At 46.4% G+C, this 56,518-nt stretch carries 57 protein-coding genes and 2 tRNA genes (1 of these 59 cut by a window edge); 25 read left to right on the top strand and 34 right to left on the bottom strand.

The features are described from left to right. Nucleotides 1-1,134, top strand: partial view of an acyl-CoA carboxylase subunit beta gene (locus AC9UH7_RS00765; protein ID WP_509593766.1) — the 3' portion only. Its footprint begins 258 nt before the window's first position; the window shows 1,134 of its 1,392 coding nt (coding positions 259-1,392); its start codon lies off the left edge, out of view; it ends in the stop codon at nt 1,132-1,134. Here the strand turns inward: AC9UH7_RS00765 and AC9UH7_RS00760 are convergent. Together AC9UH7_RS00760 and AC9UH7_RS00755 are read right to left on the bottom strand one after the other, a co-directional pair. After that, nucleotides 1,131-1,889: an SIMPL domain-containing protein gene (locus tag AC9UH7_RS00760; RefSeq protein ID WP_509593764.1), complete on the bottom strand. Its 759-nt coding sequence runs from the start codon at nt 1,887-1,889 to the stop codon at nt 1,131-1,133. The genes AC9UH7_RS00765 and AC9UH7_RS00760 overlap by 4 nt on opposite strands. A gap of 16 nt (nt 1,890-1,905) precedes the next feature. After that, the gene (locus AC9UH7_RS00755) at nt 1,906-2,415 is read right to left on the bottom strand and encodes a DUF3145 family protein (RefSeq protein WP_509593762.1); all 510 of its coding nucleotides are present in this window, start codon (nt 2,413-2,415) and stop codon (nt 1,906-1,908) included. A 271-nt stretch (nt 2,416-2,686) separates the two neighbouring features. On the opposite strand from AC9UH7_RS00755, the gene AC9UH7_RS00750 reads away from it, so the two are divergent. Beyond that, on the top strand, nt 2,687-2,890 hold the full coding sequence (locus AC9UH7_RS00750; RefSeq protein WP_017956305.1) for a cold-shock protein: 204 nt from the start codon (nt 2,687-2,689) through the stop codon (nt 2,888-2,890). 52 nt (nt 2,891-2,942) lie between these two features. Here AC9UH7_RS00750 and AC9UH7_RS00745 read toward each other — a convergent pair whose 3' ends face one another. Together AC9UH7_RS00745 and AC9UH7_RS00740 are read right to left on the bottom strand one after the other, a co-directional pair. Further along, the gene (locus AC9UH7_RS00745) at nt 2,943-3,545 is read right to left on the bottom strand and encodes a M23 family metallopeptidase (RefSeq protein ID WP_509593760.1); all 603 of its coding nucleotides are present in this window, start codon (nt 3,543-3,545) and stop codon (nt 2,943-2,945) included. 4 nt (nt 3,546-3,549) lie between these two features. Further along, nucleotides 3,550-4,497 (bottom strand): Brp/Blh family beta-carotene 15,15'-dioxygenase, encoded by a 948-nt coding sequence (locus AC9UH7_RS00740; protein ID WP_509593759.1) that lies wholly within the window; start codon nt 4,495-4,497, stop codon nt 3,550-3,552. A gap of 51 nt (nt 4,498-4,548) precedes the next feature. Here AC9UH7_RS00740 and AC9UH7_RS00735 point away from each other — a divergent pair, with 51 nt between their 5' ends. The 3 genes from AC9UH7_RS00735 (at nt 4,549) to AC9UH7_RS00725 (ending at nt 5,312) form a co-directional block, all read left to right on the top strand. Continuing rightward, on the top strand, nt 4,549-4,896 hold the full coding sequence (locus AC9UH7_RS00735; RefSeq protein WP_509593757.1) for a lycopene cyclase domain-containing protein: 348 nt from the start codon (nt 4,549-4,551) through the stop codon (nt 4,894-4,896). Continuing rightward, nucleotides 4,893-5,225, top strand: coding sequence for a lycopene cyclase domain-containing protein (locus AC9UH7_RS00730; RefSeq protein WP_509593755.1), 333 nt, complete (start codon nt 4,893-4,895; stop codon nt 5,223-5,225). Before AC9UH7_RS00735 ends, AC9UH7_RS00730 begins: the two co-directional genes overlap by 4 nt. A 13-nt stretch (nt 5,226-5,238) precedes the next feature. Continuing rightward, nucleotides 5,239-5,312 (top strand) — tRNA-Ile (locus AC9UH7_RS00725). 16 nt (nt 5,313-5,328) lie between these two features. Here the strand turns inward: AC9UH7_RS00725 and AC9UH7_RS00720 are convergent. Together AC9UH7_RS00720 and AC9UH7_RS00715 are read right to left on the bottom strand one after the other, a co-directional pair. Continuing rightward, nucleotides 5,329-5,571: a hypothetical protein gene (locus AC9UH7_RS00720; RefSeq protein ID WP_509593753.1), complete on the bottom strand. Its 243-nt coding sequence runs from the start codon at nt 5,569-5,571 to the stop codon at nt 5,329-5,331. A 219-nt stretch (nt 5,572-5,790) separates the two neighbouring features. After that, the gene (locus tag AC9UH7_RS00715) at nt 5,791-6,108 is read right to left on the bottom strand and encodes a hypothetical protein (protein WP_509593750.1); all 318 of its coding nucleotides are present in this window, start codon (nt 6,106-6,108) and stop codon (nt 5,791-5,793) included. A gap of 233 nt (nt 6,109-6,341) precedes the next feature. On the opposite strand from AC9UH7_RS00715, the gene AC9UH7_RS00710 reads away from it, so the two are divergent. Beyond that, entirely contained in the window at nt 6,342-7,259 is a 918-nt protein-coding gene (locus AC9UH7_RS00710) for a GNAT family N-acetyltransferase (protein ID WP_509593748.1), read from the top strand. A gap of 94 nt (nt 7,260-7,353) precedes the next feature. Here the strand turns inward: AC9UH7_RS00710 and AC9UH7_RS00705 are convergent, their stop codons facing one another. After that, nucleotides 7,354-7,707, bottom strand: coding sequence for a hypothetical protein (locus AC9UH7_RS00705; protein WP_509593745.1), 354 nt, complete (start codon nt 7,705-7,707; stop codon nt 7,354-7,356). A gap of 139 nt (nt 7,708-7,846) precedes the next feature. Between AC9UH7_RS00705 and AC9UH7_RS00700 the strand changes: the two genes are divergently transcribed. Further along, nucleotides 7,847-8,047 (top strand): hypothetical protein, encoded by a 201-nt coding sequence (locus AC9UH7_RS00700; protein ID WP_509593742.1) that lies wholly within the window; start codon nt 7,847-7,849, stop codon nt 8,045-8,047. A 9-nt stretch (nt 8,048-8,056) separates the two neighbouring features. Here the strand turns inward: AC9UH7_RS00700 and AC9UH7_RS00695 are convergent, their stop codons facing one another. Continuing rightward, entirely contained in the window at nt 8,057-8,524 is a 468-nt protein-coding gene (locus tag AC9UH7_RS00695) for a hypothetical protein (protein WP_509593740.1), read from the bottom strand. A 254-nt stretch (nt 8,525-8,778) separates the two neighbouring features. Here AC9UH7_RS00695 and AC9UH7_RS00690 point away from each other — a divergent pair, with 254 nt between their 5' ends. The 3 genes from AC9UH7_RS00690 to AC9UH7_RS00680 are packed head-to-tail and all read left to right on the top strand — an operon-like array spanning nt 8,779 to nt 10,836. Further along, nucleotides 8,779-9,297 (top strand): hypothetical protein, encoded by a 519-nt coding sequence (locus AC9UH7_RS00690; protein WP_509593737.1) that lies wholly within the window; start codon nt 8,779-8,781, stop codon nt 9,295-9,297. A 27-nt stretch (nt 9,298-9,324) separates the two neighbouring features. Then, the gene (locus AC9UH7_RS00685) at nt 9,325-9,702 is read left to right on the top strand and encodes a PH domain-containing protein (RefSeq protein ID WP_509593734.1); all 378 of its coding nucleotides are present in this window, start codon (nt 9,325-9,327) and stop codon (nt 9,700-9,702) included. 60 nt (nt 9,703-9,762) lie between these two features. After that, entirely contained in the window at nt 9,763-10,836 is a 1,074-nt protein-coding gene (locus tag AC9UH7_RS00680) for a Gfo/Idh/MocA family protein (protein WP_509593731.1), read from the top strand. Between the two features lie 3 nt (nt 10,837-10,839). Here the strand turns inward: AC9UH7_RS00680 and katG are convergent, their stop codons facing one another. Next, entirely contained in the window at nt 10,840-12,993 is a 2,154-nt protein-coding gene (gene katG, locus AC9UH7_RS00675; protein WP_509593728.1) for a catalase/peroxidase HPI, read from the bottom strand. Between the two features lie 156 nt (nt 12,994-13,149). Between katG and AC9UH7_RS00670 the strand changes: the two genes are divergently transcribed. The 3 genes from AC9UH7_RS00670 to AC9UH7_RS00660 are packed head-to-tail and all read left to right on the top strand — an operon-like array spanning nt 13,150 to nt 15,730. Further along, entirely contained in the window at nt 13,150-13,815 is a 666-nt protein-coding gene (locus AC9UH7_RS00670; RefSeq protein WP_509593725.1) for a response regulator, read from the top strand. Between the two features lie 2 nt (nt 13,816-13,817). Continuing rightward, nucleotides 13,818-14,114, top strand: a complete 297-nt coding sequence (locus tag AC9UH7_RS00665) for a hypothetical protein (protein ID WP_509593722.1) — start codon at nt 13,818-13,820, stop codon at nt 14,112-14,114. Further along, nucleotides 14,111-15,730: a glycoside hydrolase family 25 protein gene (locus AC9UH7_RS00660; RefSeq protein ID WP_509593719.1), complete on the top strand. Its 1,620-nt coding sequence runs from the start codon at nt 14,111-14,113 to the stop codon at nt 15,728-15,730. Before AC9UH7_RS00665 ends, AC9UH7_RS00660 begins: the two co-directional genes overlap by 4 nt. Here the strand turns inward: AC9UH7_RS00660 and glpD are convergent. Then, entirely contained in the window at nt 15,720-17,381 is a 1,662-nt protein-coding gene (gene glpD / locus AC9UH7_RS00655) for a glycerol-3-phosphate dehydrogenase (RefSeq protein ID WP_509593716.1), read from the bottom strand. The two genes, AC9UH7_RS00660 and glpD, sit on opposite strands and share 11 nt — an antisense overlap. Before the next feature lie 62 nt (nt 17,382-17,443). Between glpD and glpK the strand changes: the two genes are divergently transcribed. Beyond that, nucleotides 17,444-18,934 carry a glycerol kinase GlpK gene (gene glpK / locus AC9UH7_RS00650; RefSeq protein WP_509593851.1) on the top strand — a complete coding sequence of 497 codons (1,491 nt, stop codon included), beginning with the start codon at nt 17,444-17,446 and terminating at the stop codon, nt 18,932-18,934. Here the strand turns inward: glpK and AC9UH7_RS00645 are convergent. After that, nucleotides 18,931-21,033 carry an alpha-galactosidase gene (locus AC9UH7_RS00645; protein WP_509593713.1) on the bottom strand — a complete coding sequence of 701 codons (2,103 nt, stop codon included), beginning with the start codon at nt 21,031-21,033 and terminating at the stop codon, nt 18,931-18,933. The two genes, glpK and AC9UH7_RS00645, sit on opposite strands and share 4 nt — an antisense overlap. Before the next feature lie 20 nt (nt 21,034-21,053). Here AC9UH7_RS00645 and galT point away from each other — a divergent pair, with 20 nt between their 5' ends. The 3 genes from galT to galK are packed head-to-tail and all read left to right on the top strand — an operon-like array spanning nt 21,054 to nt 24,258. Continuing rightward, complete coding sequence (gene galT / locus AC9UH7_RS00640) at nt 21,054-22,166, top strand: galactose-1-phosphate uridylyltransferase (protein ID WP_509593711.1); 1,113 nt, start codon at nt 21,054-21,056, stop codon at nt 22,164-22,166. Further along, the gene (galE, locus tag AC9UH7_RS00635) at nt 22,166-23,119 is read left to right on the top strand and encodes a UDP-glucose 4-epimerase GalE (RefSeq protein WP_509593708.1); all 954 of its coding nucleotides are present in this window, start codon (nt 22,166-22,168) and stop codon (nt 23,117-23,119) included. Before galT ends, galE begins: the two co-directional genes overlap by 1 nt. A 2-nt stretch (nt 23,120-23,121) precedes the next feature. Continuing rightward, entirely contained in the window at nt 23,122-24,258 is a 1,137-nt protein-coding gene (gene galK, locus AC9UH7_RS00630; protein WP_509593705.1) for a galactokinase, read from the top strand. A gap of 16 nt (nt 24,259-24,274) precedes the next feature. Here the strand turns inward: galK and AC9UH7_RS00625 are convergent, their stop codons facing one another. From AC9UH7_RS00625 to AC9UH7_RS00580, 10 genes are all read right to left on the bottom strand, one after another. Then, entirely contained in the window at nt 24,275-24,511 is a 237-nt protein-coding gene (locus AC9UH7_RS00625) for an ACT domain-containing protein (protein ID WP_509593702.1), read from the bottom strand. Between the two features lie 39 nt (nt 24,512-24,550). After that, entirely contained in the window at nt 24,551-25,657 is a 1,107-nt protein-coding gene (locus tag AC9UH7_RS00620; RefSeq protein ID WP_509593699.1) for a S1C family serine protease, read from the bottom strand. Between the two features lie 81 nt (nt 25,658-25,738). Beyond that, the gene (locus tag AC9UH7_RS00615) at nt 25,739-26,122 is read right to left on the bottom strand and encodes a QcrA and Rieske domain-containing protein (protein WP_509593696.1); all 384 of its coding nucleotides are present in this window, start codon (nt 26,120-26,122) and stop codon (nt 25,739-25,741) included. A 1-nt stretch (nt 26,123) separates the two neighbouring features. Further along, nucleotides 26,124-26,195 (bottom strand) — tRNA-Asn (locus AC9UH7_RS00610). A gap of 56 nt (nt 26,196-26,251) precedes the next feature. After that, nucleotides 26,252-28,093: a DNA primase gene (gene dnaG, locus AC9UH7_RS00605; RefSeq protein ID WP_509593693.1), complete on the bottom strand. Its 1,842-nt coding sequence runs from the start codon at nt 28,091-28,093 to the stop codon at nt 26,252-26,254. Between the two features lie 9 nt (nt 28,094-28,102). Beyond that, on the bottom strand, nt 28,103-29,317 hold the full coding sequence (locus AC9UH7_RS00600; protein WP_509593691.1) for a deoxyguanosinetriphosphate triphosphohydrolase: 1,215 nt from the start codon (nt 29,315-29,317) through the stop codon (nt 28,103-28,105). Then, entirely contained in the window at nt 29,314-29,967 is a 654-nt protein-coding gene (locus tag AC9UH7_RS00595; RefSeq protein WP_509593688.1) for a YdcF family protein, read from the bottom strand. Before AC9UH7_RS00595 ends, AC9UH7_RS00600 begins: the two co-directional genes overlap by 4 nt. Continuing rightward, nucleotides 29,968-31,134 carry a tRNA dihydrouridine synthase DusB gene (gene dusB, locus AC9UH7_RS00590; protein WP_509593685.1) on the bottom strand — a complete coding sequence of 389 codons (1,167 nt, stop codon included), beginning with the start codon at nt 31,132-31,134 and terminating at the stop codon, nt 29,968-29,970. After that, entirely contained in the window at nt 31,104-32,495 is a 1,392-nt protein-coding gene (locus AC9UH7_RS00585) for a glycine--tRNA ligase (RefSeq protein ID WP_509593683.1), read from the bottom strand. The genes dusB and AC9UH7_RS00585 overlap by 31 nt, the downstream gene beginning before the upstream one ends. A gap of 50 nt (nt 32,496-32,545) precedes the next feature. Further along, nucleotides 32,546-32,830, bottom strand: coding sequence for an antibiotic biosynthesis monooxygenase family protein (locus tag AC9UH7_RS00580; RefSeq protein ID WP_509593680.1), 285 nt, complete (start codon nt 32,828-32,830; stop codon nt 32,546-32,548). A 66-nt stretch (nt 32,831-32,896) separates the two neighbouring features. On the opposite strand from AC9UH7_RS00580, the gene AC9UH7_RS00575 reads away from it, so the two are divergent. Both AC9UH7_RS00575 and AC9UH7_RS00570 read left to right on the top strand, forming a co-directional pair. Further along, nucleotides 32,897-33,742, top strand: coding sequence for a ZIP family metal transporter (locus AC9UH7_RS00575; RefSeq protein ID WP_509593677.1), 846 nt, complete (start codon nt 32,897-32,899; stop codon nt 33,740-33,742). Next, entirely contained in the window at nt 33,735-34,100 is a 366-nt protein-coding gene (locus AC9UH7_RS00570) for a transcriptional repressor (protein ID WP_029018768.1), read from the top strand. The genes AC9UH7_RS00575 and AC9UH7_RS00570 overlap by 8 nt, the downstream gene beginning before the upstream one ends. A gap of 185 nt (nt 34,101-34,285) precedes the next feature. Here AC9UH7_RS00570 and AC9UH7_RS00565 read toward each other — a convergent pair whose 3' ends face one another. The 7 genes from AC9UH7_RS00565 to AC9UH7_RS00535 all read right to left on the bottom strand — a co-directional run bounded on the left by AC9UH7_RS00565 (nt 34,286) and on the right by AC9UH7_RS00535 (nt 42,247). Then, nucleotides 34,286-34,990, bottom strand: coding sequence for an isoprenyl transferase (locus AC9UH7_RS00565; protein WP_509593674.1), 705 nt, complete (start codon nt 34,988-34,990; stop codon nt 34,286-34,288). Next, entirely contained in the window at nt 34,987-35,718 is a 732-nt protein-coding gene (gene recO, locus AC9UH7_RS00560; protein ID WP_509593671.1) for a DNA repair protein RecO, read from the bottom strand. The genes AC9UH7_RS00565 and recO overlap by 4 nt, the downstream gene beginning before the upstream one ends. Before the next feature lie 22 nt (nt 35,719-35,740). Next, a complete protein-coding gene (gene leuA / locus AC9UH7_RS00555) occupies nt 35,741-37,456 on the bottom strand; it encodes a 2-isopropylmalate synthase (protein ID WP_509593668.1) in 1,716 nt (571 codons plus the stop codon). Between the two features lie 143 nt (nt 37,457-37,599). After that, complete coding sequence (locus AC9UH7_RS00550) at nt 37,600-38,904, bottom strand: glutamine synthetase family protein (protein WP_509593665.1); 1,305 nt, start codon at nt 38,902-38,904, stop codon at nt 37,600-37,602. 45 nt (nt 38,905-38,949) lie between these two features. Further along, nucleotides 38,950-39,462 (bottom strand): serine O-acetyltransferase, encoded by a 513-nt coding sequence (cysE, locus tag AC9UH7_RS00545; protein ID WP_509593663.1) that lies wholly within the window; start codon nt 39,460-39,462, stop codon nt 38,950-38,952. A gap of 3 nt (nt 39,463-39,465) precedes the next feature. Further along, a complete protein-coding gene (cysK, locus tag AC9UH7_RS00540; RefSeq protein ID WP_509593661.1) occupies nt 39,466-40,392 on the bottom strand; it encodes a cysteine synthase A in 927 nt (308 codons plus the stop codon). Between the two features lie 205 nt (nt 40,393-40,597). Beyond that, entirely contained in the window at nt 40,598-42,247 is a 1,650-nt protein-coding gene (locus tag AC9UH7_RS00535; protein WP_509593658.1) for an NAD+ synthase, read from the bottom strand. Nucleotides 42,248-42,321: 74 nt separating this feature from the next. On the opposite strand from AC9UH7_RS00535, the gene panB reads away from it, so the two are divergent. From panB to AC9UH7_RS00520, 3 genes are all read left to right on the top strand, one after another. Next, nucleotides 42,322-43,134, top strand: a complete 813-nt coding sequence (gene panB, locus AC9UH7_RS00530; RefSeq protein WP_509593655.1) for a 3-methyl-2-oxobutanoate hydroxymethyltransferase — start codon at nt 42,322-42,324, stop codon at nt 43,132-43,134. A gap of 26 nt (nt 43,135-43,160) precedes the next feature. After that, entirely contained in the window at nt 43,161-44,453 is a 1,293-nt protein-coding gene (locus AC9UH7_RS00525; RefSeq protein WP_509593653.1) for an MFS transporter, read from the top strand. 226 nt (nt 44,454-44,679) lie between these two features. Next, the gene (locus AC9UH7_RS00520) at nt 44,680-45,066 is read left to right on the top strand and encodes a hypothetical protein (RefSeq protein ID WP_509593651.1); all 387 of its coding nucleotides are present in this window, start codon (nt 44,680-44,682) and stop codon (nt 45,064-45,066) included. A 73-nt stretch (nt 45,067-45,139) separates the two neighbouring features. Here the strand turns inward: AC9UH7_RS00520 and AC9UH7_RS00515 are convergent, their stop codons facing one another. Beyond that, the gene (locus tag AC9UH7_RS00515) at nt 45,140-45,622 is read right to left on the bottom strand and encodes a MarR family winged helix-turn-helix transcriptional regulator (protein WP_509593648.1); all 483 of its coding nucleotides are present in this window, start codon (nt 45,620-45,622) and stop codon (nt 45,140-45,142) included. Nucleotides 45,623-45,687: 65 nt separating this feature from the next. Between AC9UH7_RS00515 and AC9UH7_RS00510 the strand changes: the two genes are divergently transcribed. Together AC9UH7_RS00510 and tgt are read left to right on the top strand one after the other, a co-directional pair. Continuing rightward, nucleotides 45,688-47,637 (top strand): M13 family metallopeptidase, encoded by a 1,950-nt coding sequence (locus AC9UH7_RS00510; RefSeq protein ID WP_509593645.1) that lies wholly within the window; start codon nt 45,688-45,690, stop codon nt 47,635-47,637. Next, entirely contained in the window at nt 47,609-48,877 is a 1,269-nt protein-coding gene (gene tgt / locus AC9UH7_RS00505; protein WP_509593642.1) for a tRNA guanosine(34) transglycosylase Tgt, read from the top strand. Before AC9UH7_RS00510 ends, tgt begins: the two co-directional genes overlap by 29 nt. On the opposite strand, the gene AC9UH7_RS00500 is transcribed toward tgt, so the two are convergent. Together AC9UH7_RS00500 and AC9UH7_RS00495 are read right to left on the bottom strand one after the other, a co-directional pair. Continuing rightward, the gene (locus tag AC9UH7_RS00500; RefSeq protein ID WP_509593639.1) at nt 48,874-49,488 is read right to left on the bottom strand and encodes a trimeric intracellular cation channel family protein; all 615 of its coding nucleotides are present in this window, start codon (nt 49,486-49,488) and stop codon (nt 48,874-48,876) included. The two genes, tgt and AC9UH7_RS00500, sit on opposite strands and share 4 nt — an antisense overlap. Nucleotides 49,489-49,495: 7 nt before the next feature. After that, nucleotides 49,496-51,145: an ABC transporter ATP-binding protein gene (locus AC9UH7_RS00495; protein ID WP_509593636.1), complete on the bottom strand. Its 1,650-nt coding sequence runs from the start codon at nt 51,143-51,145 to the stop codon at nt 49,496-49,498. A gap of 32 nt (nt 51,146-51,177) precedes the next feature. On the opposite strand from AC9UH7_RS00495, the gene AC9UH7_RS00490 reads away from it, so the two are divergent. Next, nucleotides 51,178-51,741 carry a hypothetical protein gene (locus AC9UH7_RS00490; RefSeq protein WP_509593633.1) on the top strand — a complete coding sequence of 188 codons (564 nt, stop codon included), beginning with the start codon at nt 51,178-51,180 and terminating at the stop codon, nt 51,739-51,741. Nucleotides 51,742-51,745: 4 nt separating this feature from the next. Here the strand turns inward: AC9UH7_RS00490 and AC9UH7_RS00485 are convergent, their stop codons facing one another. The 3 genes from AC9UH7_RS00485 to AC9UH7_RS00475 all read right to left on the bottom strand — a co-directional run bounded on the left by AC9UH7_RS00485 (nt 51,746) and on the right by AC9UH7_RS00475 (nt 56,360). Then, complete coding sequence (locus tag AC9UH7_RS00485) at nt 51,746-52,834, bottom strand: ABC transporter permease (protein WP_509593631.1); 1,089 nt, start codon at nt 52,832-52,834, stop codon at nt 51,746-51,748. Between the two features lie 2 nt (nt 52,835-52,836). Continuing rightward, on the bottom strand, nt 52,837-54,333 hold the full coding sequence (locus tag AC9UH7_RS00480; RefSeq protein WP_509593629.1) for an ABC transporter permease: 1,497 nt from the start codon (nt 54,331-54,333) through the stop codon (nt 52,837-52,839). A gap of 179 nt (nt 54,334-54,512) precedes the next feature. After that, the gene (locus AC9UH7_RS00475; RefSeq protein ID WP_509593626.1) at nt 54,513-56,360 is read right to left on the bottom strand and encodes an ABC transporter substrate-binding protein; all 1,848 of its coding nucleotides are present in this window, start codon (nt 56,358-56,360) and stop codon (nt 54,513-54,515) included. Nucleotides 56,361-56,518: the final 158 nt, after the last annotated feature.

Raw genomic sequence — 56,518 nt, 5'->3', positions numbered from 1 at the left:
TGGCACAGCGGCGGTGCTCGACTAAGTGATGGCGTTGCATCTCTTGATGCATTCGGAGAAGTTTTCCAATCAATGATTTCAGCAAGTGGTCGTATCCCCCAGCTTTCTCTAGTCCTTGGACCAACTGCAGGTGGCGGTGCCTACGGTCCTGCTTTAACAGATGTAGTTGTTCTTGCCCCAGAAGGTCGCATCTTTGTAACAGGACCAGAAGTTGTTAAAAGTGTTACTGGCGAAGATATTGATATGGCGCTGTTGGGTGGCCCTGAAGCACATAAGAAAAATAGCGGACTTGCCCACGTTATTGCAGCCAGTGAAGATGAAGCGTTTGAAGATATTCGTACCTTAACCGCCCTATTTGCCAATCAGGGATTTATGAATGAACAAGTTGAAGATATTGATTTATCTGTCTTTGTCCCAGAACAAAAGATTCGCACCTACGAAGTTCATCCATTAGTTGATGCAATTCTTGATAAGGACACTGAGCACATCGAGTTGTTATCGATGTGGGCTCCGAATATGACAACAATCCTTGGAAGATTAGGCGGTGCAACAGTAGGCGTGCTTGCCAATAATCCAGCCCATCTTGCGGGAGTACTAGATGCAGCAGCAGGTGAAAAGGCGGCACGCTTTGTTCGCACCTGTGATGCCTTTGGAATTCCACTGATTGTTATTGCAGATGTTCAAGGCTTCTTGCCAGGTGCTGGACAAGAGTGGGAGGGTGCGGTGCGAAGGGGTGCGAAGTTATTACACGCATTTGGTGAATCAGTTGTTCCACGAGTTACCTTGATTACCCGCCGCGCGTATGGCGGTGCCTATGTTGCAATGAATTCAAAGTCACTCGGTGCAACGCGAGTATTTGCTTGGCCACATGCTGAAGTCTCAGTCATGGGTGCTGTAGCTGCCGTACGCGTGCTACATCGTCGTTTACTCGCTGATATTCCTGCAGAGCAACGTGAATCCATGGAACTTGAACTTGCCGCAGAGCATGAAAAGGTCTCAGGCGGTGTTTTAAAGGCGATTGAAATCGGCGCAGTTGATGAAATGTTAACTCCTGCGAAAACGCGAAGTGCGCTAGCAAAAACGATTGCTAACGCACCTCACCGCCGTGGATCCCACGGCAATATTCCTCTTTAGCTCTTAAAAGTCACCGAGACTGTTGCGGTAACTGTCTTTTCAATTGTTGAGGTGTCATACGCGCCATAGTCAGCTGTAACTGTTGAGTCCGGAGTCGTAATCTGAATTGGCCCAGCCTTAACGTTTACAAGTGCACCGATGTTTCCACCAACAGCCTTTGTTAAGGCTTCGGCGCGAATTTTCGCATCTTTCATGGCCTCTGCCATCAATTGAGGGCGAAGCTCTGGCAGATTGGAGATGTAGTACTGAGGACCGTAATTATTTGCGTTAATGCCTGTTGCAAGAAGTGATCCAATTCCTTGGCTTAGCTTTGAAACTAACTGCACATCTTTTGAACGAACAGTGACTTCGCGTGAGGCACGGTAAGAGAGGATTCTTCCGGTTGCATTTCCGTTGATGTATTCCTCATTCGCATACGTTGAAACTGCTCCAAGAGTCAGAGCATCTGCTGGAATGCCACCTTGTGTTAGATAATTTGACAGCGCTTCCACATCAGCATCAACTTTTTTGACAGCTGTTGCAACATTTGGAGAAGACAACGAAACACTTAAAACCCACACCGCGTTATCTGCTGTTGCTGTTGTCTTTGCAGAGCCTGTGACGGTAATGCCATCACTACTACGAGATGCAAACCCGGAACCAACCTTCATTAATCCAACACCTAGTGACAGTGAAAGGATTACTGCGGAAATAATTATGGTGACCGCTTTGCGGCGCTCTACGGTGATTATTGGGCTTTCATTAAGTTGAGTCATGTTGTGATCTTAGCAATTAGATTGCTCGAAGTCGTGGCACTTCTTGAAGGTCAACACTCCTAAAGCGATCTAACTCCTGTTCCCAAGATTTGCCCAGCATGGCTGCAATTTCTTCGCGGATTGAATCCTCGTCAAAAGTGTTTGCAAGAATGGCACTTAATTGATTTTCATTGACTAGGACCGCACCTGATTGATCCACGACGGCGCGATGGATCCCTAGCTCTGGTGTGAAACGAAATAGTTCTCCGCCTGTTTCAGTACCTTCGATAACTTCAAAGTTTAAGTAATGCCAACTGCGAAGGGAGCTGGCGATCTCAGCAGCGGCTCCTTGTGCTCCCCGAAACTCCAGTTGTGTGCGAAATGTTCCAGGCAGCAAGGGTTGCGGATTCCATGAGAGCTTTATCCAATTACCCAAGACGCCTTGGATCGCCCAATCAATATGGTGGCGCAGCGCAGAGGGTGCTGAGTGAATAGTTAAGAAACCTCGAACCTGTGACGGCTTTGAAGGCGTGGTTAAACGTTCCATGGTTCTCCTAGCAAGATGCGCCAAATGCGACCTTCCCCAGCGGCATTTTCGCGTCCCAATTGCTTGGTGAACACCTCAATTACACACCCTTGAGCCTAAAACTGTCTACCCCCTCTTTAGGCATACGGGGCGGTAGGAGGTAGAGTTCACCTCAGTCGGACGCTTAATCAGTACCCGTTTCATGTTTTGCATAATCGGTATCGCTGGAGCAAGAGGAAGACCGTGATTCGAGGATTTCTCGAAACACCCACATATCGAAGGAAATAAATACATGGCAACAGGCACAGTTAAGTGGTTCAACTCTGAAAAGGGTTTCGGTTTCATTGCAGTTGATGGTGGCGGACAAGATGTTTTCGTTCACTACTCAGCTATCCAAGGAAACGGTTACAAGTCCCTTGAAGAGGGTCAGGCAGTTTCATTTGAGGTCGTACAGGGTCCAAAGGGTCCTCAGGCTGATGCAGTAAACCCTGCCTAATCAACACTAACTTATAAAAAACCCCGCCGGGTAACTGGCGGGGTTTTTTATTTCACTTCCTTTTTTCGTTAACTGGTTCTGCTGGAAGATCGCCAATCTTTAAACGCTTAGCTTCAACCTCTTTTGCAGGTGAAAGATCTTTTCCGACTTTCCATGCATCTAGATACTTCCAAGGCCACACCATTCCACGACGCACCCACCACGTTTGTGGTGGCGTGCTCCAGGAAAGACCAAAGTGAATATGTGGTTTTGTTCCACGCGCGCTACCGGTTGTTCCTACAGTTCCGAGCAAGCGCCCCACTTTTACTGCAACACCTGGTTGAATACTTTGCGGAATGCTTCGCAAATGTGAAGCGTAGTAGCGGACACCATCATCGCCAATAAATGATACATACAAGCCACCTCGATCGATCCCAAGATTAGTCTTGCCTGACCAGGAATCGACTCGATTAACTTCATCGATGACCCCTGAAGTCACTGCGACATATCGACATCCAGCGTTAGCGAAAATATCTGTTGCTGGATAGCTATGGTGAGCTTTTGGATATGTGTACTCGCAGCCAGTAATTGGAAATGCATAGTTAGGTGCAGCTTGTGCAGGTGAAAAAGAGGCTGCAATTAGCGCTGCAACGATTACAAAGACTTTTAACTTCATGCCCTTAGGCTAATGCCGCACGATCCAATTTCGCTGTAACTACCATGTGAGGAACAGTGAGCGCCCACACAACAACCAAAGCCATCCAGAAAAACTCATCTGTGAAATCCCGACCGCTTAATGCCAACAGCCCGGCCACTACAAAGGTTCCAATCAGAGCTGGTAAACCAGGGATAACTGCACTTGTGAAAGCTTGTCTGTTCAGCCCATTACTTAAACGCTCGCTGCTTCGTGGAAGTGACAAGGTCAGTCTCGCGGTGTGCCGCATTGCATGCCAACACCCAAAATACACAGCAAATGCAATCAAAGGTGGTGCCAGATGAGCTAACAGCAAAAGAAGAATTAGATCCAAGCCTTCTCTATATCTTTTCCCAATAAGCATCAGAGCGATTGAAACAAGTGCGAAGGAGGTAACAGCCACCAATATTTCTGAATCAAATCCTTGATGCCAGTTAATTAAGGCAGGGTTCACAGATGCCAGCGCATCGGTGCTGGCAGAGTTAACTAAAGGAATAAATACTGGGGTGAATCCCGCAGCTGGGATATAGAGCCAACGATTAAGTTTTCTCTCAGGTTCAGTTCGCTTATCAATTTCACTGATGAAAGCTGCATCACCGATCCCAAAGTGGATCGCACTCATGAACAAAACAATGATGAAGCCAAATACATTGAAATTTAGGATTCCAACTACCGCCACCACCGCGACAGCAACATAGATAACAATAAATAGCGCCATCTTTTTTGGCTGTGCTTTAGGCAAAGTCACCAGGTGATCTAAGGCTCCATGCGGAATACCGATTGCTAAAGCAATCACCGCTATCACAACCTGCCAACCCATAGAGCTGGCATCTAGAACTTGGGAAAAAATCAAAGAGAGCAGGATCCCGGTAGCCACAGCCACAGTTGAAAACAGTCGAACCTGCTTGAAGAGCGCAACCACCTTCTCGTGCATGTCTCCCCCTTTTCGACAACCCTACCAAAGGTAGATGTGAGAAGATCTGACGTGGAAAAATTCGGTTATATGGCGATGCTCGCCTTCACAGTATTTGGCTCATTTTGGCTAGAGATTTTTCTAAAGACCAGCGTTTTAAGACGATGGAAGAGAGCGCTTCTGAGCATCCTTCCAATTAGCTTCTTGTTCCTTGTGTGGGATGCCTATGCAATCGCCCAAGGACATTGGTTTTTCAACCGCGATCGCATGCTCGGCATCTATGGACCTTTTGATATTCCATTAGAAGAGTTTCTCTTCTTCATTATTGTTCCAATGGCAGCGATCTTGACCATAGAAGGTGTCACAACAGTTAAACCACATCTGCGTGAAAAAGAGTTCGGAAAGGATGAGGAGAAGTGATTTATAGCGATATTGCAATTGCTGCCTTCTGCATCGCAATCATGGTCGATCTGTTTGTGTTTAAGAATTCACTTCTTACTCGCCTTGCTTTCTGGCTTTCATACATGATCATCCTTCCATTCCAATTACTCACAAATTGGTGGTTAACTCATAAGCGAAGCGATGGAAAAGCGATCGTTATGTATGACCCAGATTCAATCATTGGTATCCGCATCGCATCTGCCCCAATAGAAGATCTCTTGTTTGGTTTTGCCCTGATTTTGTCGGTAATGGGCATGTGGGAGTTCTGGGGTCGCAGAGGATTCCAACGCAACAAAAAACTACAGTAAAGTTCCACCGTTAGGGGCGGTAGCTCAGTTGGTTAGAGCCCGGAACTCATAATTCCGTCGTCGTCGGTTCGAGCCCGACCCGCCCCACTTACGGTTAGAGGTATTAGATCGCTTGTTGTGAAGTTCGATCGATCCAGCCCCGCATTGAAAGGGTGCTTACCTTCTCTTTAGGCTGCGAAATTGTAATTGCAGATGAACCTGTTGGCGTTGTTGTAATAGCTTTTGACAGATCATCACTTGAAACTGTGAACTGGAAACCAGATTCTTTGCCATTGATATCCGAAAGAGAATAGGTAACTGTTGATGCAGCAATTGCTGCATATACTGCTGCGCATCCAAGACACATAGAGGACTCCCTTAAGTAGTTAAAAGAAGTGTAGGCAGAGATTTAGCCTAAATCAAGGTTCAGGCTAGGCATTAAAATGAGTGTCTAGAGACAATTCACGCTCAAATGCTAAACACTAGAAACATAGAGACGCGCATTGAAATACAACTACCTCCACTCATAATTCCGTCGTCGTCGGTTCGAGCCCGACCCGCCCCATCAAAGTTTCATTGGATCCATTTATTGTCTGCGAAAAGATTTCTTGTATTCGTTCCAAAGTCCTCGCCGAGCGCAGTAAATTGTGAAAAGCGGTATCTCTAAAACCGCGTAAGTGACAATCGCAAAAATCCACCATGGAGTGTCCAAGCTGGGTAGCAAAGTGAATTCGTTGGGTGAGCCCCAGTTGAAGGGAGCAAGCAAACCAAGTGTTGCTAATCCAATTGCGAGATCCAGTGAGGCAATACGATTGACATCGTTTCTTCCGAATCGGGGATATACCCAAAAATAGGCGACGACCAAAACAACGGCATTAACTCCAACAATTTGAATCTCACTCATTGCACACTCCTTTTCAATCGAGAATAAATCTTCGACCTGAACCGATGGTGCTAAGGCGATTGGAAGGACCAACAGCAGCGAAGATAAGAAGACGCACCTTAAAATTATAAACTCTATATAGGACTCATGCCAGACTTTTTTAGTGTGATCTCTAAACTGGTCTACCTCGGTACGAGCCCGACCCGCCCCACTGAAAAGATTTAATCTCAGAACTACAAGAAAGTTATAGGCGTATGAAGATAACCTCCGCGCGAGTCGCGACTGAAGCAGATGCAGAAGCAATTGCCGACCTTGCCAATAAGCATGAGTTAAGCGTTGATAGCAAGAGCAGCTTGTTCAGTGAGCAGGGGGCGTTGGACTTTATTGCTGGCTATATCGATTCAAGCCCGGCTTACTTGTTAAGCCTTGATGGTGAATCTGGCTTCTCGGCGGTTGTTAACTTGCATCCTGATTCTGTTAGAGGTCGTTACTTCACAGATGTTTATGCAAGGCCACAAGTAGAGAACTTAGAAAACATAGTTCTATGGGCAATTGAATTAGCAGAATCAGAGCATCCAAGTTGGGATATTTGGCCAGGAGTTAACTCTCTCGACAAAAGATTGCAAGGTGCGTGGGCAAGCCATGGATATGAATTTCTACGTCGTTACTACACAATGAGAATGACGCTCTCTTCTGCGCCTTCTATTCGGCATATTGAGGATCTCGACATCAGAGCAATAGATGTTACAAATCCAGATCTGATTGCCCTTTGGCATTCAGCTCATCAAAACTCATTCTCAAACCACTTTGGGTTTGCTCCAAGAGAGCTTGAAAAATGGCGAGAACTTGTCCTTGATTCAGCTTTGGATCCGAAGGGAGTCTTCCTTGCATTCAAGAATGGAGAACCTGTTGGCTTTTGCCAATGCAACGATGAATACGCCGAAGAAAACAAGGGCTTTGTAAATCTTCTAGGTGTTACTCATGAAAATCAAGGCTTGGGAATCGGTGAGGCGCTTCTGCAGACGGGAATTGCTTATTGCCTTACAAAAGGATACGACTCTGTCGAACTTAATGTTGATACAGGAAACGAGTCTGGCGCGTTAAAGCTGTATGAAAAGGTTGGGTTTAGGCCTGAATCTTCCTGGATTCAATTGCATCGACCTAGGTCGTAAGAGCTACTTTAATTGAAGTGATCAGTATTCTTTAAACTCAAGGATTTGCCTGTTGATTTAGTGTGACAAGTAGGCCATGACCGCCCTTGAATCCTCAGTACTCCATCAAGGATTCAAATTCGTATTCATCTACCTTGGTCCCGTTAACTAGATACTCAATTTTATAAGGACCTTTATCCAGAGGGATCTTGCTAAAGCTAGCCGTAATGTCACATGTTCCAGTCAAATAGCGGTTTGTTGATTTCTTGACGTCGAGGTTATCTGCATAAGCGACGACATCACCATTAACGTCATATACCAATGCTTGATAGTTTTGAGACTCATAATCAATGTTGTAACAAAAGAAGTTACCTACATGAATCTTTGCCCCATACATTGGTTTTGAAGCACAACCGGAGACGGCGATCACAATAGTGAAGAATAAAATGGTCCTGGCGAGCATCTTCATTTGGAAACAATAATTGATCATCTGGTGCGTACGCAATGGAGCAGATAAAGGACATAAAAGAAGGGGGCTAGCCGTTACGCTCTGTAGACCATAAAGTTAGAACTAAACCGACAGGCCAATTTTTGAAAGGTGCAAAACCATGTCATTCACCGACGACGACAAAGAGGCATTGGGCGAAGATTTAGATGAACTGAAAGCTGAATTGACTCAATCCAGAATTCTGCTGACAAACATAAACACGCACGTGAAGACACTGTCCAACATTGCCGTAGCTATGGTTCTTGTAAATGTGATTGGGTTTATAGGATTTGTGTTTATCTTGCTTAATTCCAGTAATTAGTTCACTCGTTTAGTCTGGAAATTCAGCTCCATAGACCAGACCGACATCCCAGCTTTGTTGCTGTGCGGTTTCAAGGGACCAAGAAACTGAACTGATCTCACCGTCTTTTGTCTTTATTCTGTATGTTGCAAGGGTTGGGATGTTTACGAATGTGACATCAAATCTGCAGATACTGCCGTCAGGAAAGTTCGTCACATCCGATTCAGGAATTGTCGTGTCTGTTAATTGACCAACACCAAAAGTGGCCGCAGAAATCTCAGAATCATCTGGGCCAACCAATACAACGGTCGAATTATTCTCAAAATTGCCATCAAAGACAGGGGCACCTTTGCAATTACCGTTGTCAGTCAATTGGTAGTTATCTCCCCAGAGTTCAACGCTGACTGCTAAGTCTTGCGTAACTTCTACAGGAGCCTGAGCCGAACAGCCTGACAATAACAAGGCACTTGCCAGAACCATTGCTGTTTTTGCACCCACAAGAATATCCCCTCAGATTTTGTGGCAAAAAAATAGCATGGCAAGTATTGCTCGTCAATCACCAAGCATAGAAAGTGCGCCCAAAGTAATCAATAGAAACCTCATCCCTTCGAGCACCAAACATCCTCTCGATTCTTCAAGATTTGGAGTTCGATCCAATTCCATCAGTGACTTGCCATGGTAATTCTGAAAAGCACAAAAATTGGACTGGTCACACCAGCCAAGATTCAACTTGGTGATTGTTACCATACAGCATGAGAAAAATAATTACTGTCTTGATTTCCATGGTTCTTGTTTCTGCAGGATCTACCTTGACCGCAAATGCGACAGAGCCAACTCTTCCACAGCCTGACTTCTTTTATATGAGTCAATACACAGAAATTCTTCAAGGCACAGCAGATACTAATAGGTACAAATGCAAAACGAGTATTGATCCAACTTCGGGAGGAACGGAAATATTTTCCCGATGCACCAAGCCAAACTTGGAGATCTATCTTCACGGCAATAATGCAGGCCAGGCGCTGAGCTATGCAAGTTTCACTGCGAAGAAGGCCACAGCATATCCAAATCTTGAGTTTCACTTTACTTGGTGTGCCGGAAAAGCAGGCGGCGGTGCCAACGAGGTTTACGCTTCAAGTGACTGGATCAAAGCAAACTACAAAAAAGTTACAAGCGGTAAAAAGCTTTCAAAAGTTTTCGTAGGTCTCAAGATCACTATAACTGGTGGTTCTGGCGCAACTCGCACAATTTCTTGCGGAGTAAAACCTAGTTAATACTTCAAGCGTTAAGGAGAAACAGAAATGGCAGAAGTAAGCACAATCCTTAATTGGACTTTGGTATCTGAGTGTCCAATTCCAGATGACATTCATCCTCTTTTGGTTGATGGAGAAACACCAGTTGCGGCATATAAGACTTTCCGAGACACAGCGGTCTTCACCAATCTTCGACTGATTGTTAGAGATGCTCAAGGCCTACGAGGAAAGAAAATCGAGATCTATAGCCTTCCATACTCATCTATCAATATGTGGTCCTCTGAAAACGCTGGATCCTTTTTGGATATGAACGCAGAACTAGAGCTCTGGACTCGTGCTGGACACATCAAGGTTAATCTTGCAAAAGGCATCGATATTCGCAAGTTTGATCGAATCATTGGAGAAGCCATCCTAAAGAACCGCTAGGTTCACAATTTTGATCTCACACCCTCGGCTGAAATCATCTGTTTCGTATTACCATCTCCCATGACCACAATCGCAATCATCGGTGCCGGTTGGCGCGCAGAGTTCTATATTCGCATTGCTCAACTGATGCCTGAACGGTTTGAGATTATTGGGGTTGTTGCACGTAAAGAAGATGTGAGGATCTCGCTGGAGCAGGAGTTCGGCGTTCGAACATTTTCTTCCATGAGCCAATTGCTAAGCTATAAGAAACCGGATTATGCAGTCAGTAGTGTTTCATGGGATTCAAATCCATCTGTTGTTGAGGAATTAGTTGCCGCCGGTGTCTATGTACTGTGTGAAACTCCCCCAGCACCCACAGTTGAAGCCTTACAGAATCTTTGGAAGACCGTGGGTGCATCTGGAATGGTGCAAGTCGCTGAACAATATTTGAATCTGCCCGGCCACGCTTCTCGTTTAGCGATTACTCAATCGGGCGTTATTGGCGAAGTGACATCGGTTGAGCTCTCTTCAACACATGGCTATCACGCTGTGGCGATCATGCGCGGATTCCTTCACTCTGGGTTTGAGCCAACCACAATAACTACCCGACAATTTGAAGCCCTATTAGTAGATCCACTTGCACGTGATGGATGGAATAGCGATCTGAGTGCCAAGAAAGCCAAAACCACTATTTCACTCATTGACTTTGGATTTGGGAAATCTGGTGTATATAACTTCGTTGATAACCAATGGCACAACCAACTTCGCCACCGCAGAATTGTTATCCGCGGCAGTAAAGGCGAAATAGTTGATGATGCAGTGATTCGCCTAACTGAGGGTCCAGCTATAACAACATCTAGAATTGAGCGTTATCAACTTGGATATGACCTTAACCTTGATGGATTTGATACTGAACATCTTTCTTTTGATGGAAAAGTAGTTTTCAAAAACCCGTTTACGGGACTTCGATTTATGGATGAAGAGATCGCAATTGCGCAGTTAATGGTGCAGATGGCTGATTGGATTGAGGGAAAGGCGAAGCCGCCCTATCCCCTAAGCCAGGCATCACAAGACCAATTGATTTCACTGGCTATCGATGAATCAATAGCCTCTGACAAAACCATCACTACAGACAAACAAGCGTGGGCTAACTAAGAATTAGTTAAGGTCAAAGCGATCAGCGTTCATCACCTTGGTCCAAGCAGCAACAAAATCTCTAACAAACTTTTCCTTGTTATCGTTTTGTGCATAGACCTCAGCATATGAGCGAAGAATTGAGTTAGAACCAAAGACTAGGTCTACTCGGGTTGCAGTCCAATCAATTGATCCAGTCTTGCGATCACGGATGTTGTAGAGGTTCTCCCCTGCTGGCTCCCATGTGTACTTCATGTCTGTGAGGTTTACGAAGAAGTCTGTTGAAAGTGCTCCAACATTCTTAGTAAATACTCCATGAGATGTTCCTGCATGGTTAGTTCCAAGCACGCGCATTCCACCAATGAGCACAGTCATTTCAGGTGCTGTGAGGCCCATCAACTGAGTTCTATCAAGCAGTAACTCTTCAGGTGTTACTGCGTAATCCTTTTTCACCCAGTTACGGAAACCATCGTGAATTGGTTCAAGAACTGCGTAACTATTCACATCTGTTTGTGCTTGAGTTGCATCGCCGCGACCTGGCGCAAATGGAACTGCGATCTTGATGCCGGCTGCAGCTGCAGCCTTTTCAACACCGATATTTCCAGCCAAAACAATGACATCTGCAATGCTTGCACCAGACTCTTTAGCAATTGGCTCTAGAGCTGCAAGAACCTTGTTTAAGCGTGCTGGCTCATTGCCTTCCCAATTGCGAGCTGGCTCTAAACGAATACGTGATCCGTTTGCCCCTCCTCGTAGGTCAGAACCACGGAAGGTGCGAGCGCTATCCCAGGCAGTTGATACCAACTCTGCAACTGTCAGCCCTGTTGCCTCAATCTTTGCCTTAACAGCTGCGACATCATAAGAAGTTGTTCCTGCAGGAATTGGATCCTGCCAGATCAAATCTTCTTGTGGAACATCTGGTCCGATATAGCGAACCTTTGGACCCATATCGCGGTGGGTTAACTTAAACCACGCACGAGCAAATGCATCATCTAGAAGTGCAGGATTTTCATGGTACTTCTTTGAAATCTCAAGATAGATCGGATCCTTAATCATTGCCATGTCTGCATCTGTCATCATTGGGTTGTAGCGAATTGATGAATCCTCAACATCTACAGGCTTATCAGCTTCAACAATATTTGTTGGCTCCCATTGCTGCGCCCCTGCTGGAGACTTAACAAGTGCCCACTCATGCTTAAACAACATTTCAAAATAGCCAGCATCCCACTTAGTTGGCTCGGTAGTCCAAGCACCTTCAATGCCACTAGTTACAGTGTTACGACCAATGCCGCGCTTGGTGTGGTTGTTCCAGCCAAGTCCTTGCTCAAAAATATCTGCAGCCTCTGGTGCTGGCCCCAATAGAGATGCATCACCATTTCCATGGGCCTTGCCTACGGTGTGTCCACCAGCTGTTAAGGCAACAGTTTCTTCATCATTCATCGCCATACGTGCAAAGGTCTCGCGAATGTGTTGGGCGGTTAGCAGTGGATTTGAAACTCCATTGATGCCTTCTGGGTTAACATAAATTAATCCCATCTGCACAGCAGCCAAAGGATTTTCTAGTGAACTTGCATCTGTGGTGTCTGCATATCGCTCATCACTTGGCATCATTAATTCAGATTCTGATCCCCAGTAGATATCTTTTTCTGGATGCCAGACATCTTCTCGTCCAAAAGCAAAGCCAAATGTTTTTAGTCCCATGCTCTCATACGCAATTGTTCCGGCAAGAATGAATAGATCAGCCCAGCTCAGTTTGTTGCCGTACTTCTGCTTAATAGGCCATAACAAACGACGTGCTTTATCAAGATTGCCGTTATCTGGCCATGAGTTAAGTGGTGCAAATCTAAAACTTCCGGTGCCCGCTCCACCACGCCCATCGGCAACGCGATATGTACCGGCGGAGTGCCAAGCCATGCGAATCATCAAACCACCGTAGTGACCCCAATCAGCTGGCCACCACTCTTGTGTTTGGGTCATAAATTGATGCAGATCGCTCTTTAATGAAGCGAAATCTAAAGTTTGAACTTCCTTGCGATAATCAAAATCCTCGCCCAATGGATTGGTCTTGCGATCATGTTGATGCAAAATATCGAGTTTGAGGGTGTTGGGCCACAAATAAGTGTTTGATTCACTAGTTTGAGTGTTTGCACCATGTGCTACTGGGCACTTTGCGTCCATGATTCCCCCTGTTAAGTACTTCGAATGCTCTAATTATGGATGTAATGGTCAAGCCCCGCAATTTCAAAAAGAGTTGCTCTCACCCTACTTACTGCTACCCCTCATTTATCCCTAACCTATGTGTCTATTGGACAAACATAGGCGTAACTTTGAGTTATGAGCGATCGAGTCTTGCTAGTAATCGACGATGCATTTGAATTATCCATTATGGCTGCTGCGCTCAAAATGCACGGAACAAATGTAATTGGAGAAGCTCAAAAAAAGTCCTCAGCAATACTCTTGCTAAGAAGCATGCAACCAAACGTTTTGCTCATAGATATGCATTTATCTAGTGAACACTCAATAGAAATTGCAAATCAGATTCGCAAGGAATCACCAACGATAGGTGTGGTCATCTTGGTGGCTTGCCCAGATCTAAGGCTGCTCGGGGAATTGACCTGTGAAATTCCAATTGGAGCCAAAGTAGTCATCAAGAAATCCATGAATAGCGTTGCAGCATTATGCGATGTGATTTCAGAGTCAAGAAACTTCTTGCCAGATTCGCCCATCACCTGGGTCAATGGCAATCAATCAATTCAGGAGAAAGCACAAGAAGTTTTGATGGCACATTTGACTGACCTTCAAATTGAAACGTTGCGTCTTGTGGCCGATGGCTTAACAAATGCTGAGATAAGTAGGATGAGATTTGTCAGTGAAAAAGCAATTGAGCAGCTTGTTTCCAGAATTGCAATGGTGCTTAACGTGCAGCCAGATCGCACAAAGAACTTGCGGGTGCAATTAGTAGGTCAATACTTCAAGTGGATTGGCGCGCCAAGACTCTAGTTTTGCCCTTCTTTAAAGTTGCAAAGGTAAAGTTCGCGCCTATGGAGCTAGATCAGATTCGTGCGCAGTGGAATCAAGTCCTTGACCTCCTCGAATCACACAATCGAGTTGCCTGGATTGCCTACTTCGATGCTCGTTTAAGCTCATACGAGAACGGTGTTTTGATCTTAGATTTCTCAGATAGCCGTAAATTTGCAACTTCCCATGAATACTCAGAGACTCGTCCGAATTTGAAGGCTGCCTTAGTCGATGCAATTAGATCAACTCTTGGCATTGATATAGAGATCATCGAACAATGAAGATAAAGATCTTTCTCCTCTCATTCTCTTTAGTTATTGGCATTGCTGGTGCACCACAATCACTTGCCGCCACTTCAACCTTGACGATGTCAGTCCGACAGACACCAAGTGCTTCTGAAACTCTGCTTACTTTGTATGGAAACCTCAAGCCAAACCGCTCGGGCACGGTCGTTAAAATCCAGGTTGATACAAATGGAAAATGGACAACTACTCGTTTTTCGACCAAGGTCACCAAGGTTGGAACTTGGAAAGTTACCGCCTTGGCTACTGCACTTAACGCTCAAGTCCGCTATCGAGCAGTATCTGTAGTTGCTGGCAAGAGTCTCTACTCCCCCATCCGTTCAATAACCGTCAAACAACAACCTGAAATTACAAATGCGGATCCGGCGCAGTTCATTGATTTGAAGGGCCCTGGTGGTCGCATTCATGGCGCTGATGTCAGTCGTTGGCAGCATCCCAACGATAAGCCAATTGATTTTGTAAAGATGTATGACGCTGGAATGCGCTTTGTTTTTATAAAAGCTTCAGATACGCGCGAAACTGCTGATCAACTTGCCATCAAATATGCCGCTATGGATCACCATGCCGCCCAAGCTGCCGGAATTTATACCGGTTTTTATCACTACGCCGTTTTGCCCGATGTCACATCTCCTGAAGATATTAAGAAAGATGCACTTGCTCAGGCCCAAAAAGTTGTCTGGAGATTGGCCTCTATGGGAGGTTATTCAGATCGAGATCTGCCATATGCATTAGATCTGGAAAACAAGTGTGTGCGCTATTCCTCCACCGGTGCATGTCAAAAGTATGCAACACGTAGCGCCGTTACTTTGTGGGCGTTAACTTTCTTAGCATCGCTTAAGGAAAAGACTGGACGCACTCCCATTTTGTATTCCTACCCCGCCTTTTTAGAAAGTTCAATGGTTCGTTCACCAGAGCTTGCGCAATATCCACTGTGGCTAGCGCAGTATGCAATAGACCCAGCCAATCCCATTAACCAGCCAGGAATGAAAACTGGCGGTTGTTTTGTCCACTCCTGGACAGGCGAGAACTGCGATTCTCAATGGACTGTGTGGCAGTACTCCTCCTGCGGAATTGCGCCTAAGTACGGAGTTCCAGGAAGCAGACTTGATCTCAACGTGTTCCGTGGGACGCCTTCATCATTTTTAGATTTAGCAACGGGCAGTTGGACGCCAACTCTTGTGGACTTGATGCCACAACAAGAACCATCAGTGTTAAGCGTTGTCGGTCAATCTTCAAGTACTACCAACAAATTGGTCACATTTAAGGTCAATGTTGTTAGACCAAATGGCTCTCCTGTAGTAACCGGAAGTGTCAAACTTGTTTTTGATAAAGCCACAACACCAGAAGTTAAACCGATACAGACACTAATGCGTGAAACAAGTGGTGTGTGGACTCTTGCACTCAAAGGGGTCTTAGCTGGCACATACAGTGGAAAGATCCTGTTCCAAGATGTTTCTGGAACTCATGCTGAATCAACTTTTCCAGTGACCTTCACCGTTACTCAAGGTCCAACGCCAACAGCTAAGCCAACACCTTCAATAACTCCTACCAAAAAACCAACAACAGATGGCTGCAGAGGACAGATTAAGAATTAATCTTGAGTAGTTCATCTAGGGCTGCTTTTTCTCTTTCAACTAATCCAGCGTAGTGAGCAATAGATTCTTTACGTTCTTTTGCACTCCACCCTAAAACCGGTGCGATCAGCCCTGCAACTTCCTCTGCCAAATAGAGCCCATGGTTGGCTGCTTCAAAAGATAGTCGCGTGCGGCGTGAGATGACATCATCGACTGAACGTGCACCCTCATGTGATGCGGCATAAACAATCTCAGCTTTAATGTAAGGCAATTCCGAATCTAACTTTGCAGTTAACTTTGGTTGCTCTTTGATTATTTCTAGAATTTCACTAATGAGTGAGCCGTGGCGATTCAGTAGATGGGTGACAGTGGCAACATCTAGACCAGATTCTTGTGCAATACGATCCTTTTGTTGTTCTAATGCAAAGTAGCCATCTGCGCCAACTAGTGGAAGTTTTTCTGTGACTGATTCTTTGGTTATTCTGCGAAGTTCAATTACTGCGCGATCAATAACATCTTTGGCCATCACTCGATAGGTTGTGTACTTACCACCAGCAATTGAAACAAATCCAGCTGCTGGTCTATCTACTGTGTGTTCACGTGAGAGCTTTGTAGTTGTCGCACTCTTCTTGTTTGCAACTAGTGGACGAAGGCCAGCATAAACTCCGATGATTTCTTCAGCCTTTAACTTCGGCTTAAGAACTCGATTGGCCTGATCAAGTATGTATTGAACATCTTCTCTGGTGGCAAATGGTTCTGCGCGATCACCCTCGTATGGAGTATCAGTTGTGCCAACTATCCATTTATCTGCCCATGGGATTAAAAACAATACTGAGACCGGAGTTTTCACAATGATTCCAGCATCAGACTTGATTGCAGAACCAGGCACGACAATGTGAGCACCTTTACTCATGGTCACGTTATATCCAGGAGTGAGCTCAAATTGCTCATGCAATTGATCGCTCCACACACCAGCACACATAACTGTGGCACCTGCTTTTATTTTAATTCTCTTGCCCGTTTCTAAATCTAGAGCGTTAACTCCGACAACTCGTTTTCCTTCACGGATCAGTGATTCTGCAGACACTCGTGTTGCGATAACTGCGCCGTGACGCGCAGCAGTTCTGGCAACTGACATGGTGTGGCGAGCATCGTCAACTTGAGCATCAAAATATTTGATCGCACCAGTAACAAGGTCATGGCGCAGAGATGGTGCAATTTCATTGATCTGCTTTTGACTCAAATGCTTGTGCCAGGGAAGGGCGCGTTGAAATCCACGAAGTGCGTCATAGAGAGCAAGACCTGCTCCAACATATGTGCGCTCTTTGAGTTTTTCAGTTAAGGGAAACAAAAAACCTACCGGCTTAACAAGGTGAGGGCACAATGTTGAAACCATTAACTCGCGCTCGTGCAAAGCTTCTCGCACTAATTTGAAATCATATTGTTCAAGATATCTAAGGCCACCATGAATTAACTTGCTGGATCTACTCGATGTGCCAGCGGCTATATCTTGAGCCTCGATCAGGGCGACCTTTAATCCTCGCGCTGCTGCATCTAACGCCGCACCAACCCCGTTGACTCCCCCGCCAATAACAAGGATGTCGAATTGTTCGGTGCCAAGTTGTGAAATGGCAGTCTCACGCTGGTCGGGGCCAAGTTGTGACAAGAACATATACGTTGCTTCTCCGTAACCAGTGAGTACGCTAAGCCTAACTTACGGCGAAGGGTTTGTGCATCGTGGCATTTATCGGCAGTTTGGATCAGGGCACTAGTAGTACTCGTTTCATGATCTTTGACCACGCAGGCCAGGTAGTTGGACAGCATCAACTAGAGCATCGCCAAATACTTCCGCAGGCTGGCTGGGTTGAACATGATGCAGCTGAGATCTGGGAAAGAGCTCAAGAGGTTATTACTGGAGCGCTTAAGCAAGCCAATATTCTGGGCTCAGATTTGGCTGCAATAGGACTGACTAACCAACGTGAAACAACTGTTGTGTGGGATGTTCAAACAGGCCAACCCTTATCCAATGCCATTGTCTGGCAAGACACACGAACTACTGATTTCTTAGCCACCCTCTCAGCTGAACAGCAGCAGCAGATTCGCCATAAAACTGGTTTAACTATCGCTCCCTACTTTGCCGGCAGCAAGATGAACTGGTTACTCAAGAATGTTCCAGCTGCGAAAAGTGCAAATGCTCGATTTGGAACTATCGATTCTTGGCTCTTATGGAATTTATCTGGTGGAGTGCGGGCAGGCGTGCACGCAACCGATGTGACAAATGCCAGTCGCACATTGTTAATGAATCTTGAAACCCTAGATTGGGATGAGGAACTTCTCTCAATTTTTGGAGTCTCACGATCAGCGCTACCAGTAATTAAATCTTCCTCAGAAACCTATGCACTCACTGATCCCCATGGCCCTTTTGGCACCGCAATTCCAATTGCTGGAATCTTGGGTGACCAACAAGCGGCAATGGTGGGACAGGTGTGCTTTGATCGCGGTGAATCCAAAACTACATACGGGACAGGAAACTTTGCACTTCTCAATACCGGCACTGACATTGTCCGTTCCAAAAATGGGTTGCTGACTACCGTTTGTTTCAAATTAGGAGATGCTCCAGCGCATTACGCACTTGAAGGTTCTGTTGCTGTTACAGGCTCTGCAATTCAATGGCTTCGTGATCAACTGGGCATCATTACAAACGCTGCAGAAACTGAAGGATTAGCCTCTTCAGTTGCCGATACAGCAGGTGTTTACTTCGTTCCTGCATTTTCAGGTTTGTTTGCTCCCTATTGGCGCAGCGATGCACGAGGAGTAATTGTTGGGCTAACCAGAGCGGCAACAAAGGCTCACCTTGCCCGCGCAGCACTAGAGGCGATCTGCTACCAAACGCGAGATGTTATGGATGCGATGGTTGCAGATAGTGGAGTGCCCATGAAAGAAATGCGTGTTGATGGCGGAATAACAGCAAACTCTTTTTGCATGCAACTGCAGGCTGATGTGATGGGAATCGACATTACCCGGCCGCTTATTGGAGAAACTACTGCCCTTGGTGCTGCATATGCTGCTGGTTTAGCAGTTGGCTATTGGTCATCAACAGATGAGGTTCGCAAGCAATGGCAACAATCTCGTCGTTGGAACTCCACTAGCACCGTTGAACAACGAGCAGTTGGCTATGCAGGATGGAAGAAAGCTGTTGAGCGAACTTTGAAATGGATTGATTAAGCCTTAGTTATTTCAATTAAGCAGGCGTTTGCTGGTGCCAGAATTGGTGCAGTCACACCAATTGCAGAAAGTGCAGAGCCTGAAAGGGTTATTCCACTCATCCATTCAGGTGGAGTAATCAACATAAACCGTGGCTTGCCAGCAGGAAACACCGCTTTGATCACATAGTTTGCGCTCTTATCTAGACCAGGAAATTTTAACGGTGATGGGTGGATCGAAACTGTTGGAGTTAATTGAACATAGGCATAAATAGCACGTGATGCGTCATGGGCCTGCACGCCATGTAAGTAGGCATGTGGTTCTGGATAATCAACTCGAACCATTTTTCCAGAGTGCAAGAGAGCGCGGTTGTCCTTGTAGTACTGAGCCCAGGTTGCAAGGTGCTTGCGCTCAATTGCAGTAGCTTCAGTGATATTCCATTCAATACCTGCGTGTCCAAAAAGAGCAGTTGTTGCTCGCATAGATAGTTCTAATGTGCGACCAGTTTGGTGACCGTGGGTTGGGCCGATATGTGTGCCTAGTAGTTCAGGTGCAATTACCTGAGCTGTCCACCGTTGAATAGTTTGACGCTCCAGCGCATCGTTGTTGTCACTTGTCCAAAAACGATCCACAAGATCAACGACACCTAAGTCAATTCGCGCACCACCTGATGCGCACGATTCAATTTCAAGTCCTGGATGACGCTTTTTTAGCTCTGCAAACAAACGATAGATCGCTTGTGTTTGGCGATGAACACCTGCTGCACCAAGGTGACCTCCATCAACTAGAACTCGATTGTGATCCCATTTGATGTAGGCAATGTTGTGAGCACCTAGAACTGCAGAAGTTTGCTCAAGCACATGATTAAAGGCACCTTCATGGCCAATATCTAGCACTAATTGGTGACGCCACAGAGGCGGTGTGCGATCTCCTTCATGCAAAATCCATTCCGGATGTGCACGATACAAATCAGAGTCTGGGTTAACCATCTCGCCTTCAAACCACAGGCCAAACTCAATTCCCTTGTCATTGATGTACTTGATAATTGGCGACAAGCCATTTGGCCACACGGCAGGATCAATCACCCAGTCACCAAGACCTGCGCGATCATCGCGTCTTGAGTGGAACCAACCATCATCTAGAACTACGCGCTCGATCCCTACCTCTGCTGCCACATCGATTAATGCTTTGATCTTCTCCTCGTTGTGATCAAAATACAACGCTTCCCACATATTTAATGTAAGAGGACGGGGACGCTTTGGATGAACATCACGAGCTCGAAGGTAGGAATGATAAGCAGCACTAACGCCATCTAGACCATCTGCTGAAAACACAGAGATAAGTGCAGGTGCTTCATAAACTTCACCCGCACCCACAATCAATTCTCCTGGAAGAAGTAACTCTCCAGCACCTATGGATTGTGAACCGTCAAAGAGTTTTTCAACCAAGTAATGTGAATTACCACTCCAGGCAATGCTTGTTGCCCATGCGTTTCCAGATTGAAATGATGTTTGAGCAGTCAAGGCAATGTCTGCGACTGAAAAATTATGACCGCTTCGACCTTCACGAGATTCTCGAACCCATGTTCCGGTTGCTATTTCTTTTCGTTGAGGGTTCCGTTCATTAGACCAACGACCAACAAAATCTAAAGTTTGTGTGGCTTCTTTCGGAAGTGGTAGCCAATGAATAAACTCGTTGAGGCAATAGTCGCTCTCACCAATGTTTTCAACTGTGGCGCGCTGATGCAAAACGCCATGGGTATCTAAATCAAAAGTGATGAGTACTTCAAGTTGTGCATGGAAATCGCGAAGCGTGACTGCCACATGATTTTCTTGATGATGAAAATCAGTAACTTCAAATTTAGTTGACCATGCTTTTCCATTTCGGTGCCCAGATAAAGTGGGGCGACCTAGAAAACCGCGTGAACTTTCCCGCATGATTCCTGGAAACTGTGGCTGATCCCATGAGCTGTTTGCAATCGATGGAGTTATAGCCGTTTGCGCAGATGAAAGATCACCATGAATGGGTGCGCCCCAGTGTTGGATAACAAGGGCCCCATCGACTACTTCGAGCAGCAATGACGAGGATGGCGCGGTCAATAGTGCAGATTGCTTGCTCACATAGGTAGAGTAACGACACTATGGTCGAGAGTAAAAAACTAAATGCCGGCGTCATTAGAAATGATCGCCAGATGGCCGATGGGCGAACTATTCGCTACTACGACACCTCTGGGCAGGCGCGAAATGCCGTGGATGCTCGACCAGTAGAGGAACAACCAGGAATTGGTGAACTTCGTCTTGATCCTTTAGTCAATGAGTGGGTTGCAATGGCAGCGCACCGACAAGGACGCATCTTCTTGCCTCCGAAAGAGCTTTGTCCTTTGTGTCCCACAACAGGTGAATTGCTCACTGAAATTCCTGAATCAGATTTTGAAGTCGTCGTTTTTGATAATCGTTCGCCATCATTACGAACACCTGTTGGTGATTGGGCACTTCCTGACTTGGTCGGACCAGATACTGATTTAGGAACAGCTGCCGGCAAATGTGAAGTGATTTGCTTTACGGCAGAACATGGCAACGCATTTAAGGATCTAACACCACAACGTGTTCGCACCCTGCTTGAGGCCTGGATTGATCGCACCGGCGAATTGTCCCAAGAGAGTTACATCGAACATATCGCACCATTTGAAAACCGCGGAGAAGAAATTGGCGTGACTCTCTCCCACCCACATGGACAGATATATGCCTACTCCTATCTTCCCCCTCGTGTTGAGAAAATGTTGGCTGCGGCCAATCGCTATAAAGAACAGACTGGCAAAGTCTTGTTTGATGAAATCGTTTCTCGAGAGATTCGAGAAAATGAACGCATTGTTGCTCGCAATGATCGCTGGATTGCATTTGTTCCATATGCGGCTAGGTATCCCTTTGAAATTCACATCGCACCACTTAACCCAGTTGCAGACTTAACTGGATTAACTGATGAGGATCGGGAGGCCTTCCCAGCGATTGCACTAGAGGTTACTCGCAGATTAGATGGCGTCTTTGGTATTGAAATGGCATACATCGCCGCTTGGCATCAAGCACCAGTTCGAGTTGGTCGGGATGTTTTGCGCCTGCACTGGCAGATTACAAGTGTTCGCCGTGCACCAGGAAAATTGAAGTACCTAGCAGGCTCTGAATCTGCGATGGGAGCATTCATTATGGATATGCGCCCAGAACAATCTGCTGCACAGCTGCGCGAAGTTGTTTTGTAATGCGTGTTTTAGTCACTGGAGGCACCGGATACATCGGTTCCACTGCAGTTGAAATCTTGATTAATCAAGGCTTTGAAATCTCAATTTTAGATGATTGCAGTATGGGTCATGCTGACACAGTCCCAGCTGGTGTGAGCTTTATTCAAGGTTCACTTCTTAACTCTGCAGATGTAGCCGAAGCATTATCCGGTTGTGAAGCTGTGATGCATTTTGCAGGCAAGTCACTAGTTGGAGAATCTGTCGAAAAGCCTGATCTTTATCATTCCGTAAATGTTGACGGCACTGGCGTTTTGCTAGATGAAATGCGCAAGCAAAATATCTCAAAAATTGTTTTCTCATCCTCTGCAGCAACTTATGGTGAGCCAAAGGTTGTCCCAATTCTTGAAACTTCCCAGACAATTCCAACTAATCCTTATGGCGCAACAAAACTAGCGATCGACCACATGATCACAGCTGAGGCAGCCAGTCATGGAATTTCTGCAGCCTCTTTGCGCTATTTCAATGTTGCAGGTGCGCTCAAAGCAGAACGTGGATGGCTTGCAGAAAGACATGACCCAGAGACCCACCTCATCCCAAATGTCTTGCGTAGTACAGATGAAAATCCAGTAAAGATTTTTGGCACCGATTGGCCCACAAAAGACGGCACCTGTATCCGTGACTACGTCCATGTCATTGATTTGATTGATGCTCACCTCAAGGCACTGCAGTCATTAGGAACACCTGGGCATCAGATTTATAACTTGGGAAGTGGTTCTGGATACTCGGTGCGGGAAGTAGTTGCAGCAGCAAGTGCGGCCGTGGGACACCAAATTCCATTTATTGATGCACCGCGTCGAGCAGGAGACCCTGCCGTTTTGATTGCAGATATCTCTAAGGCTAAATCACAACTTGGTTGGGAACCTTCTCGGAATATAAACACGATGGTTTCAGACACCTTGAAATCTATGGCATAACAATGAGTTCAATCGAGGAAAAGTTTCTTGAAACTTTCGGTGAAGAGCCTGATCTAGTCGCTGCTGCCCCTGGTCGCGTTAATTTAATTGGTGAGCACATTGATTACAGCGAAGGTTTTGTTCTTCCATTTGCAATCAAAGACAGAACTTTGGTTGCGGCAAGAAAGCGTGATGATTCAACGGTGCGCATCGCCTCTGCCCAGCGCCGGAGCAAGATTGTCACAGTGGACATCAGTGAAGTTAGGCCAGGGCTCAAGGGCGAATGGGAACGTTATGCCTTAGGTGTTCTGTGGTCGATGGGTGTAAAAAGCGGGGTTGACCTGCTAATTGATGGTCATGTTCCACTGGGTGCCGGTCTTTCTTCCTCTGCAGCTCTTGAGTGTTCTGTAGCAACTGCGATGAATCATCTATTCGATATGGGATTTAATCTTGAAGAGCTTGCTCGCTTAACTCAAAAAGCAGAAAACCAATATGTGGGAGTTCCTTGCGGGATTATGGATCAATCTGTTTCGCTGATGGCATCAAGAGGATTCGCGCTTTTACTTGATTGCCGCGATCTTTCAACACGCAATATTCCATTTGATGTCGCATCCCATGGCCTAGAACTGCTCATTATTGATACACAGGCCCACCATGCATTAACTGATGGTGGCTATGCCGAGCGCCGTGCATCATGTGAAGCTGTTGCGGCTAAATTATCTGTTAAATCCATGCGGGAATTAACGATGGCGCAGTTAGATTCGGCCCGGGCAACTCTCTCAGAGACTGAATACATTCGTGCTCGCCACGCAATCACCGAAATGAAGCGTGTTCTAGATTGTGTAGATGCACTAGGTAGCGGTGATTTTGTAAAAGTTGGGCAACTGATCAACGACTCACATCGTTCTTTGCGAGATGACTACACAGTTTCTTGCCCAGAACTAGACACCGCAGTTGAGGCTTCCTTGGCTGCTGGTGCATTGGGATCACGCATGGTTGGCGGTGGCTTTGGAGGAAGTGCAATTGCTTTGATTGAAGCAGCAAAGACTTCGCAAACAATTAGCGCGATTGAAAAAGCATTTGCAGATAAGAAATTTAAAGCACCTCGCTTTTTTACTTCATTGCCAAGCCAAGGAGCAGAGCTACTTTCTAGAGGTTAAAAGTATTTCTCACGGTTTACAGCGGGGTTATTGAAAGAACTTCAACTCCACCTATTGCACCTAAAACATTCAATAGATCTGTTGCATCGCTACCTGGAATTGCAACGGTGATGTCGTCATACCCTTTGCCATCTTCTGACTTAACAACAGCGAGCGCGCGAATATCTCCCCCGGCAGCACCAATTGCTGATGCAAGCAGTCCTAGTGAGCCTGGGCGATCAGGGAGAGCTACGTTAAGTTGAAATAGTGCCATGGGTAAACAATACCCTGACACTATTTCAACCGCGTAACATTAATTAGATGGCGCTGTACCTAAGGTCACTTTGAAACTCTTTGAGCCTCCGGTTGGAAGTTCAACAGTTACGGTAACTGTGCTTCCAGGTGCATAAGAGCGAATCTTGACGATTGCACCTACTTGATCGGCAATCTTGACTCCCTCAATAGCAGTTATTACCGATCCTGCAGGAATGCCTGCCTTTTCAGCACCTTCTCCTGGGCTAAGTCGAAGAATCTTTGCACCGGTACCTTTGAAAGTGGTGTCGAAGAAGACCCCAAGAACGGGGCGAGTTGATTTACCCGTCGCAATTAATTCATCAATGACGCGTTTTGCTTCATTAATAGGGATGGAAAACCCAAGCCCGATACTTCCGCTTGCTCCATCTGCTGAGAGTGTTGCAATAGCAGAGTTGACTCCGATGATTCGACCTTGAGAATCCAGCAATGCTCCACCGGAGTTTCCTGGATTAATTGCTGCATCTGTTTGAATTGCATTGACAAATGACTCAGCGCCGACGGTGCCTGTTGTCACTGGTCGATTTAATGCTGAAATGATGCCGCTTGTAACAGTGCTCGCAAGTCCAAGTGGTGAACCAATAGCAACGACTGATTCGCCAACGCTAATTCGAGATGAATCTCCGACAGTGACTGTTGGTAAGTTGCCCTTGTTGATCTTGATCACTGCTAGGTCATAAGCAGCATCACGGCCAACGATTTGGGCTGAGAAAGTATCGCCGTTTAGGAGCTCCACCAGAATTGTTCCGTTGCTTACCGCGCCTTCAATGACATGGTTATTGGTAATGATGTAGGAAACACTTTTGTCTGACTTATAAACTGAACCACTACCTGTACCGCTACCACTGGTGGAGGTAACTTTGATCGAAACGACGGATGGGGTCACTAGTGATGCAATACTTTTAACATCGATAGTTGGAGCACCCAAAGTCATTGAGGTACGGTTTGCCGAACAACCAGATGGGCTTGCTAAATAAATCGCTTGACTCTTTTTATCAACACAGACTTTTACTCCGAGCGGATCGGATGTAGCTGCTGTGGCAGCACCACCGACTAGAGTTGCTCCCAGCAAGAATCCGGCGATTACTTTTGTGGATGTTCTTTTCATATCAACCTCTTTCATAGATAAAAGCAACATTTCACTTTTACCTTAGAGGTCGTTGGGAATCACCTTACTTTTTGATGTAACTTATTGGAGAACGATCCATTCACCCTTTATCGCAACTTTGACGATAGGAAGAGGTTTGTTTGCAGGGCCTGCAACAACTTTGCCCTTCTTAAATGGATCAAAACTGGCGTTATGTACGGCACACACCAGTAACTTTCGAGGTGCAAAGTACTTGGCTAATCCACCTTCGTGTGTGCAGATAGTTTGGTAGGCAAACACACCCGTCTTTGTGCGAAATAGCAGGGCAGGTGCACCATTTTTGAGTTGAAATGAATAGGTCGCGCCAACTTTGACCTTGCTCAATTTAACAATTTGGTTATTGGCAGCAACTGCATGGTTTCCAAGCAGAGAAGTGCTCGCCCCTACCAGGGCCATTCGAAGCGCGGATCTACGCGTGAACTTCATGCTCCCTGACTTGGATTCGAACCAAGAACCTGTCGATTAACAGTCGACTGCTCTGCCGTTGAGCTATCAGGGATTAACTGTGCAAGCGCAAACTCTATCGCACACACGGGTTTGGGCAAAAATTACGGGCTAAAGGCTGCCTAACGCCAAGTCATGAAGGGATCTGCGGGCGCTTTCAAGGGCTACTAATTGGGCAAAAGCTGCGTTGTATTCAATCTCATTTTCTACTGGATTTAAGCGCTGAAGAGATGACTTGAGTTCGGCAATTGACCGTGAAATCGCCACTTCTCGTAAACGGGCCACAATGCTTGCAACATAGATGGCGGTCGGCTTTCCATCGGCACGGATCGGTTCAACCGTTAACTCAGTAAACAAAGACTTCACATTTTCATCTGAAATATTTTCTGGTGCGATCTTCTCAACAGCATCAATAGCTCCGCGCAATGCAACATAAGCAGGATGAGTAAAGGCACCGGGTTCTATTGAACTCCATAGTTCCCCAGCTAATAGTGATGGCTCTTGCAATTTTGCCTTTAATACTTCGCGCTCCAATATCAAACGTGCTTCATTGGGATCTGGTCTGAAGTTAGGTGCCGAGGTTGTTTCTTCAACTACCGATTGAGTTGCAGGTGCAGCCTTAACTCCTTGGGCAACTGCGCGGGTAACAAGTTCAACTTCCACTCCTAGCCAACCAGCAAGTAGGCGTGTGTACTCAGGCCGTAAAGATTTGTCACGAATCTGAGCAACTAATGGAGCTGCTGCATTTAATGCATTGACTCGACCTTCGGCAGAATCCAACTTGTGATGAGCAAGTTCTGCGCGAATTGCAAACTCAAATAACGGAACGCGACGTGCAATTAAATCGCGCAATGCAAGATCGCCCTTTTCTTGACGAAGCTCGCAAGGATCTAAACCATCTGGCTCAACTGCAACAAATGTTTGCGTGACAAACTTTTGATCCTCACTAAAAGCACGAAGGGCAGCCTTTTGCCCAGCGGCATCACCATCGAAGGTAAAGATCACTTCGCCTCGGAAAGCATCATCATCCATTAACAATCTGCGCAAAATCCGAATGTGGTCTGCACCAAATGCTGTACCGCAGGTTGCAACCGCTGTTGTTATCCCAGCCAGGTGAGCTGCCATTACATCTGTATAGCCTTCAACAATGACCGCTTGGCGCTTTTTGGCAATCTCTTTTTTGGCAACATCGAGCCCATACAAGACTTGGCTTTTCTTATAGATCGGAGTTTCAGAGGTGTTTAAGTACTTTGGACCTTGATCATCTGCATCACTAGCAAGCTTTCTGGCACCGAATCCAACTATGTCTCCTGAAATATCTTTAATCGGCCACATCAAACGATTACGGAACTTATCAATCGGTCCACGCTGGCCCATCTTTGAAAGTCCAGCTAATTCAAGTTCATCAATTGAGTATCCGAGAGCGCGTAAATGTTTTGTTAAGCCATCCCACTCATCTGGTGAGTACCCAACACCAAATTGTTCGCAGGCTGCCTTATCAAAGCCACGCTTTGTGAGCAGTTCGCGGCCATGGGCTGCTCCTGGTGAAGAGTTAAGTTGATCCTGATAGAACTTTGCAGCTTCAGCATGGGCTGCGATTAAACGGTTACGTGTACCCGAAGTGAGCACCGGTCCGGTATTTGAACCCTCGTCATAGCGAAGGGTGTAACCAATACGATCTGCAAGGCGCTCGATTGTTTCTGTAAAAGTTAAGTGATCTATCTTCATTAAAAACGCAATGACATCTCCACCAGTTTGGCAACCAAAGCAATGGAAATATCCTTTGCTTGGCGTCACATGAAATGAAGGTGACTTCTCATCATGGAATGGACACAAACCTTTTTTCTGCCCGCCACCAGCACTTTTTAGCTGGACATAATCTCCAACAACTTCATCTATGGGCGCACGATCGCGGATGTATGCAACATCCTCTTCCCTAATGCGACCGCTCATGTTCGTACCCTACCTATTAGCAAGTAGGCGTGCATGCAAGGCATAGGCACCTGGGTCTGTAAGGGCAGCAACTTGGTCAATAATCACGCGCATTTTGGCCACATGATCACTTGCCTCATTCCAGGGCTTCTGGAAATAGGAATCTAGTTCATTGGGATATTTCAATAACATCTCAACTAATTCGGCAATGATTACCTGTTGCTTTGCATATCGATCCTGTGAATGTGCGGCATAGATCAAGTAATGCCCTGCAATCGCCTTTAGGAAATCTACTTCCAATTTTTGCTCACGTGGAATCTCAAGGTCAGCGCTATAGCGTGAAAGTGGTCCATTGCCATGGACTTTACGAGTTTCGACCTCTGCTGCTAGAACAAATCGTCCAATCAACTGGCTCGTTGAATCCTTTAATCGTGCCAGACTGCGATGGCTACCGTCGTAATAGTGTGGCCAAGCAGAAAGTGCTGAGAGTCGAGCATGTGCATCGATTGCTTCTTGCTCTGTAGCATCGCTTTTGTAATCAGTTGTCATTACTTTGTATAGCTCTGCAAAATCTTGTTCAAAATTCTTTACCGAAACCTGACCAGCAAAAATTGCATCTTCTAGGTCATGGACAGAATAGGCACAATCATCAGACCAATCCATGATTTGTGCTTCAATGCATTTCTTACCTGCCGGTGCTAGTTGGCGCATCCAGTTGAAAATCTCAACATCATCATCGTAAACACCAAACTTGCGAGGGTTTTCAGATCTTGGCCATGGGTATTTAGTTGCACCATCTAGAGATGCGCGCGTTAAATTCAGCCCAATACTTTTGCCATCTGCATCAACGGTCTTTGCCTCGAGGCGAACTAACAACCGAAAGCTTTGCGCATTTCCTTCAAAGCCGCCGAACTCTTGGGCGATCTCTGCCAAAGCTTCTTCACCGTTGTGACCAAAAGGAGGATGGCCTAAATCATGGGAAAGACAAGCGGTGTCTTGCAGGTCAGGATCTGCGCCAAGTGATTCACCAAGCTCGCGGCCAATCTGTGCGCACTCCAAAGAGTGTGAAAGTCTGGTGCGTTGAAAATCGTTTTCCCATGGCACTGCCACCTGAGTCTTTGCTGCCAAGCGACGCAATGATGCAGAGTGAATTACTCGAGCACGATCTCGCATAAATTCTGTGCGGCCAGTGCGCTTTGCCGGTTCATCCAAGAACCGTTCTTGGTCAAATGCGCTATAACTCATGGCAATACCTTAGTAACAATGTCTGCATCAGGTAAGTGATCACTAACATGAATGCCACGTCTGCCTAATGTTATGTATGCCAAATATGCCCCAGCCTCGCGAATGAGGTATCTATAACCGCTATTTGCAAGTGTATTAGGCCCAGTTTCTACAGGTGAGCAAGTAGCAAGCACACCTTGATCATTAGCCATCGTAATCGCGCGCTTGCAGTGATAAGGATCAGTCACAAGAATCACATCACTGACAAAGCGCTTTTTCATCACTGCTGCAAAAGCTTTGGTGCTGACCAAAGTATCTCGACCTTCTTCAATTGCAATTATGTTCTTGGATGGGATCCCATTCATGCGCAACCAATACTTGCCAGATGCTGCCTCTGTTGTTCGATCCCCAGGTGCTCCTGCGCCAACAGTAATAATCAATGGGGCGTATCCAAGATCATAAATTCTTTTTGCTTCAATAAGACGCGCTTCAAGTGCTGCACCTGGCTTGCCATCTAACTGAGCAGCTCCCAAAACAACAATCACATCTGCTTGACGCACAATTGGATTATTAGCTGCACGCCATACTTGTGAAACACCATAGGCAGGACCAATTAGCGCAATGATTATTGCAAATGTGATCATGCGACGAATCCATCTAAAGAGAAACATCTATCCGCCTGAAAATGCATCCTCTAGTTCAACATGAACTAGTTCATCGGGATCATTAAGCCAACCATCAGGCAAAGTTGGTGGGCGACCATGACTTGTGCGTCCACGCGGTTTTTCTCCAACTTCAGTTGGATACGGTTGATCTTCTAACTGATCCAATAGATTTCGCATCTCTTGTAAGGAAGAGACCATGCCTAAATCATGACGGATTTCGCGTGGCACGCGGAAGCCCTTTAAATACCAAGCCATGTGCTTGCGCATATCGCGCATACCGCGATCTTCTGATTCTAAGTATTCAACGATTAAATGTGCATGACGGAACATCACTTCACGCACCTCATGCAAGGTTGGCTTAATTTGCGTGCCTTCACCTTTGAGTGCCGACACAAGATCGGTGAATAACCATGGGCGTCCAAGGCAACCACGTCCCACAACAACACCTGCACAACCACTTTGCTCAACCATTGAAACCGCATCACTGCCAGACCAAATATCTCCATTGCCCAAAACAGGCACTCCAGTTGGCTTTAAGTGCTCCACAAGACGGGCAATTGCGCTCCAATCAGCTTTTCCTTCATACATTTGTGCTGCAGTGCGCGCATGCAGTGCAACCCATGCAACACCCAAATCAGCTGCAGACTTGGCTGCCTCTAGATAGGTCTCATGATCACTATCAATACCAATACGCATCTTTACCGTGACAGGAATACCAAATGGTTTTGCTGCTTCAACTGCAGCACCCACGATATTTGTGAAGAGTTTGCGTTTGAAAGGAAGCGCTGCTCCCCCACCTTTGCGCGTTACTTTAGGAACAGGACATCCAAAATTCATATCAATATGATCTGCAAGGTTTTCCTTGCCAATCATGGTCACCGCAGCGCGCATTGTCGTTGGATCAACGCTATATAACTGCACAGAGCGTGGCCATTCATCTTTTCCAGGAACAATCATTCGTAGTGTTTCTGGTCGACGTTCAATTAATGCGCGTGCTGTAACCATTTCAGAAACAAACAAACCTGCACCTTGCTCACGACACAAAGTGCGAAACGGTGCATTGGTAATTCCGGCCATGGGTGCTAGAACAACCGGTGGATCTATGTAGTGATCACCGCTTGCTAATGGGAGTAAGAGTGGCTTTAGCAACCTAGTAAACGAGGTGCTAGCCATGCTTCAACCTGATCTAGGCTGATGCGCTCCTGCGCCATTGTGTCTCGATCGCGAATTGTTACCGCATTGTCTTCAAGAGTTTCAAAGTCAATTGTGATGCAGTATGGAGTGCCGATTTCATCTTGACGACGGTAGCGGCGACCAATTGCGCCTGCATCATCAAAATCAATATTCCAGTTTTTGCGAAGTTGAGCTGCAAGGTCACGTGCCTTTGGAGAAAGATCAGCATTGCGTGAAAGCGGAAGCACTGCAGCCTTAATTGGTGCAAGGCGATGATCTAGCTTTAATACAGCCCGCTTTTCCATTTCGCCTTTGCTATTTGGTGCTTCATCTTCGGTGAATGCATCCATTAAGAATGTGAGTGTGCAGCGATCAACACCTGCTGCTGGCTCAATCACATATGGTGTCCAGCGTTCACCCTTTTCTTGATCAAAGTAAGAAAGATCCTTGCCGGAGGCTGCAGAGTGAGCCTTCAGATCAAAATCTGTGCGGTTTGCTATACCTTCTAGCTCGCCCCACTCAGTTCCGGCAAACTCAAACTTGTATTCAATATCTGCGGTGCGCTTTGAATAGTGCGAGAGCTTCTCTTTTGGATGATCATAAATACGCAAACGCTCTGGGTTGATTCCAAGATCGACATACCAAGCCATACGGGTATCAATCCAGTACTGGTGCCACTCCTCATCACTTCCTGGGACGACAAAGAACTCCATCTCCATCTGTTCAAACTCACGTGTGCGGAAAATAAAGTTTCCTGGCGTGATTTCATTACGGAAAGACTTTCCAATTTGGCCAATACCAAATGGTGGCTTCTTGCGAGAAGTTGTCATTACCTGATCAAAGTTAATAAAGATTCCTTGGGCAGTCTCTGGACGCAAATATGCAAGTCCTGATTCATCTTCTACTGGTCCAAGAAAAGTCTTGAGCAAGCCACTGAACTGCTTAGGAGTTGTGAACTGTCCCTTGTTTCCACACGCAGGACAATTAACCTCAGTTAAAGACTCGGGCTTTTTCTTATGCTTTGCTTCATATGCTTCTTCTAGGTGATCGGCACGGTAGCGCTTATTACAAGCGGTGCACTCAGTAAGTGGATCACTAAATGTTGCAACGTGGCCTGATGCTTCCCAGACTTCTTTTGCCAAAATTACACATGAGTCAAGACCGACTACATCTTCGCGGCCCATGACCATTGACTTCCACCATTGACGCTTCACATTGTTCTTTAGCTCAACTCCAAGTGGGCCGTAATCCCATGATGCGCGGAGTCCGCCATAAATTTCAGATGATGGGTATACAAACCCACGACGCTTTGCTAGTCCTACGATGTTTTCTAAACGGTCCGTTGCCACAATATTCTCCATCCGGCTGGCTGTCGGCGAAAAGCAACGTGTGTTACCTCCGTGTGCTTATTTTACTCTGCGTATGGCTTTTCATATGCACCGGGCTCGTCAATTGCCTGTGCCAAGATCGGTATCGCATTCATTTTCACATCGTTATTGCTTAACGCTCTGCGATATGAGCCAACATTTTCCCAATGCGTCACCAGCGACCACAGCGTCGGTTCATCTAGGTTCTGGCCAAACTCACCGCTTACAAATCCCTTACACGCAGAAAATGCCTGAAGAGCTGTGCTGAGTTGTGCCTCAAATTGGGTGGCATTGGCCAATGGGACTGTAAATCGAGCTATAGCAAGCATGGGTTGAGCGTAGCGGGCTGGATTATGGAAATGATAATCATTTCCATTTTGTGATACTGTCCAGACATGAACATAGCCATCATCCTCGCAGCACTAACCGCTCTCTCAACTTTTGCAGGCGGGGCTTTAGCCCTGAAGGCAAAGGATCGCCTTCATCTTGTCCTTGGCCTATCAGCCGGTCTTTTACTTGGGCTCGTTGCCTTTGATCTGTTACCTGAAGTTTTCGAATTAGGAAGTCAAGAATTCCTTCATGCCCCTGTGGTCTCAATTGCTTTGATCGGTGGTTTCCTACTTCTTCACTTCTATGAGCGAATCTTTGGTTCACATGAGCCAGCCGAATCTGATTACGGCCATGATCATGAACACTCGCATAACTTCGCAGGAACATTTGGCGCTATTGCTATGGGTGGCCATGTATTTCTAGATGGCTTAGCTCTCGGCGTGGCATTTAAAGTCAGTTCAGATTTAGGGCTTGTGGTGTTTGTCGCTCTACTTGTTCACGCATTTAGCGATGGCCTTAATACTGTTTCATTCATGATCAAGTCAGGTCTTTGGGGAAAAAAGAGTATTGGCTTGCTTGGTATAGATGCACTGGCTCGAGTAAGCGGCGCTGCTCTCGGTAGCACTCTTGTCTTAAGCGATAATGTGATTGCTATTTACCTAGCAGCGTTCTCCGGAATTGTAATTTATCTTGCGACTTCTCACATCTTGCCTGAAGCACACTCGCGCCACTCTTCACGACTAACAATGGTTGCAACAATTGCAGGTGTGTTAATCATGTGGGGTTTGGTTTCCTATCTTCACTCCGGTGATGCACATGCGCATGGAACTGGTCAAGAAATACACCACGAAGATGAACATGCTGAGGGTGAGCATGCAGAAGATGATCACGCCCACGAAGAGAATGAATAAGTCCGATCTCAAATTGATTGCAGTTCTTGAGCGAACTGGTGGCTTTGCCAGTGCTCAAGAACTGCATCAAATCCTGCGCAGAGAGGGCGATGGAATCGGCCTTACAACGGTTTATCGTGCGCTTCAATCTTTAGTAGATGACAAGATTGTGGATCTTTTGCGCCGCGAAGATGGAGAAGCTGTTTATCGTCTTTGCGGTGACACCCATCATCACCACTTAGTGTGTAAGAGTTGCGGCGACACCGTTGAAATCGAAGGTGGTGCAATTGAAAAGTGGGCCAAGACAATGGCTGAAGAGTTTGGTTTCCGCGAGGTTGGGCATACAGCAGAGATCTTCGGAATCTGTTCAAAGTGTTAACTAATGGGCGACTTTAGAGGAATTCCAACCTGCGCATGCCCTGCATGCGGCTCGCATCTCTTAGAAATAACTGCGTCGTTTAGTCCAGATACCTATGAGATTGAGATGTACTTACTTGATAACGCTCGTTGTGCAATGTGTCAGGCCCATTTAACCGCTCCAACACCTATGGATTTCCCAGCCGCTTAAGCCTTACCAAATCTTCTATCTCTAGCTGAATACTCTTCAATCGCTTTCCACAAAGTCTTTCGCGTGACATCTGGCCACAACACATCCATGAAAACAAACTCGGCATAAACACTTTGCCAGGGCAAAAAGTTGCTGGTGCGCTGCTCCCCCGAAGATCGTAGAAATAAGTCAACATCACTCATCTGTGGGGAATCTAAATATTTAGCAAAAACTTTTTCGGTAATTGCATCGACCTTGATCTTGCCTCGCTTAACATCGCGTGCAAGCTCTGCAGCGGCATCGACAATCTCTGCTCGCCCGCCATAGTTAACACACATATTCAAAGTTAACTTCTTATTCTTTTTGGTTAATTCTTCAGCCTCTTCTAACTCATTAATGACGCTGCTCCATAAACGCTTTGGACGACCAACCCAACGGATGCGCACGCCCATCTCATTCATCTGATCGCGACGCCTGCGAATAACATCTCTGTTAAAGCCCATCAAGAACTTGACCTCTTCAGGTGAGCGTCGCCAATTCTCTGTTGAAAATGCATAGGCACTTATTTCTTTAACACCATACTCAAGTGCACCTCCAACAACATCAAATAACGCTGCTTCTCCTGCTTCATGCCCGGCAGTGCGGGGCAGGCCACGTTGTTGTGCCCAACGGCCATTGCCATCCATCACTATTGCAACGTGATGAGGAATCTTTATTGTCATACCCGCTCCACCATTGGCAAGGAACGCAGGCCGCGTTCAAGGTGCCATTGTAAGTAAGCCGCGATTAAACCACTAGCCTCTCGGCGATTTTTTCCCTCACTAGCTGTTGCAATATCCCAATCACTAGATAGCAATGCGCCCATTAGTTCTAACGTTTCTGGGGCCGGTGTTGCACATGCAGATGGTCGACAATCTGCGCACACAGAGCCACCGCCCACTAATGAAAAGTATCTATGAGGTCCAGGTGCTTCACACTTAGAACAAATTGTCATTGAAGGTGCATATCCGGCAACAGCTAAAGATCTCAATAAAAATGCATCAAGAATCAGCAGTGGCTCATAACGATTTTCTGCCAAAGCTTTCATGCCGCCAACCACGAGTTGAAACTCTTGCAGAGCTGGTTCATTCTCTTGGCTGGTAAATCGCTCTGCTGCTTCTAAAATCGCAGCGGCAACTGTCCAGCGTTGATAATCCTCAGTTAGCGCTTCGCCATAGTTCATTAGTGCTTCTACTTGCGTGACAGTGTCAAAGGTTTTACCGGTGTAGAGCTGAATGTCCACGTGGCTGCCTGGTTCTAGACGTGCGCCAAACTTAGATTTTGTCCGACGAACACCTTTGGCAACTCCTCGGATGCGGCCATGATCGCGAGTGAGCATTGTGATAATCCGGTCTGCTTCCCCGAGTTTTTGAGTGCGCAAAACAATCGCCTCATCCCGGTACAAACTCATACGGGTAAAGGTAGTGCGTGGATTAGCGAATTGCGCGATTTATCGCAGACACGACCGCTTTTAATGAAGCCGTTGTGGTGTTGGGATCGATTCCCACGCCCCAGAAGACCTCTCCATCAATCGCGCATTCAAGATAGGCGGCGGCAGATGCATCCCCACCTGCAGCTAATGCATGCTCAAAGTAATCAAGTACTCGAACATCAACACCATATGCCTGCAAAATATTGCAGAAGGCGGCAATCGGACCATTTCCTTGTCCCTTAAGTTCGTGCAGTTCTCCTCGATCTGTTAAGGAAACTGTTAGATAAACATCTTCACCGAGTACAGAACTTTGTGACAAACCTTTAAGACGGAAACGACCCCATGGCGCGCCATCTGTTGGCAAGTACTCATCCTCAAAAATATTCCACAAATCTTCAGCACTCACTTCGCCACCTTCGGCATCTGTTTTTGCTTGAACGATTTTGGAGAACTCAATTTGTAAACGTCTAGGTAAATCAAGGTGATGCTCATTCTTCATCAAGTAAGCAACACCTCCCTTACCAGATTGTGAATTCACACGAATGACCGCTTCATAGGAACGACCAATATCGAGTGGATCAATAGGCAGATAAGGAATCGCCCAAGTGTGATCACGCACTTCCTTGCCAGCCGCTTTTGCATCACGGGCTAAGTGATCAAAACCTTTCTTGATTGCATCTTGGTGTGAACCAGAAAACGCGGTAAAGACCAGATCTCCACCATATGGATGGCGCTCAGGCACGCGTAATTGATTGGCATACTCAACGGTGCGACGCACAGCATCGATATTTGAGAAATCAATATGTGGATCAATCCCATGAGTTACTAGGTTGATGCCAAGGGTTACAAGACAAACATTTCCAGTGCGTTCACCATTTCCAAACAGTGTTCCTTCAATTCGATCAGCACCTGCTAAATAACCAAGCTCTGCTGCTGCAACTCCTGTGCCACGGTCATTGTGTGGGTGAAGAGAAACAATCACACTCTCGCGATTGTTAAGGTTTCGACACATCCACTCTATGGAATCTGCATAGACATTTGGTGTTGCCATTTCAACAGTTGCTGGAAGGTTCATAATGGTCTTCCACTCTGGGGTTGGCTTCCACACATCATTAACGGCGTTGCAAACCTCAACCGCAAACTCAAGTTCAGTGCCTGTGTATGACTCAGGTGAATACTCAAAGGAAACCTTGGTCTCTGGAACTGTTGGCACTAAATCCAAACAGATTTGGGCAGCATCAGTTGCAATTTTCTTAATGCCTTCTTTATCCAAACCAAAGACAACTCGACGTTGCAAGGTTGAAGTTGAGTTATATAAGTGAACGATCGCTTGCTTGGATCCCTTAATGGCTTCAAAGGTGCGGATGATTAAGGACTCTCGTGCCTGCGTTAAAACCTGAATAACAACATCATCAGGGATCAGATCTTCATCAATAATCTTTCGGACAAAATCAAAGTCGGTCTGACTTGCACTTGGAAAACCAACTTCAATTTCTTTATATCCCATTGCAACCAAAAGCTTAAACATTGCTAACTTGCGTGGTGTATCCATGGGATCAATCAACGCTTGATTTCCATCGCGTAGATCTACTGAACACCACTTAGGTGCTTGAGTAATTTTCTTATTTGGCCAGGTGCGATCTGGAAGATCTATAGGGTGAAAAGGTTCATAACGATGCACGGGCATCTTCGACGGTACTTGCTTCGGGAAGTTCATGTAATGCTCCTTATTATTTGGCGGGTTTTGTCATGGGTGAACCGGTACGACAAACCCCGCGGCGAGGGGTCCGGTTATTTGGCCCCGCCACGGCAGCTAAGGAGGAGGCTGCGGTTGCTCATGAGTAAAGGGTAACGCGAGTGTTAAAGGACTGGCAAATAACGATCGAGTTCAAAGGCGCTGACTTGGCGACTGTATTCAAGCCATTCAGCCCGCTTATTGCGCAGTACATACTCAAATACATGCTCGCCCAAGGTTTCGCGAACTAACTCACTTTTTTCCATTTCGATAATGGCTTCGTTGAGGTTTGAAGGAAGCGATACTGGATTGCTTGAATCGCTTAATTCATACTTTTCTTCTACTCCTTTAAGTCCTGCAGCAAGCATTACTGCATATGCAAGATATGGATTACATGCAGTATCAGGAGATCGGAATTCAATACGCGTTGAATTCTCTTTACCTGGCTTATACATAGGCAATCGCACAAGTGCGCCGCGATTGCTAGGACCCCAGTTAGCTAAAGCAGGTGCTTCGCCTCCACCATGTAATCGTTTGTAAGAGTTCACCCATTGATTTGTAATCGCTGTAATTTCAGGTGCATGTTTAATTAATCCTGCAACGAAACTGCGACCCACCGCAGAAAGACTGAATTCTGCTGTGGCATCGTAGAAAGCATTCTCTTCACCTTTAAACAATGAAACGTGGGTGTGCATTCCGCTTCCTGGATGATCGGTAAATGGCTTTGGCATAAATGAAGCGTGAAAGCCTTGATCCATAGCAACTTCTTTGATTACATGGCGGAAAGTCATGATGTTATCGGCAGTGGTTAAAGCGTCAGCATCGCGTAAATCGATTTCTTGTTGTCCTGGTCCACCTTCATGGTGTGAAAACTCAACACTAATTCCCATGGCCTCTAACAATGTGATTGCTTGGCGGCGGAAGTCATGTCCAACAACTGCAGGAGTGTGATCAAAGTACCCACCTTGATCAACAGGTACTGGTGCAACTCCTTTTTCAGGAGTGTTCTTAAACAAGAAGAATTCAATTTCAGGATGTGTGTAACAGGTGTAACCGAGTTGAGCTGCTTTATCTAGTGTGCGACGCAAAACATTTCGTGGATCAGATGGTGAAGCCGATCCATCTGGCATGGTGATGTCGCAGAACATGCGTGCAGCACCAGGAGATTCTGTGCGCCACGGCAAAATAGAAAATGTTGCTGGATCTGGTTTTGCCAACATGTCAGATTCAGTCACGCGGGCAAAACCTTCAATGGCAGAACCATCAAAGCCAATGCCTTCGGCGAAAGCATTTTCAAGTTCTGCAGGTGCGATTGCAACAGATTTTAAGAATCCCAATACATCGGTAAACCACAAACGCACAAAACGAATGTTGCGCTCTTCTAGGGTGCGAAGTACGAACTCTTGCTGCTTATTAAGATCTGTTGACATAAGCGGCATTCTTACAAATGCAGGTTACGGCTATGTTAACTATCTCTAGATGACAAAGAAATCAGCGTGATCAAGGTCAGTTTTTGGGGCTAAGTCCTTTGTAATAACCGCATTAGCGCTGACTCGAGATCCTTCACCCACCGTTACATTTCCGAGAACTCGAGCGCCAGCACCAATGATCACGTTGTTTCCAATGGTTGGGTGGCGTTTGCCTTCTTCAATGCCTCGGGCTCCTAAGGTCACATCGTGATAGAGCATCACATCATCGCCAATAATCGAAGTTGCTCCGATTACAACGCCCATCCCATGATCAATAAAAAAGCGTCGCCCTATCTTTGCTGCAGGATGAATTTCAATACCAGTGGTCGTTCGCACCATGTTGGAATGAATGCGAGCAATCAACTTCAGTTTTCGATTCCACAAGAAATGCGAAATTCGATGTCCCCAAACCGCGTGCACGCCTGGGTATGCCAAAGCGACCTCTAGTCGATTACGCGCAGCCGGATCATGGCTGATGGCGTTATCAAGGTCTTCAATGATGCGATTTAGAAATGGCATGAATTAATCAACCAAATCCTCATAGAGAACTGTTGATAGATAGCGCTCACCATTTGAAGCACAGATAACAACAATGTTTTTGCCAGCAAACTCTGGACGCTTTGCGATCTCTGTCGCAGCCCACAAAGTTGCACCTGATGAAATACCAGCCAGGAAACCTTCTTCTGCGCCAGCACGGCGGGCGTACTTAATTGCATCTGCTGCAGTTGCATCCAAGATCTCGTCATAAACAGTGCGATCTAAAACATTAGGAATGAAGTTAGGTCCAATTCCCTGAATTGGGTGTGGTCCTGGCTCTCCCCCATTTAAAATTGGAGATGCAGCTGGTTCAACACCAAACACCTTAATTGCAGGATTCTTTTCCTTTAGGTATTGACCAGTACCAGTAATTGTTCCGCCTGTGCCAATACCTGAAACGAATGCATCAACCTTGCCATCTAGATCGCGCCAGATTTCTGGACCAGTTGTTGTGCGGTGAATAAATGGGCCTGCTTCGTTTTCAAACTGACGAACTAGCACAGCACCAGATTCGGCAAGTTTTTCTGCAGCAGCAACTGCGCCCTTCATTCCCTCTCCGGCAGGAGTGAGAACTAGCTCTGCACCATAGGCACGAATGAGTTTGCGACGCTCTTTTGAGACTGACTCTGGCATTGTCATGATTGCCTTATATCCACGAGCCGCTGCAACCATCGCAACTGCAATTCCAGTGTTTCCAGATGTTGCTTCCACAATTGTGCCGCCAGGCTTTAGTTCACCACTTGCCTCTGCGGCATCGATCATCGCAACGCCTAAACGATCCTTAACAGATGAAGTTGGGTTATAGAACTCCAACTTGGCATAAACATTTCCCGCAGCACCATCTGTAATCTTGTTGATGCGCAGTAATGGTGTGTTTCCAAAGATTTCTGTGATGCTGTTATAGACCTTCATAGTTCTCCCCTAAACATAGTTTTTTGAAATTTGTGGATGGATAAAAACAGACTGGCTGCGAAATAAGGAAAGAACTAGCAGCTGCAAGAAGTGGAAAGGCAGAAATCAACAACACGGTTTCGTGTAAACAACCAGTTGATGATTGAAAGCATGTGCAAATTCTACTGAATTGATTTAATTATGCGAGTTGCAAATGATTTGCAGGTTACTGCTCATTCCAGCCTGAAGTCATAGGCAGGCGGCGATCTTTACCAAATGCTCGCGCTGAGACCTTGGTGCCTGGTGGATATTGGCGACGTTTGTATTCAGCCTTATCGACCAAGGAGATAACACGGCGCACTAACTCTGGATCAAAGCCAGCGGCAAGTAGCGCCTCGTAGCCATGATCTTCATCCACATATGCCCGAAGAACTTGATCTAGCAATGGATAGTCTGGCAATGAATCTGAATCTTTTTGATCTGGGCGAAGTTCAGCACTTGGCTCTTTTGTAATTGAACGTTCAGGAATAGGGGGTGTTTGGCCTTGTTTAATCGCCACTTCATTTCGATATCTAGCTAGCGCCCACACATCTGTTTTATAGATGTCTTTAATGGGAGCAAAACCACCAACAGCATCTCCATAAAGGGTTGAATATCCAACTGCTAACTCACTCTTATTGCCTGTTGCCAAAACCAGGTGACCTTCTTGATTAGATATTCCCATCAAGGTTGTGCCGCGAACGCGTGCCTGCAGATTTTCTTCAGCCAACCCCTTCAATGTCAGATTGGCCAGATAGGCATCAACCATGGGAGCAATAGGTGTGGTTCTGAAGTGAATGCCTGTGGCATCTGCCAAAGCCTGAGCATCTTCCACAGAATGAGTAGATGAATACTTACTTGGCATTGCAACACCATTGACCCTTTTAGCACCTAACGCATCAATGGCAATTGCAGCAACTAAGGCAGAATCTATTCCACCTGATAGCCCAAGGACTACGGATCTAAACCCGTTCTTACCAACATAATCACGAAGTCCCATCACAAGGGCCTGCCACATCTCTGCTTCATTGGACAATCGGGTTGCAACTGCTGGTGCTGCAGAATCAGCATGGGAAGTTTGTTCTTCAGAAATAACTACATCTGGTCGTGAACTACCTTCGGCGCATTCAATGTCAACAACAATTAATTGATCATCAAACTGGGCAGTTCGTGCAAGGACTCCGCCATCTTTGCCAACAACGATCGTGTCGCCATCAAAGACCAAATCATCTTGCCCACCTGTCATGTTGACGTAGGCAATAGGTGCACCGATTTCCTTGGCCCGCTTTTGCACAAGTGCCAATCGAACATCATCTTTGTTTCGCTCAAATGGTGAGCCGTTGGGCACGACTAATAATCCAGGGGTTCGCTCTGCGATTGATTCCAGTGAATGCCAAATGTCTTCACAAATTGCCACAGCCACATCAACGCCATGGATCCGCACCACAAGGTTTTGATCTCCAGCTACAAAGTTTCTGAACTCATCAAAGACTCCGTAATTGGGCAGATGGCGCTTGACATATCTAGCTTTAATTTTTCCATCATGAATAATCGCAACTGCGTTCTTAGGCCCTTTGTCTAAATACCCAACAACTGCCACTAAATCACCAGTAATGCCAGCTGCAATCTCTTCGACAGCCTTAATGCTGGCTGCTTGGAAGGATGGACGAAGCGCTAGATCTTCAACGGGATATCCCGTCACAATCATTTCTGGGAACACAATCAGATTGGCACCATGTGCTTGTGCGCTTTTGACTGAGTCAGCGATGAGCCCAGCATTGCCCGCAAGGTCACCAACGGTTGGGTTGATTTGGGCTAGCGCCACGCGCAACTTCATTTTTCAAGTGTAACGGGGGTACCCTTTGCCTTGTACCCGGGGACTGCTACAGGCGGCTTCGAGGAGAGGAAATAATGGAATCTTTATATGGCGGTGCGCTGCATCGACGCATCACTATTCTGGATCTGGCCGCTGCCAAAGAGCGCGGAGAAAAGTGGGCCATGCTCACTTCTTATGAATCCATGACCGCTGAAATCTTTGATGAGGCAGGAATCCCAGTCCTACTAGTGGGCGATAGTGCCGGCAATAATTTCTTAGGCGAAGAGAACACAATCCCAGTCACAGTTGATGAGTTAATCCCGCTTGCTCGAGCGGTAGTCCGAGGGTCAAAGCGGGCCATGGTTGTGGCAGATCTGCCCTTTGGATCCTATGAAGCATCTGCTGAATTAGCACTTGCTACCTCAGTTCGTTTTTTCAAAGAATCTGGTGTGATGGCGGTAAAGCTTGAAGGTGCCCATACAGAAACGGTAAAGAAGTTAGTTGCTAGCGGAATTCCAGTGATGGGCCATCTCGGTTTAACCCCGCAATCAATGCATCAATTAGGTGGCTACAAAGTTCAGGGCCGCACCGATGGCGATGTGATTGTGGAAGCAGCAAAAGCTCTTCAAGCAGCTGGTGCTTTTGCAATTGTCTTAGAACTTGTCCCAGCAGAATTAGCGGCTCGTATCACCGCAGAATTAAGTATTCCCACAATTGGAATTGGTGCTGGAGTTAACTGCGATGCACAGGTCCTGGTTTGGACCGACTTAATGGGCATTACCAAAAAGGCTCCAAAATTAGCCAAGGCATATCGCAATCTCAGGGCAGAAATGTTGGCAGCAACTACCGAGTTTGCCGCTGATGTTCGCTCGGGCCAATTTCCCACCGAGGTCCAAACCTTCAACTAGGCCACACCGTGAACTAGGGTTGGCGCGTGGCTAAATACGCAATTGATCTCGCACCCCTAAGAAAGTCCAAGGACTTTTCTTTATTGTGGGCGGCAGGGCTGATCTCTTACTTCGGCTCGATGATCACCTATGTTGCAGTGCCTTTTCAAATCAAAGAGCTGACCGGCTCTTATGTGGCAGTTGCCATCAGTGGTTTAGTAGAAATCCTTCCCCTCATCATCTTTGGTCTCTATGGCGGAGTTTTAGCCGATGCGCTAGACCGCAAGAAATTGATTTGGGTAACCGAGCTACTCTCACTTCTTTTCACCGCAATTCTGCTTGTTAATTCCATGATGGATTCGCCCAGCCTGCTACTGATCTACATCGTCTCAGGATTATTTGCCGCAACCAGCGGGCTGCGACAACCTGCAATGCAGGCCGCCCTTCCTAGACTTGTCGATCATGAAGATATGACAGCTGCTGCGGCGTTGATGAGTTTGCGTTGGCAGATTGGCGTGATTGTGGGCCCTGCTATTGGTGGCATTTTGATTTCAACATATTCAGTAGCAGTTGGCTATGCCGCAGATATTGCAACCTTCATAATTTCAATTGCATTAATCGCACTTATGAAAAACATCCCACCCTCCCACGAGGCTGAAGCCCCATCCCTGTCAGCGTTAATTGATGGTGTGAAATATGCCTTCAGTAGGAAAGATTTACTGGGCACTTACCTGATTGATTTAGCTGCAATGTTTTTTGCAATGCCCACAGCCCTTATTCCATTTTGGGCCGATCAATTAGGGGCACCGTGGGCCCTGGGTCTGCTCTATGCCGCCGGAACAATTGGCTCTGTTGCAATTGTCCTGACAAGTGGTTGGGCAAAAAATGTTCATTTCTATGGTCGGGCAATTATGTGGGCAGCAATTGGTTGGGGCGTAGCCATCGCATTGTCAGGTGCGACCAATTACCTATGGCTGGTACTCCTATTTCTAACTTTGGCTGGGGCATCGGACATGATCAGTGCCCTCTTTAGATCAGCAATGTGGAACCAAACCATCCCCGACAATCTTCGCGGACGCCTTGCTGGAATTGAGTTGCTGTCCTATTCGATCGGACCACTTGCGGGGCAAATGCGTGCAGCATCAATGGCCGCTGCTACTACATTGACCATTTCGGTAACAAGCGGTGGAATTATTTGCGTGATCGTGGTGGTGCTATTGGCCTGTTTCTTGCCAGATTTCAGAAAATTCGACATCCGAACCAACAAATATGCCCTCGAAAATCAGAAAATGGCGGAAAAATTACGCGTAAACCCTCAATCCGAGGACGAGAATTCCTAACTTGACAGAATTTTGCGGGATTTTTGCAAATATTCTCGAAAATAATAAATCAAGAAAATAAAAAATGGCGAAATCTTCGCAAATGCATAAATTTTTTAAATAATAAATTTGCGACACGCGCTAAATTATTTCTCACAAAATGTTGGCATTTTTGGCCAAAAGATGTCACGCTTATCCACGAACAGGTTTGGGTGACGGATCCGAACCATTCCGATAGGAGAAGTACGTGGCCGCAGCAAAGAAAGCAGCACCAAAGAAGCGCAAGAAGGCAGCAGCTCCAGCAGCAGCTCCAAAGAAGCGCCGCAAGAAGGCAGCTGCTCCAGCAGCAGCACCAAAGAAGCGCCGCAAGAAGGCAGCTGCTAAGAAGGCAGCTCCAAAGCGCAAGAAGGCAGCAGTTAAGAAGGCAGCTCCAAAGCGTCGCAAGAAGGCAGCAGCTAAGAAGGCAGCTCCAAAGCGTCGCAAGAAGGCAGCAGCTAAGAAGGCAGCTCCAAAGCGCAAGAAGGCAGCTAAGAAGGCAACTGCAAAGAAGGCGGCGCCAAAGCGTCGCAAGAAGGCAGCAGCTCCAGCAGCAGCTCCAAAGAAGCGCAAGAAGGCAGCTAAGAAGGCTAAGTAAAGCCCTCACGCTTATTAAAAAAACCCGCCACTTTATGTGGCGGGTTTTTTTATGTTCTTTTACTAATCAGAAATTATTCATCGGCTGCATCTTTGCGCAGTGATTCCTCAATGCGTTCAAAGATATCTGCCAATGCTTGTTGATCTGCTTTTGTTAAATGATCCATGAATCTAGCGCGAACACTTTCAACATGATCTGGTGCTGCACCAACAATTGCCTTCCAACCTTTAGGGGTCATCACGGCAAAGTAGCCACGTTTATCAATAGGGCAGGCCTCTCGCTTTACCCAGCCAGCCTTTTCCATGACCTTCATCCGGTGAGACAGTCGCGACCTTGATAGAAGAGCATTAGCTGCTAACTCACTCATTCGCATTCTGCGATCTGGGGCTTCACTTAACTGCACTAAAATTTCATAATCTGGCATCGATAAATCGTGCTCTCCTAGGTCAGCATCCAGCACATCTAGCAGGCGGCGACTAGCCAAGATGTAGCGGCGCCAAGCCTTCATTTCTGTGGGAGTAAGCCACCTAGGTGCGGTAGCGTTTTCACGTGCCATGAGTGAAGTCTACGGCAAAGGTTGAAGCTTCAACTACTTTCATTAGTACCTAAAAGGAGAACGTCGTGAGTATTAAAAAAGCTGGGCTAGATTTCGCGCATCAAGATTCATCTGTTCGTCCCCAAGATGATCTCTATCGCCACTTCAATGGTGGTTGGCTAAAGACGGCAGAAATCCCAGCCGACCGTGCAACCGATGGCGCTTTTGTCACGCTTCGAATTCAATCTGAAGCCCGAGTTCGCGAAATCATTGAAAAGGCATCGGGCTCGGATGAGGCCACAAAGATCAGCAACATCTACGCCTCCTTCATGGCAGCAGATGCGGTCAATACAAAGGGCTGCTCCCCCATTGCTAGTGAGTTGTCAGAAGTTGATTCCATAGCTTCACTTAAAGATTTCATTTCGACCCTTGCAAAACTAGAAGCCCGAGGCCTTTCCGGAATTTTCGGAACATTCATTTATGCAGATATGAAGGATGCTTCAACAAATATTTTGTACTTGCTGCAAGGTGGTATTTCACTGCCTGATGAGGCCTATTACCGTGATGAAAAGTATGCCGAGATTCGCACCGCATACCTTGCACACGTTGCACAGATGTTTGAGTTGGCTGGTGTTGCAGGAGGGCAAGAATTAGCAGCCAAGGTCATGGCCCTTGAAACCAGCATTGCAAGCCATCATTGGGACCAGGTGAAAAATCGAGATGCGACCCTGACCTATAACAAACTGGCTCGAGCTGACGTCAAGAACCTCATGCCTGCCTTTGATTGGGATCTCTATCTAACTGATGGAGAGATCCCGGCAATTGTTTTGGAATCTGTCATTGTCCAGCAGCCGTCGTTTTTTGAAGGCCTCAATTCAATCTTGGCCAACTTTGATCTAGCTGCCTGGAAGGCCTGGATGAAGTGGCACATCATCAGTGGCGCTGCTCCTTATCTTTCAGATGAATTAGTCAATGAGAACTTTGCATTTTTCGGCAAGACCCTTTCTGGCACACCTGAACTTCGCGAGCGCTGGAAGCGCGCTGTAACAATGATCGAGGGATCTTTGGGCGAAGCAGTCGGCAAGGTCTATGTGCAGAAGTACTTTCCAGCAGAGGCCAAAGCCCAGATGGAGCAGTTAGTTGCCAATCTGATTGAGGCCTACCGAGTCAGCATTAATGAGTTGGCTTGGATGAGCCCTGATACCAAGGTTAAAGCCTTAGAAAAACTCGGCAAGTTCCGTCCCAAGATTGGCTACCCAGATAAGTGGCGTGATTACAGCGCCCTGCAGACAACCCCAGATGACCTATATGGAAATGTTGGTCGCGTTATTAAGTTCCAAAGAGATCATGAATTGAGCAAGATTGGAAAGCCGGTTGATCGGGATGAATGGCACATGGCACCACAAACTGTGAACGCCTATTACAACCCAGTAATGAATGAGATTGTTTTCCCGGCAGCAATTCTGCAACCTCCATTTTTTGGACTAGACCATGATGACGCTGTTAACTACGGTGGCATTGGCGCGGTCATTGGCCATGAGATTGGCCATGGCTTTGATGATCAAGGCTCTAAATATGATGGTGATGGCGCACTCAATAACTGGTGGACCGATGCTGATCGTGCCGCTTTTGAAGAGCGCACTAAAGCGTTAATTGCTCAATATGATGCCTTGATTCCTGAAGAAGCACCTGATGTAAATGTCAACGGTGCTTTAACTATTGGTGAGAACATCGGCGACCTTGGCGGTTTAGCAATTGCCTATAAGGCATATCTGATTTCACTTGGCGGCAATCCTTCTCCTGTCATCGATGGCTTTAGTGGCGAACAGCGACTGCTACTTTCCTGGGCACAAGTCTGGCGCGCAAAGGTGCGCCCAGAAGAGATGCGCCGCCGTATTGCAACTGATCCTCACTCCCCTGCAGAGTTTCGTTGCAACCAAATCGTTAAGAACTTCACCCCGTTCTATGAAGCTTTCGGCGTAACTGAAAGTGACGCGCTCTGGCTAGATGAACAATCGCGAGTGCAGATTTGGTAATGCATTGAGTTTTTCATTTGATATCAAACACGCAGAAAGTGATTCGCTTGCTCGTGTTGGAACTATCAATACCCCTCATGGGCCAATTCAAACCCCTGCATTCATTCCGGTGGGCACGAAGGCAACTGTTAAATCTGTATTGCCGGAGGCCATGGCAGATTTAGGAGCGCAAGCTCTTTTATCAAATGCCTATCACCTCTATTTGCAGCCGGGCTCTGACATCTTGGATGAGGCTGGTGGGCTAGGCGAATTCATGAATTGGCCTGGCCCGACCTTTACAGACTCTGGTGGATTTCAAGTTTTGTCATTGGGAGTTGGCTTTAAAAAAGTATTAGCGATGGATGCCCAAACATTTCGCAGAGATGATGTCATCGCTGGCAACAAAGATCGCTTGGCACATGTTGATGATGAAGGTGTGACCTTTAAGTCCCACCTTGATGGATCAATGCATCGCTTCACTCCAGAAGTTTCCATGCAAGTTCAACACCAAATCGGGGCCGACATCATGTTTGCCTTTGATGAGTGCACGACCTTGCACAACACCCGCCCATATCAAGAGCTAGCTATGGATCGCACCTATGCCTGGGCCATTAGATGTTTAGATGAACACAAGAAGTTAACCCAAGAGCGGGTGGGTAAGCCATACCAGGCATTATTTGGGGTAATCCAAGGGGCTCAATATGAAGACCTGCGTAAAAGAGCTGCTACCGATCTTGGCTCACTGGAATCTAATGGCCAAGCCTTTGATGGATTCGGAATCGGTGGGGCGTTAGACAAGGGCCAACTAGGAACCATTGTTTCCTGGGTCAATGAAATCTTGCCGGAAGATAAGCCACGACATCTTTTGGGTATTGGGGCCCCGGAAGATCTATTTGTTGGGGTTGAAAACGGCTGTGACACCTTTGATTGCGTATTAGCCAGCAGAATTGCACGAACTAGCGCTGTGTACACGATGGAAGGGCGTTTTAACCTGTCTAACAGCCGTTTTAAGAGGGATTTCACCCCGATTGACGATGAGTGTGACTGTTACACCTGTACGCACTACACACGGGCTTATATGCACCATGTATTCCGTGGTAAAGAAATCATTAGTGCAACCCTTGCAACGATTCACAATGAAAGATTTATTGTGCGATTGGTCGATCAGATGCGCCAAGCATTACTTGATGGAAACTTTGCTGACATGAAGGCAGATTTCTTGGGCCGCTATACCCACAGAAGCGGTCAAGCCAGGGATTAATTGCCCTTTTGGATGGTGGGTAGGTTCCAATTGAATTTGATGGATAGCTCGCGGACCAAAACCACCACAACCCCTGCCACAGCAACCGGTATGGCTTCACTTAGATCCAAAGAATCTAAAGCAAGGTAAACAAGAGCACCTGACAGGCATGCAGTTCCCACTGTTTCGCGATGTAGTAACACCGGCTCCGTTTGGCACATGATGTCTCTAAATAATCCACCAGAGACCGCACCAATTAAACCAAGGACGGCAGCTGCTGCCAAGGGTGCATCGTTAGAAAGTGCGAACTGAACACTAGAAACGGTTGCAACAGCTAACCCCAAAGTATCAAGAGAGAGCGCAAAGCGACCAACACTTTTGGTCTTGCCCATTGCAACTGTAATTAAGAAAGCAGCAATGATGGGTGCAAATAACCACGGGCGCTGAACCCATGGTGGCTGCTCCCCCATAAAAAGATTTCGCAGAGTTCCACCTGAAATAGAGGCAACGGCTGCAATAAATAAAATGCCACCAAAATCTAAACCTTTATTGGCAGCAACCCGTGCTCCTACTAATGCAAATGCAAAGGTAGAAACAAGGTCTAGACCAAAGACCAAAAGGTCTAAGTCCACTAGCCCGCTACTTCTTGTTAGCTAAGCGAGCTTCGCGGCGAATTCGTTGTTCTGCTGGATCTGGAACTGGTACCGCAGAAATCAAACGCTTGGTGTAATCATTACGTGGGTTCTTCAATATCTGATCGCGATCGCCAACTTCGACAAGCAAACCGTTTTGCATCACTGCAATTCGGTGAGACAAGATGTCAACAACTGCTAAGTCGTGAGAGATAAACAAGCAAGCAAAGTTCAACTTCACTTGAAGTTCTTGCAAAAGATCCAAGAAGCGTGCTTGAACAGAAACATCCAGAGCAGATGTTGGCTCATCTGCAATCAAAAGATCTGGAGTTAGTGCCAGAGCACGAGCAATACCTACGCGCTGGCGCTGACCACCTGAAAGCTCATGTGGGTAACGGTTGCGGTAGCTGCGTGGAAGTTCAACTTGATCGAGTAGCTCTTCAACTTTATGTGCAAGCTCTTGACCTTTTGCCATTTTTGCTAAGAACAAAGGCTCGCCAATTGACTCACCAATTGGAAGGCGTGGGTTTAGCGATGAGGCTGGATCTTGGAAAACAATTCCTGTGTGACGACGAATTGTGAAGAGTTCCTTTTGAGTTGCATGGCTGATGTCTCTGCCCACAATCTCAAGTGAACCTTCCTTAATTGGAAGTAGGCCAATAGAGGCACGACCAACAGTTGTCTTTCCGGAACCTGACTCACCTACGAGGCCCACAATTTCACCTGGATAGATTTCAAGGTTGAAGTTTTTAACAGCCACAAAAGCAGGAATACGACCACGCTTTGGATATTCAATAGTGACATTTTCCAACTTTAAAACAGGTGCCGGCTTGGCACTTTCTGAATATGGAAGTGCACGCTTCTTTGATGATCCAAGCTTTGGAACAGCGCCAAGCAGTTGTTGGGTATATGGATGTGTTGGCTTATTGAAGATCTGATCTGCAGTGCCAGATTCAACTGTGATTCCATCTTTCATCACAAGAATCTGATCTGCCATATCTGCAACAACACCCATATCGTGGGTAATCAAAAGGATGGCGGAGTTGAGCTTGTCTTTGAGGCCGCGCATCAAATCTAGAATTTCTGCTTGAACTGTCACATCTAGCGCTGTTGTTGGTTCATCTGCAACTAAAAGTCCAGGATCACAAGCAAGTGCCTGAGCGATCATTGCGCGCTGGCGTTGACCACCAGATAACTGGTGCGGGTACTTATTAATTGATTTTTCAGGATCTGGAATATCAACTAACGTGATGAGTTCTAGAGCGCGCTCATGAGCCTCTTTAGGGCCCATATCAAAGTGGTTACGAAGAGTCTCCATTATCTGGAAACCAATTGTGTAAATAGGGTTCAGAGCGGTCATTGGCTCCTGGAAAATATAGGCAACTTCTTTTCCGCGGAACTTGCGCAGTGTTACCGCCTTTGCATTGAGCATCTCCTGGTCTTTAACTTTGACAGATCCAGACATGCGAGCATTTGAAGCAAGTAGGGACATCAAACCAAGTGCAGTCGTTGACTTACCAGAGCCTGATTCACCAACGATGGCTGTAACTTTGCCGGGTTCTAGGGAAAGGTTCATGCCAATAACGGCTGGGTACCAGACTCCATCTACCCAGAAATCAACATTAAAATCTTTGATCTCTAAGACTGGCTTACTCATTTGGTTGACCCCATCTGTGAGAAACTTGCGGAATGACGAATAGTGAAAAGTTCAGACCCGGAAGCGCAGTTGCCAGTGGATGGATACTTATCGTCTTCTTTGTCGGATTTATTATTCAAAGCTTTTTCTACGACGGTGACATCATCGCCACAATTGGTATCTGCGGCGCAGGTGCTCTCGGTTCTTACCTGGTCTTCATTAAGCCCTACGTTCTGCTCTTTGATGAAGGCATCAAGATTGTTAACCCAACCAAAGAGATCACCGCTACTTGGGATCTGGTTGAGGAGATCGAGACCAGATATAGCATGTCGGTCCAGATCAGAGAGAAGAGATACTTCGCTTGGGCTGCTCCAGCTCCGAGTAGTCGTCACAGTAGAAAAATGCATAAGACTGATCTTCTTCCCGGTTTTGATGCTCCGCGACGTGTAGGAGACTCTCTTAAAAGTGACTCTGGTGTCTGCACTTACATGGCTAACATCAGAAGAAAAGATTTCGTTGCCGGTGGTGCTAGTGATTTTGAAATCATTAGCAATAACAGCCTCTTCTACACCTTCTTGGCTCTGCTGCTGGTCGGCGTAGCTGCGGTTATCTTCTAAAGAATTAATCATTGGCCTGTGCCAACTTTCTTGCTGTCGCTGAATCCTGACGCTCTTTCTTAGAGATACGACGGCGTTGACGTGGATCAAAGGCATCTCGCAAGCCATCACCAATAAAGTTGATGCTAAGGGCGATGCTGATAATGAAGAAGCCTGGATACCAGAAGAGCCATGGACGAGTTGTGAATGAGTCCTGATACTGGCTGATAAGTAGTCCGAGAGAAACATCTGGTGGAACAACACCAAAGCCAATGTAGCTGAGTGCCGTTTCCAGCAAAATGGCACCTGAAAGCAATAGCGTTACAGAAACGATGATTACACCAATCGCGTTGGGCAAGATGTGCTTGAAAATAATGCGCTTGTTTGTGGCTCCCGCAACACGGGCGGCATCGACAAACTCTCGTTCGCGAAGGGACAAGAATTCACCGCGAACAAGACGCGATAAACCGGTCCAAGCGAATAATCCAAGTAGGACAGCTAGGAAGACTGCTCCAAGGTTTCCGTAACGGTAACCCACAACAGATCCGATGATGATTACTGGGATTGTGATCATGAAATCTACAAAACGCATCAAAATTGCATCAATACGACCGCGGTAGAAACCAGCAATCGAACCAACGACAACTCCTAATGTTGCAGCAATCGAACCAATAACAACCATTACAGATAATGAGCGCTGAGTGCCTCTCATAACCAATGCGAAGTAATCGCGACCGATGTCATCTTGTCCGAATGGATGTGTTCCGAGTCCGATTCCAGAACCGCCTAGAAACTTAGGGCGAAGTGAAATTGTTGGGCAACCCACTGTGTCATTTGGGCAATCACCATAGCGAAGCTCTGGCAAATCTTCTGGGGTCCACTTCCACCAACCTGGAACCTTCACCGTACCAAAAATTTTCCAATCAAATGCAGTAAATGCAATAAGGACGATTGAACTAATGGTGAAGAGAGAAACGACAGCGGCACGGTGGCGGAAGAAACGCTTGCGGACAATTTGTCCTTGGCTTAAGCCTTCAATTTCTTTGTTTTGGATCGCATTTTCACCGGATAGAACTTCGGTTGACTCAACGCTGGCCTTTGATTTACGTGCCATCTTTATGCACCACTTCCTACTCGAATACGTGGGTCTAAGGCTGAGTACAGCAAATCTGCAACAAAGTTAGCCAGAACAGCCATCGTGGCTGTCACAAAGAAAACTCCCATCAGGAGATTGAGATCTTGTCCACGAATAGCTTGAAGACCCAAGGTTCCCATTCCTGACCAAGCAAATACGCTTTCAGTAATAAATGCTCCACCAATTACACCTGCAAAGTCAGCCACCAAGATTGTTGCCATAGGAATCATTGTGTTGCGGAATGCATGGCGCATAATCACTGTGCGCTCTGAAAGTCCCTTAGCGCGCGCAGTACGAATGTAATCCTGGTTCAAGACTTCTAGCAGGGTGCCTCGAGCAAATCTGATGTATCCAGCAAAACCAATAAGTGTGAGTGCCAGAGTTGGTAAAAATAGGTGAGTAATTACATCTAGACCTGAGATCCAAAAATCAGAGGTATCGAGCAAATCATTTCTTTCACCAACAGTTGGAACTGGGCGGAAATTGATTGCATCTGTCTCCATGTATGGTTTCCATGTCTGCATAAACTTATCAATTAACACTAAGTGGGCAGATAAAACACCAGTAATTATCGTTGTTCTCACGATTGGCGCACGATCAATCTTAGAAAATGCTAGCCCAATAAAGACTGAAGTTGTGATTAAAGCGCAGACCATTAAGAAGATATTGAGTGCGCTTGGATGATTATCAAAGACCCAATTCGCTGGATAATAAGCAACAACCGAAAGTCCAGCAATCGTGAGTGAGGCCTTTAGGGCTTTTCTGTTTCCCAAACCAACTGAAATTTGCGTAACGCCAAAGGCAATTCCGATAGACAGAACCAATACAACGATTGGGCCTAATGATGGATTGAGTAACCAGCCGGTTACTCCAAGAACGGCCACCAAGCTACTCGATGCTGCAAAAGCAACAACATAAGTTGTCCAAAACGTTTTACGTGATCCTCCAACTACAGCTGCCCAGAACAATCCACTGACTAGGCCAATTCCAATAATCCAGTTAAATGGAATTGTCGGCTCTCGTAAAAAGTCATTGAAAGAAATTGCTAGATATTCTTTGAGGAGAACAGCAACCCAGAAGATAGGTAGTGAGAACAAAAGAAAAGCCACAAAGGTCATTGAGTAGTCAAAGCGACTGTACTGACGAAGTGCGGTAACGATACCGATCATGATTCCAAGGATTGCGGCAATTACTGTTGCTGCAGCAACAAGTCGAAGTGTTACAGGTATTGCAAGTGCTAATGAATCCAAGACAGCTAAGCCGTCACGGCCCGTACCAAAATTAGGTTGGCCAATAAAGATTCCTAAAACGCCTCTGAGCCAGAGGAAATAACGAAGAGGTGGAATTACATCTAGTTGGAGCTCTCTGGTTAATGCCAGAATTTTTGCATCCCTATCGGGATCTGTGCTCAATCTAAGGTCGGCCAGTGGGTCAGCTGAAATCGCTGCCAAGTTATAAAGAATAAAACTTGATCCCATGAGAATTACGCCCAGGACACCGAGCCGTCTAAGAATAAAGGCAACCATGGATTGTGTTTCTCCTCGAATAATAAATGAACTTAAATTATTGGGTGACTATACAGCCAAAGGACGCTCGGAGATGTATCTCCGAGCGTCCAAAGGACTGAATAGGTAATGCTAACTAAGGAAATTAATCCTTAGTATGTCCACTCCCAGTAGTTCCATGTCAACTGTGGTGACAATGGAGCTGGCTTTAGACCCTTGAGATCCTTGTTAATTGCAGTTACTCCAGGGTGTGTAAAGACCGGAAGTGTTACAGCATCCGCAAATAGTGCACGGTCTGCCGTGATGTACTTCTGGACTAGTAGTTCTGGCTTCATGGCAACGTCTAGTTCAGTACAGACCTTGTCCACGATTGAGTTTGAGTAACCCATAACGTAGTTAGATCCACCTGTTGTCTCTAGAACTGAACATGACTGCTTCTGTGTTACTGAGCTTGAAACCCAGGCAAAGAAGAACGCGTCATACTTACCATTTCCTAGAAGTGCTCCCCAACCAGATTGGACATCGCCAACTAGTTCGAAACCGACCTTAGCCAAGTTTGCCTTTGCAAGCGCGAACTGTGCTGCACGGCGAGCGTTACCACCTGGAACAAGAACGTTGATCTTGATTGGGTTCTTGAGTGCATCTGGGTAGTACTTCTGTACCAATGCAAGAGCTGACTTGTTACGTGACTCTTGTGTTCCACGTGTGTAGAACGCTGAACCGTTAACAGCACAGATCTTGTCATATGCAGCTGTACCTGGGGCAACCCAAGCAGTACATAGTGGCTTTGTGATTCCGTTGATTGGAGCAATGATCTTGTCCATGATTTCATCACGAGGTAGACCTAGCAAGAATGCTTGACGAAGTGCCTTAGCCTTCGCTCCACCATTCTTAGAGAACACGCCTGAGTAAGGAGGCTCACCCTCGACGCTGTCGTAGTGGAGATCCCAGTGCTCATAAACAGCTTGCTCTCCACCAGTGATGTTTACGCTAGTGATCTTCTTTAGAGCTGCTACAGCATCTGCTGTTGCCTGTCCTGAGTACACATCAAGCTCACCATTTGAAAGAGCCTGTACTGCAGCTGTTCCGTCTGTGATTACCTTGAATACGATCTTGTCGATTGAACCTGTCATCTTTGGACCTGAGTTGTACTTAGGGTTAACAACAAGTGTCATAGATGTCTTTGGAACTGCAGACTCAACAATAAATCCACCGTTGCTGATTAGAAGCAATGGATTTGTGCTGCTGTTGATTGTAGTAATTGTGTAATCCTCAGACCACACCTTACCCATCTTCTTAAGAAGATCAGTGTTCTTAGTCTTGAAAGCAGCTAGGAAACGATCCTTAGCAGCAAGGTTTGCTGATGCTGACTGAAGTCCATCTTTACCTTCTGCAAGCAACACCATTGCGTGTACTGGGGCTGGTCCTGGACCGTATAGATCCCAGTTAGCAATTGGGCTCTTCCAACGCAATGTCACTGACATTTCATCTGAAGAAAGAACTGGCTCTCCCACAATGTTCTTGTGGTAAGTGCTTCCATAACCTTGACCGTTGAAGGCAGGCTTTGTTGTCTTGCTTGCTGGATCACCAAGTCCTGCTTCGATTGAGTATGTGTCGCTTCCAAGAATGTGTGAAAGTAGAAGGTCTACTCCAGTGATTGGAGTTCCATCTGACCAAACACGTCCTGGTGCAACTGTGTACTGAACACGGAAGTCAGTCTTTGAATTCTTGATAACTTTGTAAGAACCAAATGTTGTGTTCTTGATTAGTTCTTTCTTATCGTTGTAATAGTTGAAGCCCATACCTGTTAGTGCAGCCTGATCAGTACAAACTGTTGAGTTTGTAGTTGAAAGGCCACAGTTAAGTCCGGTCTGGACGTTCGTGTGGTGAATTACAACCGTTGAACGAGTTGCAGCTTGTGCAGGTGTAAGCAGTGAAACTGCCAACGCCGCTGATGCTGCAGCTGCGAGCGCAAACTTTGCGCTACGTGTGAACTTCATATAGATCCTCCTTGAGGGGTTTGAGAAAAGCGTCTGTGGAGAGTCGACCTGCCCCATAGGCGCTTTTGGTGGGTGAAGTCTGCCTTAATGAACGGCAAATGAGCAAGAGGTGAACAGTCTGCATGAGCGCGTGGTTTATAACGTTACCGTAAAGAAAT

The organism is Candidatus Planktophila sp. (assembly GCF_044348745.1).
Lineage (GTDB): Bacteria > Actinomycetota > Actinomycetes > Nanopelagicales > Nanopelagicaceae > Planktophila.
This window is presented reverse-complemented; position numbering and strand designations above follow the sequence as displayed.

What these genes read in the sequence shown, in the direction of transcription:
- AC9UH7_RS00550 (WP_509593665.1), bottom strand. Translation starts at nt 38,904, where the DNA reads ATGTCAACAGATCTTAATAAGCAGCAAGAGTTCGTACTTCGCACCCTA.
- AC9UH7_RS00485 (WP_509593631.1), bottom strand. Translation starts at nt 52,834, where the DNA reads ATGGCACGTAAATCAAAGGCCAGCGTTGAGTCAACCGAAGTTCTATCC.
- AC9UH7_RS00700 (WP_509593742.1), top strand. Translation starts at nt 7,847, where the DNA reads ATGTCATTCACCGACGACGACAAAGAGGCATTGGGCGAAGATTTAGAT.
- AC9UH7_RS00585 (WP_509593683.1), bottom strand. Translation starts at nt 32,495, where the DNA reads ATGGAGAATATTGTGGCAACGGACCGTTTAGAAAACATCGTAGGACTA.
- AC9UH7_RS00720 (WP_509593753.1), bottom strand. Translation starts at nt 5,571, where the DNA reads ATGTGTCTTGGATGCGCAGCAGTATATGCAGCAATTGCTGCATCAACA.
- AC9UH7_RS00475 (WP_509593626.1), bottom strand. Translation starts at nt 56,360, where the DNA reads ATGAAGTTCACACGTAGCGCAAAGTTTGCGCTCGCAGCTGCAGCATCA.
- AC9UH7_RS00595 (WP_509593688.1), bottom strand. Translation starts at nt 29,967, where the DNA reads ATGTTTCTCTTTAGATGGATTCGTCGCATGATCACATTTGCAATAATC.
- AC9UH7_RS00690 (WP_509593737.1), top strand. Translation starts at nt 8,779, where the DNA reads ATGAGAAAAATAATTACTGTCTTGATTTCCATGGTTCTTGTTTCTGCA.
- dnaG (WP_509593693.1), bottom strand. Translation starts at nt 28,093, where the DNA reads ATGAGCGGTCGCATTAGGGAAGAGGATGTTGCATACATCCGCGATCGT.
- AC9UH7_RS00680 (WP_509593731.1), top strand. Translation starts at nt 9,763, where the DNA reads ATGACCACAATCGCAATCATCGGTGCCGGTTGGCGCGCAGAGTTCTAT.
- galE (WP_509593708.1), top strand. Translation starts at nt 22,166, where the DNA reads ATGCGTGTTTTAGTCACTGGAGGCACCGGATACATCGGTTCCACTGCA.
- AC9UH7_RS00615 (WP_509593696.1), bottom strand. Translation starts at nt 26,122, where the DNA reads ATGAAGTTCACGCGTAGATCCGCGCTTCGAATGGCCCTGGTAGGGGCG.
- AC9UH7_RS00740 (WP_509593759.1), bottom strand. Translation starts at nt 4,497, where the DNA reads ATGCACGAGAAGGTGGTTGCGCTCTTCAAGCAGGTTCGACTGTTTTCA.
- AC9UH7_RS00575 (WP_509593677.1), top strand. Translation starts at nt 32,897, where the DNA reads ATGAACATAGCCATCATCCTCGCAGCACTAACCGCTCTCTCAACTTTT.
- AC9UH7_RS00755 (WP_509593762.1), bottom strand. Translation starts at nt 2,415, where the DNA reads ATGGAACGTTTAACCACGCCTTCAAAGCCGTCACAGGTTCGAGGTTTC.
- AC9UH7_RS00750 (WP_017956305.1), top strand. Translation starts at nt 2,687, where the DNA reads ATGGCAACAGGCACAGTTAAGTGGTTCAACTCTGAAAAGGGTTTCGGT.
- AC9UH7_RS00600 (WP_509593691.1), bottom strand. Translation starts at nt 29,317, where the DNA reads ATGAGTTATAGCGCATTTGACCAAGAACGGTTCTTGGATGAACCGGCA.
- AC9UH7_RS00580 (WP_509593680.1), bottom strand. Translation starts at nt 32,830, where the DNA reads ATGCTTGCTATAGCTCGATTTACAGTCCCATTGGCCAATGCCACCCAA.
- tgt (WP_509593642.1), top strand. Translation starts at nt 47,609, where the DNA reads ATGAACAATCGCGAGTGCAGATTTGGTAATGCATTGAGTTTTTCATTT.
- AC9UH7_RS00710 (WP_509593748.1), top strand. Translation starts at nt 6,342, where the DNA reads ATGAAGATAACCTCCGCGCGAGTCGCGACTGAAGCAGATGCAGAAGCA.
- AC9UH7_RS00660 (WP_509593719.1), top strand. Translation starts at nt 14,111, where the DNA reads ATGAAGATAAAGATCTTTCTCCTCTCATTCTCTTTAGTTATTGGCATT.
- AC9UH7_RS00515 (WP_509593648.1), bottom strand. Translation starts at nt 45,622, where the DNA reads ATGGCACGTGAAAACGCTACCGCACCTAGGTGGCTTACTCCCACAGAA.
- dusB (WP_509593685.1), bottom strand. Translation starts at nt 31,134, where the DNA reads ATGGCTAGCACCTCGTTTACTAGGTTGCTAAAGCCACTCTTACTCCCA.
- AC9UH7_RS00670 (WP_509593725.1), top strand. Translation starts at nt 13,150, where the DNA reads ATGAGCGATCGAGTCTTGCTAGTAATCGACGATGCATTTGAATTATCC.
- panB (WP_509593655.1), top strand. Translation starts at nt 42,322, where the DNA reads ATGGAATCTTTATATGGCGGTGCGCTGCATCGACGCATCACTATTCTG.
- AC9UH7_RS00705 (WP_509593745.1), bottom strand. Translation starts at nt 7,707, where the DNA reads ATGAAGATGCTCGCCAGGACCATTTTATTCTTCACTATTGTGATCGCC.
- AC9UH7_RS00495 (WP_509593636.1), bottom strand. Translation starts at nt 51,145, where the DNA reads ATGAGTAAGCCAGTCTTAGAGATCAAAGATTTTAATGTTGATTTCTGG.
- galT (WP_509593711.1), top strand. Translation starts at nt 21,054, where the DNA reads ATGGTCGAGAGTAAAAAACTAAATGCCGGCGTCATTAGAAATGATCGC.
- cysE (WP_509593663.1), bottom strand. Translation starts at nt 39,462, where the DNA reads ATGCCATTTCTAAATCGCATCATTGAAGACCTTGATAACGCCATCAGC.
- AC9UH7_RS00620 (WP_509593699.1), bottom strand. Translation starts at nt 25,657, where the DNA reads ATGAAAAGAACATCCACAAAAGTAATCGCCGGATTCTTGCTGGGAGCA.
- katG (WP_509593728.1), bottom strand. Translation starts at nt 12,993, where the DNA reads ATGGACGCAAAGTGCCCAGTAGCACATGGTGCAAACACTCAAACTAGT.
- galK (WP_509593705.1), top strand. Translation starts at nt 23,122, where the DNA reads ATGAGTTCAATCGAGGAAAAGTTTCTTGAAACTTTCGGTGAAGAGCCT.
- AC9UH7_RS00760 (WP_509593764.1), bottom strand. Translation starts at nt 1,889, where the DNA reads ATGACTCAACTTAATGAAAGCCCAATAATCACCGTAGAGCGCCGCAAA.
- AC9UH7_RS00685 (WP_509593734.1), top strand. Translation starts at nt 9,325, where the DNA reads ATGGCAGAAGTAAGCACAATCCTTAATTGGACTTTGGTATCTGAGTGT.
- AC9UH7_RS00565 (WP_509593674.1), bottom strand. Translation starts at nt 34,990, where the DNA reads ATGACAATAAAGATTCCTCATCACGTTGCAATAGTGATGGATGGCAAT.
- glpD (WP_509593716.1), bottom strand. Translation starts at nt 17,381, where the DNA reads ATGTTCTTGTCACAACTTGGCCCCGACCAGCGTGAGACTGCCATTTCA.
- recO (WP_509593671.1), bottom strand. Translation starts at nt 35,718, where the DNA reads ATGAGTTTGTACCGGGATGAGGCGATTGTTTTGCGCACTCAAAAACTC.
- leuA (WP_509593668.1), bottom strand. Translation starts at nt 37,456, where the DNA reads ATGAACTTCCCGAAGCAAGTACCGTCGAAGATGCCCGTGCATCGTTAT.
- AC9UH7_RS00570 (WP_029018768.1), top strand. Translation starts at nt 33,735, where the DNA reads ATGAATAAGTCCGATCTCAAATTGATTGCAGTTCTTGAGCGAACTGGT.
- AC9UH7_RS00715 (WP_509593750.1), bottom strand. Translation starts at nt 6,108, where the DNA reads ATGAGTGAGATTCAAATTGTTGGAGTTAATGCCGTTGTTTTGGTCGTC.
- AC9UH7_RS00480 (WP_509593629.1), bottom strand. Translation starts at nt 54,333, where the DNA reads ATGGGATCAAGTTTTATTCTTTATAACTTGGCAGCGATTTCAGCTGAC.
- AC9UH7_RS00490 (WP_509593633.1), top strand. Translation starts at nt 51,178, where the DNA reads ATGACGAATAGTGAAAAGTTCAGACCCGGAAGCGCAGTTGCCAGTGGA.
- AC9UH7_RS00535 (WP_509593658.1), bottom strand. Translation starts at nt 42,247, where the DNA reads ATGAAGTTGCGCGTGGCGCTAGCCCAAATCAACCCAACCGTTGGTGAC.
- cysK (WP_509593661.1), bottom strand. Translation starts at nt 40,392, where the DNA reads ATGAAGGTCTATAACAGCATCACAGAAATCTTTGGAAACACACCATTA.
- AC9UH7_RS00625 (WP_509593702.1), bottom strand. Translation starts at nt 24,511, where the DNA reads ATGGCACTATTTCAACTTAACGTAGCTCTCCCTGATCGCCCAGGCTCA.
- AC9UH7_RS00745 (WP_509593760.1), bottom strand. Translation starts at nt 3,545, where the DNA reads ATGAAGTTAAAAGTCTTTGTAATCGTTGCAGCGCTAATTGCAGCCTCT.